This is a genomic window from Methylobacterium gnaphalii (assembly GCF_007992215.1).
GTDB classification, from domain to species: Bacteria; Pseudomonadota; Alphaproteobacteria; order Rhizobiales; family Beijerinckiaceae; genus Methylobacterium; species Methylobacterium gnaphalii.
Genome location: NZ_BJZV01000013.1, coordinates 1 through 55,732, shown reverse-complemented (window position 1 = coordinate 55,732; position 55,732 = coordinate 1). Strand labels below are relative to the sequence as shown.

General features: G+C 66.7%; 55 protein-coding genes, 1 tRNA gene and 1 riboswitch (1 of these 57 cut by a window edge). Of the genes, 33 read left to right on the top strand and 23 right to left on the bottom strand.

Going from position 1 to position 55,732, the window contains the following annotated elements; genetic code table 11:
- On the bottom strand, positions 1-36 hold the start of the coding sequence (locus MGN01_RS12585) for a cupin domain-containing protein (RefSeq protein WP_147046965.1). The gene continues 900 nt to the left of window position 1, outside the view; the window shows 36 of its 936 coding nt (coding positions 1-36); the start codon lies at positions 34-36; its stop codon lies beyond the left edge, outside the window.
- A gap of 265 nt (positions 37-301) precedes the next feature.
- On the opposite strand from MGN01_RS12585, the gene MGN01_RS12580 reads away from it, so the two are divergent.
- The gene (locus MGN01_RS12580) at positions 302-1,399 is read left to right on the top strand and encodes a glycosyltransferase family protein (RefSeq protein ID WP_147046964.1); all 1,098 of its coding nucleotides are present in this window, start codon (positions 302-304) and stop codon (positions 1,397-1,399) included.
- 7 nt (positions 1,400-1,406) lie between these two features.
- Here MGN01_RS12580 and MGN01_RS12575 read toward each other — a convergent pair whose 3' ends face one another.
- On the bottom strand, positions 1,407-2,777 hold the full coding sequence (locus MGN01_RS12575) for an O-antigen ligase family protein (protein WP_147046963.1): 1,371 nt from the start codon (positions 2,775-2,777) through the stop codon (positions 1,407-1,409).
- Positions 2,774-3,724, bottom strand: a complete 951-nt coding sequence (locus MGN01_RS12570; protein WP_147046962.1) for a glycosyltransferase family 2 protein — start codon at positions 3,722-3,724, stop codon at positions 2,774-2,776. Before MGN01_RS12570 ends, MGN01_RS12575 begins: the two co-directional genes overlap by 4 nt.
- A gap of 209 nt (positions 3,725-3,933) precedes the next feature.
- Between MGN01_RS12570 and MGN01_RS12565 the strand changes: the two genes are divergently transcribed.
- From MGN01_RS12565 to MGN01_RS12540, 6 genes are all read left to right on the top strand, one after another.
- On the top strand, positions 3,934-5,280 hold the full coding sequence (locus tag MGN01_RS12565) for a lipopolysaccharide biosynthesis protein (RefSeq protein WP_238257574.1): 1,347 nt from the start codon (positions 3,934-3,936) through the stop codon (positions 5,278-5,280).
- Positions 5,277-6,308 carry a DUF6492 family protein gene (locus MGN01_RS12560; protein WP_238257576.1) on the top strand — a complete coding sequence of 344 codons (1,032 nt, stop codon included), beginning with the start codon at positions 5,277-5,279 and terminating at the stop codon, positions 6,306-6,308. The genes MGN01_RS12565 and MGN01_RS12560 overlap by 4 nt, the downstream gene beginning before the upstream one ends.
- A gap of 213 nt (positions 6,309-6,521) precedes the next feature.
- Positions 6,522-7,328: a class I SAM-dependent methyltransferase gene (locus tag MGN01_RS12555; RefSeq protein ID WP_147046961.1), complete on the top strand. Its 807-nt coding sequence runs from the start codon at positions 6,522-6,524 to the stop codon at positions 7,326-7,328.
- Positions 7,329-7,341: 13 nt separating this feature from the next.
- On the top strand, positions 7,342-8,121 hold the full coding sequence (locus tag MGN01_RS12550) for a polysaccharide deacetylase family protein (RefSeq protein ID WP_238257587.1): 780 nt from the start codon (positions 7,342-7,344) through the stop codon (positions 8,119-8,121).
- Positions 8,122-8,320: 199 nt separating this feature from the next.
- Positions 8,321-9,889: a GumC family protein gene (locus MGN01_RS12545; RefSeq protein WP_147046960.1), complete on the top strand. Its 1,569-nt coding sequence runs from the start codon at positions 8,321-8,323 to the stop codon at positions 9,887-9,889.
- Between the two features lie 14 nt (positions 9,890-9,903).
- On the top strand, positions 9,904-10,821 hold the full coding sequence (locus MGN01_RS12540; RefSeq protein ID WP_147047066.1) for a WecB/TagA/CpsF family glycosyltransferase: 918 nt from the start codon (positions 9,904-9,906) through the stop codon (positions 10,819-10,821).
- A gap of 212 nt (positions 10,822-11,033) precedes the next feature.
- On the opposite strand, the gene MGN01_RS12535 is transcribed toward MGN01_RS12540, so the two are convergent.
- Together MGN01_RS12535 and MGN01_RS12530 are read right to left on the bottom strand one after the other, a co-directional pair.
- Positions 11,034-12,866 (bottom strand): aminopeptidase P family protein, encoded by a 1,833-nt coding sequence (locus MGN01_RS12535; protein ID WP_147046959.1) that lies wholly within the window; start codon positions 12,864-12,866, stop codon positions 11,034-11,036.
- Between the two features lie 11 nt (positions 12,867-12,877).
- Positions 12,878-13,816, bottom strand: a complete 939-nt coding sequence (locus MGN01_RS12530) for a 50S ribosomal protein L11 methyltransferase (protein WP_147046958.1) — start codon at positions 13,814-13,816, stop codon at positions 12,878-12,880.
- 565 nt (positions 13,817-14,381) lie between these two features.
- On the opposite strand from MGN01_RS12530, the gene modA reads away from it, so the two are divergent.
- The 3 genes from modA (at position 14,382) to modB (ending at position 17,576) form a co-directional block, all read left to right on the top strand.
- A complete protein-coding gene (gene modA / locus MGN01_RS12520) occupies positions 14,382-15,197 on the top strand; it encodes a molybdate ABC transporter substrate-binding protein (RefSeq protein WP_373319137.1) in 816 nt (271 codons plus the stop codon).
- 250 nt (positions 15,198-15,447) lie between these two features.
- The gene (locus MGN01_RS12515; protein ID WP_306437164.1) at positions 15,448-16,824 is read left to right on the top strand and encodes a TAXI family TRAP transporter solute-binding subunit; all 1,377 of its coding nucleotides are present in this window, start codon (positions 15,448-15,450) and stop codon (positions 16,822-16,824) included.
- 56 nt (positions 16,825-16,880) lie between these two features.
- On the top strand, positions 16,881-17,576 hold the full coding sequence (gene modB / locus MGN01_RS12510; protein WP_147046954.1) for a molybdate ABC transporter permease subunit: 696 nt from the start codon (positions 16,881-16,883) through the stop codon (positions 17,574-17,576).
- An 8-nt stretch (positions 17,577-17,584) separates the two neighbouring features.
- Here modB and MGN01_RS12505 read toward each other — a convergent pair whose 3' ends face one another.
- On the bottom strand, positions 17,585-18,241 hold the full coding sequence (locus MGN01_RS12505) for a glutathione S-transferase family protein (protein ID WP_147046953.1): 657 nt from the start codon (positions 18,239-18,241) through the stop codon (positions 17,585-17,587).
- 53 nt (positions 18,242-18,294) lie between these two features.
- Here MGN01_RS12505 and modC point away from each other — a divergent pair, with 53 nt between their 5' ends.
- Positions 18,295-19,407 (top strand): molybdenum ABC transporter ATP-binding protein, encoded by a 1,113-nt coding sequence (gene modC / locus MGN01_RS12500; protein ID WP_147046952.1) that lies wholly within the window; start codon positions 18,295-18,297, stop codon positions 19,405-19,407.
- Positions 19,408-19,450: 43 nt separating this feature from the next.
- Here the strand turns inward: modC and nudC are convergent, their stop codons facing one another.
- Positions 19,451-20,365: an NAD(+) diphosphatase gene (gene nudC / locus MGN01_RS12495; RefSeq protein ID WP_147046951.1), complete on the bottom strand. Its 915-nt coding sequence runs from the start codon at positions 20,363-20,365 to the stop codon at positions 19,451-19,453.
- A gap of 2 nt (positions 20,366-20,367) precedes the next feature.
- Complete coding sequence (locus MGN01_RS12490) at positions 20,368-20,784, bottom strand: HIT domain-containing protein (protein WP_147046950.1); 417 nt, start codon at positions 20,782-20,784, stop codon at positions 20,368-20,370.
- A 408-nt stretch (positions 20,785-21,192) separates the two neighbouring features.
- Here MGN01_RS12490 and MGN01_RS12485 point away from each other — a divergent pair, with 408 nt between their 5' ends.
- Positions 21,193-21,495: a GCG_CRPN prefix-to-repeats domain-containing protein gene (locus MGN01_RS12485; RefSeq protein WP_147046949.1), complete on the top strand. Its 303-nt coding sequence runs from the start codon at positions 21,193-21,195 to the stop codon at positions 21,493-21,495.
- 94 nt (positions 21,496-21,589) lie between these two features.
- On the opposite strand, the gene MGN01_RS12480 is transcribed toward MGN01_RS12485, so the two are convergent.
- The 4 genes from MGN01_RS12480 to MGN01_RS12465 form a co-directional block, all read right to left on the bottom strand.
- Entirely contained in the window at positions 21,590-24,784 is a 3,195-nt protein-coding gene (locus tag MGN01_RS12480) for an efflux RND transporter permease subunit (RefSeq protein ID WP_147046948.1), read from the bottom strand.
- Positions 24,785-24,828: 44 nt separating this feature from the next.
- A complete protein-coding gene (locus MGN01_RS12475; RefSeq protein ID WP_147046947.1) occupies positions 24,829-25,968 on the bottom strand; it encodes an efflux RND transporter periplasmic adaptor subunit in 1,140 nt (379 codons plus the stop codon).
- A 135-nt stretch (positions 25,969-26,103) separates the two neighbouring features.
- Entirely contained in the window at positions 26,104-26,427 is a 324-nt protein-coding gene (locus tag MGN01_RS12470; protein ID WP_147046946.1) for a rhodanese-like domain-containing protein, read from the bottom strand.
- 121 nt (positions 26,428-26,548) lie between these two features.
- Positions 26,549-27,829, bottom strand: a complete 1,281-nt coding sequence (locus MGN01_RS12465; protein WP_147046945.1) for a glycosyltransferase family 4 protein — start codon at positions 27,827-27,829, stop codon at positions 26,549-26,551.
- Between the two features lie 163 nt (positions 27,830-27,992).
- Here MGN01_RS12465 and MGN01_RS12460 point away from each other — a divergent pair.
- From MGN01_RS12460 to MGN01_RS12430, 7 genes are all read left to right on the top strand, one after another.
- Positions 27,993-28,069, top strand: a tRNA-Pro gene (locus tag MGN01_RS12460).
- A gap of 603 nt (positions 28,070-28,672) precedes the next feature.
- Complete coding sequence (locus tag MGN01_RS12455) at positions 28,673-29,155, top strand: Tat pathway signal protein (RefSeq protein ID WP_373319197.1); 483 nt, start codon at positions 28,673-28,675, stop codon at positions 29,153-29,155.
- 84 nt (positions 29,156-29,239) lie between these two features.
- Positions 29,240-29,929 carry a MotA/TolQ/ExbB proton channel family protein gene (locus MGN01_RS12450; RefSeq protein ID WP_147046943.1) on the top strand — a complete coding sequence of 230 codons (690 nt, stop codon included), beginning with the start codon at positions 29,240-29,242 and terminating at the stop codon, positions 29,927-29,929.
- Between the two features lie 147 nt (positions 29,930-30,076).
- The gene (gene tolR / locus MGN01_RS12445; RefSeq protein WP_147046942.1) at positions 30,077-30,562 is read left to right on the top strand and encodes a protein TolR; all 486 of its coding nucleotides are present in this window, start codon (positions 30,077-30,079) and stop codon (positions 30,560-30,562) included.
- A gap of 4 nt (positions 30,563-30,566) precedes the next feature.
- Positions 30,567-31,649 carry an energy transducer TonB family protein gene (locus MGN01_RS12440; protein ID WP_147046941.1) on the top strand — a complete coding sequence of 361 codons (1,083 nt, stop codon included), beginning with the start codon at positions 30,567-30,569 and terminating at the stop codon, positions 31,647-31,649.
- Between the two features lie 58 nt (positions 31,650-31,707).
- Positions 31,708-32,247, top strand: coding sequence for a metallophosphoesterase family protein (locus MGN01_RS12435; protein ID WP_147047065.1), 540 nt, complete (start codon positions 31,708-31,710; stop codon positions 32,245-32,247).
- Positions 32,248-32,350: 103 nt separating this feature from the next.
- Positions 32,351-32,665, top strand: coding sequence for a hypothetical protein (locus MGN01_RS12430; protein WP_373319196.1), 315 nt, complete (start codon positions 32,351-32,353; stop codon positions 32,663-32,665).
- Between the two features lie 252 nt (positions 32,666-32,917).
- Here the strand turns inward: MGN01_RS12430 and MGN01_RS12425 are convergent, their stop codons facing one another.
- Positions 32,918-33,169: a hypothetical protein gene (locus MGN01_RS12425; protein WP_147046939.1), complete on the bottom strand. Its 252-nt coding sequence runs from the start codon at positions 33,167-33,169 to the stop codon at positions 32,918-32,920.
- A 170-nt stretch (positions 33,170-33,339) separates the two neighbouring features.
- On the opposite strand from MGN01_RS12425, the gene flaF reads away from it, so the two are divergent.
- Complete coding sequence (gene flaF / locus MGN01_RS12420; protein WP_147046938.1) at positions 33,340-33,720, top strand: flagellar biosynthesis regulator FlaF; 381 nt, start codon at positions 33,340-33,342, stop codon at positions 33,718-33,720.
- A gap of 30 nt (positions 33,721-33,750) precedes the next feature.
- Here the strand turns inward: flaF and MGN01_RS12415 are convergent, their stop codons facing one another.
- From MGN01_RS12415 to MGN01_RS12405, 3 genes are all read right to left on the bottom strand, one after another.
- Positions 33,751-34,092 (bottom strand): hypothetical protein, encoded by a 342-nt coding sequence (locus tag MGN01_RS12415; RefSeq protein WP_147046937.1) that lies wholly within the window; start codon positions 34,090-34,092, stop codon positions 33,751-33,753.
- Positions 34,093-34,281: 189 nt separating this feature from the next.
- The gene (thiC, locus tag MGN01_RS12410) at positions 34,282-36,174 is read right to left on the bottom strand and encodes a phosphomethylpyrimidine synthase ThiC (protein WP_147046936.1); all 1,893 of its coding nucleotides are present in this window, start codon (positions 36,172-36,174) and stop codon (positions 34,282-34,284) included.
- 76 nt (positions 36,175-36,250) lie between these two features.
- A riboswitch (TPP riboswitch) is annotated at positions 36,251-36,358 on the bottom strand.
- Positions 36,359-36,488: 130 nt separating this feature from the next.
- A complete protein-coding gene (locus MGN01_RS12405) occupies positions 36,489-37,256 on the bottom strand; it encodes a site-2 protease family protein (protein WP_238258198.1) in 768 nt (255 codons plus the stop codon).
- Positions 37,257-37,389: 133 nt separating this feature from the next.
- On the opposite strand from MGN01_RS12405, the gene MGN01_RS12400 reads away from it, so the two are divergent.
- From MGN01_RS12400 to MGN01_RS12390, 3 genes are all read left to right on the top strand, one after another.
- The gene (locus MGN01_RS12400; RefSeq protein WP_147046935.1) at positions 37,390-38,226 is read left to right on the top strand and encodes an alpha/beta hydrolase; all 837 of its coding nucleotides are present in this window, start codon (positions 37,390-37,392) and stop codon (positions 38,224-38,226) included.
- Between the two features lie 70 nt (positions 38,227-38,296).
- Positions 38,297-38,662 (top strand): restriction endonuclease, encoded by a 366-nt coding sequence (locus tag MGN01_RS12395; protein ID WP_147046934.1) that lies wholly within the window; start codon positions 38,297-38,299, stop codon positions 38,660-38,662.
- 840 nt (positions 38,663-39,502) lie between these two features.
- Complete coding sequence (locus tag MGN01_RS12390; protein ID WP_147046933.1) at positions 39,503-40,606, top strand: acyltransferase family protein; 1,104 nt, start codon at positions 39,503-39,505, stop codon at positions 40,604-40,606.
- Here MGN01_RS12390 and MGN01_RS12385 read toward each other — a convergent pair whose 3' ends face one another.
- Positions 40,607-41,299: a ceramidase domain-containing protein gene (locus MGN01_RS12385; RefSeq protein WP_147046932.1), complete on the bottom strand. Its 693-nt coding sequence runs from the start codon at positions 41,297-41,299 to the stop codon at positions 40,607-40,609.
- A 93-nt stretch (positions 41,300-41,392) separates the two neighbouring features.
- On the opposite strand from MGN01_RS12385, the gene xth reads away from it, so the two are divergent.
- From xth to MGN01_RS12360, 5 genes are all read left to right on the top strand, one after another.
- On the top strand, positions 41,393-42,190 hold the full coding sequence (gene xth, locus MGN01_RS12380; protein WP_147047063.1) for an exodeoxyribonuclease III: 798 nt from the start codon (positions 41,393-41,395) through the stop codon (positions 42,188-42,190).
- A 62-nt stretch (positions 42,191-42,252) separates the two neighbouring features.
- Entirely contained in the window at positions 42,253-42,720 is a 468-nt protein-coding gene (locus MGN01_RS12375) for a hypothetical protein (protein WP_147046931.1), read from the top strand.
- A 104-nt stretch (positions 42,721-42,824) separates the two neighbouring features.
- Positions 42,825-43,742 (top strand): thioredoxin family protein, encoded by a 918-nt coding sequence (locus tag MGN01_RS12370; protein WP_147047062.1) that lies wholly within the window; start codon positions 42,825-42,827, stop codon positions 43,740-43,742.
- Between the two features lie 31 nt (positions 43,743-43,773).
- Positions 43,774-44,442, top strand: coding sequence for an LON peptidase substrate-binding domain-containing protein (locus MGN01_RS12365; protein ID WP_147046930.1), 669 nt, complete (start codon positions 43,774-43,776; stop codon positions 44,440-44,442).
- Positions 44,443-44,513: 71 nt separating this feature from the next.
- Positions 44,514-44,720 (top strand): Trm112 family protein, encoded by a 207-nt coding sequence (locus MGN01_RS12360; RefSeq protein WP_147046929.1) that lies wholly within the window; start codon positions 44,514-44,516, stop codon positions 44,718-44,720.
- Positions 44,721-44,736: 16 nt separating this feature from the next.
- On the opposite strand, the gene MGN01_RS12355 is transcribed toward MGN01_RS12360, so the two are convergent.
- From MGN01_RS12355 to MGN01_RS12335, 5 genes are all read right to left on the bottom strand, one after another.
- On the bottom strand, positions 44,737-45,567 hold the full coding sequence (locus tag MGN01_RS12355) for a GNAT family N-acetyltransferase (protein ID WP_147046928.1): 831 nt from the start codon (positions 45,565-45,567) through the stop codon (positions 44,737-44,739).
- Positions 45,568-45,752: 185 nt separating this feature from the next.
- Positions 45,753-46,463, bottom strand: coding sequence for an iron-containing redox enzyme family protein (locus MGN01_RS12350; protein WP_147046927.1), 711 nt, complete (start codon positions 46,461-46,463; stop codon positions 45,753-45,755).
- 276 nt (positions 46,464-46,739) lie between these two features.
- Complete coding sequence (locus MGN01_RS12345) at positions 46,740-47,693, bottom strand: Tim44 domain-containing protein (RefSeq protein ID WP_147046926.1); 954 nt, start codon at positions 47,691-47,693, stop codon at positions 46,740-46,742.
- A gap of 128 nt (positions 47,694-47,821) precedes the next feature.
- The gene (locus tag MGN01_RS12340) at positions 47,822-48,919 is read right to left on the bottom strand and encodes an ATP-binding protein (protein WP_147046925.1); all 1,098 of its coding nucleotides are present in this window, start codon (positions 48,917-48,919) and stop codon (positions 47,822-47,824) included.
- 111 nt (positions 48,920-49,030) lie between these two features.
- Positions 49,031-49,663: a S24 family peptidase gene (locus tag MGN01_RS12335; RefSeq protein WP_147046924.1), complete on the bottom strand. Its 633-nt coding sequence runs from the start codon at positions 49,661-49,663 to the stop codon at positions 49,031-49,033.
- Between the two features lie 214 nt (positions 49,664-49,877).
- On the opposite strand from MGN01_RS12335, the gene MGN01_RS12330 reads away from it, so the two are divergent.
- From MGN01_RS12330 to MGN01_RS12310, 5 genes are all read left to right on the top strand, one after another.
- On the top strand, positions 49,878-50,234 hold the full coding sequence (locus tag MGN01_RS12330) for a DUF952 domain-containing protein (RefSeq protein ID WP_147046923.1): 357 nt from the start codon (positions 49,878-49,880) through the stop codon (positions 50,232-50,234).
- Positions 50,231-51,310, top strand: a complete 1,080-nt coding sequence (locus tag MGN01_RS12325; RefSeq protein WP_147046922.1) for a quinone-dependent dihydroorotate dehydrogenase — start codon at positions 50,231-50,233, stop codon at positions 51,308-51,310. The genes MGN01_RS12330 and MGN01_RS12325 overlap by 4 nt, the downstream gene beginning before the upstream one ends.
- Before the next feature lie 352 nt (positions 51,311-51,662).
- Positions 51,663-53,972, top strand: a complete 2,310-nt coding sequence (locus tag MGN01_RS12320; protein WP_147046921.1) for an FdhF/YdeP family oxidoreductase — start codon at positions 51,663-51,665, stop codon at positions 53,970-53,972.
- Positions 53,969-54,301, top strand: coding sequence for a hypothetical protein (locus tag MGN01_RS12315; protein ID WP_147046920.1), 333 nt, complete (start codon positions 53,969-53,971; stop codon positions 54,299-54,301). Before MGN01_RS12320 ends, MGN01_RS12315 begins: the two co-directional genes overlap by 4 nt.
- 154 nt (positions 54,302-54,455) lie before the next feature.
- Entirely contained in the window at positions 54,456-54,959 is a 504-nt protein-coding gene (locus MGN01_RS12310) for a YciE/YciF ferroxidase family protein (RefSeq protein WP_147046919.1), read from the top strand.
- A gap of 460 nt (positions 54,960-55,419) precedes the next feature.
- Here MGN01_RS12310 and MGN01_RS12305 read toward each other — a convergent pair.
- A partial coding sequence (locus tag MGN01_RS12305; RefSeq protein ID WP_280178542.1) for a DNA translocase FtsK occupies positions 55,420-55,732 on the bottom strand: 313 nt, incomplete at its 5' end.

The following is a 55,732-nucleotide window of genomic DNA, read 5'->3' as shown; positions in this document are numbered from 1 at the left end:
ATCGTTCCAATCCGTGAAGATGGCCTGGCTGCTCATGCTGTCCTCGTTCGTCGCGACGTGGCCGGCGTTCGGTCTCATTCCGGCACACGCCTGACCCGCTCTCGGACGATCGGCCCGTGAAAGGCGGCGTGTGCCGGGAAGGTCGCAACGGCGATGCCGGATCGTGCTGGCTCGGGCTGGGCGGCCGGGGCGTGCCGTCCGCGGTCCCTGGCCTCGTCGAAGTATTTCGTAAGGCAAATCGGTCAGGCTCCGACGCCGTGCGGGTTCGCGCCCGGTGCGAGATCCATCCGTGAATTCGTCCATGTCCTCAGCCGACCGCTCGCCGGGGAGCCTTCACCTTCTCGGCAGCGGCAACCCGCCCTGCGGCATCGGCGATTTCAGCCGGCTCCTCCTCGAGAGCCTGCAGGACGGCGAGCCGGACCGGCACGGCGTGCTCACGGTCGAGCCGCGCCGGTTTCGTCTCGCCGAGACCTGGCGCGCGCTCGGGCGGGCGGATGCGGTGGTCGCGAACTTTCCGGTCGTGGCCTGGAAGCGGGCGCTGTTCGGCCCGCTCGCGATCTACGCGCTGGCCAAGCTTCGCCGGCGCAAGTGCATCACCATCCTGCACGAATGGGCCGGGCTGCACCGGCTGCGCCGCCTCGTCCTGAGACCGGTCCTGCTCCTGTCAAACACGATCTTCCTGGTCTCGCCGCAGGTGCGGGAGGAGCTCGCCGCCGATCCGCTCGTCGGCTTCCTCGCGCGCCGGGCCGCCCTGATGCCGGTGCCGCCGAACCTAGCGAGGCCCGACGGCGTGGCCGACAGCCCGCTACGCGAGCGCCTGCGCGAGGCCCGGCAGCAGGGCCGGCTCGTCCTCGGCCATTTCGGCTCGATCTATCCCGGCAAGCAGCCGGAGGCGGTGCTCGACATCGCGGCCGCCCTGAAGGCGCGCGGCGCCGCCCCCCTCCTCGTCTTCATCGGCTCCTTCATCAAGGCGAGCGACGGGATCGAGGACATCTTTCGCGAGAAGGTTGCGGCTCTGGGGCTTGCCGACGACGTGATCGTCTCCGGCTACGTTGCCTCGGCCGAGGAACTGTTCGGGCTGTTCGAGACGGTCGACGCCTTCGCCTATGTCCTGCCGGAGGGGCTGACGGCCCGGCGGGCCAGCGTGCTCGCCTCCGTCCAGGCCGGCCGGCCGGTGGTCGTCACCGCTCCGGCGCTGGCGGACGAGTTCGATCATCATCCGCGCTACCGGGCGCTCCTCGACAGCGGCGCGATCGTCCTCGTGCCGCGGGAAGCCCGTTCGGATGACTACGCGGAACATGTTCTGGCTGCACGCGCTCGCCCGACGATCGTTCCGGATCTCGACCGGCGAACATGGTTCCAGGACGCGGCGGAGGTGCTGCGCGGCCGGCTGAGCTGACGTCGTTTCAGCGTATTCGGAACCGCGCGAGGTAGTGGAGCCCGAAGACCGCGAACAGAAACATGATCCAGATGGCGTCGCTGCGCTCGAAGAAGAAGCTCTCCATCGACGACAACAGGATGCCAAACAGCCAGATCTGCAGGAACATCGTCGCGAAGGGGCCGGTATTGCCAGTCTTGCACTGCAGTTTCTGGTAATTGCGAAGCGGCCCGATCACGAACACAATCAAGAGCAGGACGAGCCCCACCGCGCCGAGCGTCAGCGTGATGTCGATATACCCGTTATGACTATGGCTCGCATAACCAGCCCAAGTCGCACCCTCATCCGAAACATCACGAATAGTCTGCGTGCCCCAGAAAGCGGCGAAGCCGTAGCCGGTGATCGGACGTGCGGCGATGGTCTCGATCGCGAAGCGCCAGATGTCGGTGCGGCCGGTGAAGGTCGAGTCGACCGGCAGCGCCGCGACGACTGAGGCGAGGCCGTCGCTCATCACCGTTCCGACAGTGAAAACGTTCAGCAGCAGGACGGGTCCGATCGCGATCAGCACACGCCCGCCGAAGCTGCGCACGACGGCGAAGGCGCCGGTCAGCGCGAACACCACGATGCTCAGCGCGAAGGCGCTCTTGCCCTCGGAGCCGACCAGGAACACGCAGGCCAGCCCGAGGATCGCGAGACCCGAGACCCGTCCACCCGCGCGGACGACGGCCACGCCGATGAAGAGCAGCATCGCCATCACGGCGGCGGCGGCATTCTTGTGCCCGAAGGAGCCGCGCCAGTTGCCGGCGAGTCCCGGCTCCTGCAGGTCACGCGCCTGATGGATGGCGAGGTCCGGGACCACGATCATCCCAACGTAGCACAGCGCCAGCAGGGCCAGCGCGGTGATCGCGAGCAAGTTGCGCAGTTCGGTGCGGGTCTGCGCCAGCAGCGGCAGGCAGGCGGTCATCATCATGACGGCTGCCGTCAGCGCCAGGCGTTTGGCGGACGTGCCGTGGTCCTGGGACAGGATCACGCTGAGGGCGAGCCAGCCCGCGAGCGCGAGATGCGTCGGCGTGACGAGCGAGGCAAGCGCCTGGGCATGCTCGCGCATCGCCAGCAGGAGAGCCGCAAGCGCGAAGGCACCGAAGATCGCGTAGGTCATCGTCTCCTGGCCGGTGACGAGGTCACCGATGTCGAGCCGCGAGAGGTCGACGAAGGGCCTCAAGGTGATCAAGGCGAGCAGGAGGATGGCCAGGAACAGTGCCTGCCGCGCGAGCCGCAGCACCGGCAGCCGGGCCGCAAGTCCGCCGATTTGGGCGAGCGTGACGGTGGCTGGGGTCCCGTCGCCGAATGGCGTGGCCGCCGCCGTCCGGGTCCCGAAGCCGGATTGCCGCGGGGTCATTTGGGCGCCGCCGCGCGATATTGCTGCGGCTCGATGCCCGCCGCCGCGAGGCAGCGCCCGAAGGCGACGAGCAGCGGGTGCAGCGCGATCTTCGGCTGGCGGGTCTCGACTAGCAGCCGCAGCCCCCGCACCACCGACACGGCCAGCACGCCGAGGGACTTCGCGGCGATGGCGATGCGCTCGGTGCCGCCATCGGCGTGTTTCAGCTCGATCCGGTGATTGATCGCGCCGATGCGCAGGCCCCGCGTCGCGAGCCAGCGCATCGTGGTGCGCGCAAGCGGCACCGTCTCGCGGATCACGGCCTCCTGGACCCACTGGAAAGGGATGCCGGCCCGCTGGGCACGGACGAAGAAGTCGGTGTCGCCGCCGCCGAGGAAGTTATAGGCGACGTCGAAGGCCGGCAGCCCGAGCCGCTCGAAGGTCGTGCGCGCGATCAGGCAGTTGCCGCTCCCGTAGATCCGCGGCACGGGGCCGCTGATGTCGAAGGCCGGCCGAAAGGCCGGGTGCTGAGCAAGCGCCGGAGAGCCGCCGCGGGCGATCTGCGGCATGACCGGGCCGCCGACGATGCCTGCGCCCGTCCGCTCGGCGGTCGAGACCATGGCCTCGAGCCAGCCCGGCTCGGCCCATTCGTCGTCGTCGATCATCAGGACGTAGCGCGCGGCCGGGAATGCCGTGAGCGCCGCACCGAAAGCGGCATTGATGGCGTGGCAATTGCCCTGACGCCTCTCGACAACGGTGAGGCCGCGCAGATGGCCCGCCGCGAAGTACTCGCCCGCGACGTCCGCCCCCTGCTGCTCGACCGCATCGTTCTCGGCGACGACGACGGCGAAGGGCCGGCGGCAGCTCTGCGCTATCAAGGAGTCGAGCGTTCGGGCCAGCCAGTCCGGCCGACGGAAGGTCGGGACGCAGACGACGATCTCGATATCGATATCGCGGGGGGAGGTCATGACGCGCTCCGGGCGGTGCGATCCGGGCCCGCAGCCAGCATCTGCCATCGCGTGGGACAGGGCTGTGTCATTGCGAAACCTCGGCGGCTCTCATGCCACCCGGATTGCAAGTTCGGGTCCGTCAGGGGTGCGGAGCCTGTCTTCGGATGGCGGCCGCCGAGCCGGGTCGCGATCCACGATCTGGCACGCGGCCTGCGGACATCCCAGCCATGAGCGCCACTCTGTCCCGAAATCCGGCCCTGATCGGACCAAAGACCCTCACCGAGCGCCCCATTTCGGGACGCCGCTTCAATCCGGCACGGCTCGTCCCGGAGCGGTGGGTCGCGCATCGGAAGGCCGTCCTCGGCTACTTCCAGCTCCTCGCGGGGTCCGGCGGCCGTCTTGGACTGCAGGTGATCTACTTCTTCCTGCTCGCCAACACCCTGAGCCTTGCGGATATGGGTGTGTTCGCGACGGTCTCGGCCGCGGGCGTGCTGATTGGCTGCTTCGCGGGCTTCGGCTTCCAGGCCTTCGTGATGCGCTCGGCGGCGGGACGGCGCTCGTCCCTCGGCGGCTATCTCGCGGCCTATTACGTCTGCTTCGCCGCCGCCCTGCCGATCATGATCGCACTGGCGGGCCTGCTCTACGTCGTCTTGTTCCGCAACGTGATCGCGCTGCCGGGCTATGCCGCGATCATCATCGTCGAAATCGCGCTCTGGCGGCAGATCGAGCTCTTAGTCCAGATCAATAACGGGCTTGGCCGGTTCGGCGCGGCCTCAACGCTGGTCTCGCTGCCGGTCGGATTTCGCGCGGCGGCGGCGGTCGCCTTCTGGGCGATGGGCGGTGGCAGCGCCGAGACCTGGAGCCTCTACTACCTCGTCGGCAACCTCGTTGCCGTCGCCGTGCTGGTAGCTGTCTTCCACCCCCGCATCCGCATGCGCTTTCGGCCCAAGCTCTTGAAGGGGAAGGTGAAGGACGGCCTGTTCTACGCGCTGTCCTACTGCATGTTCCTGGCCCAGGGCGAGATCGACAAGCTCGTCATCCTCTCCCTCGCGGGGGAGCGCGCGGCTGGCATCTACGCCATCTCGATCCGGCTCATCGACCTCACCGGCGTGCCCCTGCGGCCGATGTTCATGATGTACTCGCGCAAGCTGATCCAGGCGGGCCGGGCAACCGGGGCGCTGGTGCGCGAGAGCCTGAAGATCGAGGCGCTGGTCGCGGGCGTCTCCACCGGCGGGCTCCTCGTGCTCGTCGCGCTGCTGACGGTCTGGCCGACGCTGCTCGGCGCCAACGTCGCCTCCGCCTACGGCATGCTGACCGTGATCATCCTCGTGCCCGCCGTGCGCAACCTGCTCGAATTCCACGGCGAACTGTTCTTCGCCTTCGGCAACATGAGCCTGCGCGCAGCCGTCACCGCCGCCCTGGTGGTGATCAAAGCCGCTGCCGTTGCGCTGCTGATCACCGCGCTTCCGTCCACCGCCGATTGGGCGCCGTGGCTGAACGGGGTTTTCGCCGTGATCTACGCCCTTTCCTTCGTGGCCGTGTACGGCCTGTTGACCAGGAACGCTGCATCATGAGCGCGGGTCCGATCGTCCCCTTCTCGGCCGGTGGGAGACCGGCCCTTCGCAACGGCCCCGGACTGATGGAGGCGCGCATGCCGAGCCAAACCGGAACCCTGGAGCAGGGGCGCCCCGAGACCGTCGGCCTGGTCACGCTCAGCCACCGTGGCGACCTCGAGCGCTGCACGTTGCTGTTCGACAGCATCGACCGACACGTGCCGCGCCGCGGACAGCACTATGTCATCGTCGACGACGAGGACGTGCCGCTGTTCGCGCCCTATGCGCGCGCCGATCGCCAGATCCTCCCGCTTTCCCGCTTCGTTCCGCGCTGGCTGCGACCGGTCCCGGCTCTGCGCTGGCGCGGACGTCGCTACTGGTGGTCCATCTACGGCAAGCCGATCAGCGGCTGGCACATCCAGCAGATCGTCAAGATCGAGGCCGTGCGCTCGCTGCCGGAAGAGCGCTTCTGCCTGATCGATTCCGACATCTACTTCTTCAGGGATTTCGACGCCGCCGAGATCGCCGATCCGAACCCGACTCCGTTCCACGTGCATGCCGGCGGCGTCACCGAGGCACGCCCCCGGCACAAGCTCTGGGTCGCCACCGCAGCCCGGCTGCTCGCAACGCCGCAGCCGCCCCTCCCAGCGGATGATTACATCGATCAGATCATCATCTGGGACCAGGCCACCGTCCGGGCGATGGTCGCGCGGATGGAGAGCGTGTCGGGACGTAACTGGGTCGCGGCCATGTGCCGGGACCGCGACTTCTCCGAGTACATGATCTACGGCGCCTTCGTCGTGACCTCGCCGGCGGCCCTGGCCCGGCATGCGCCCACGAGCGAGAGCTTCACCCGCACGCACTGGGATGCCGACGAGTTGAGCGTCGCAGACATCCTCGCAATGCTGCGCGCAGCGACTCCGCGCGAACGGGCCTTCTGCATCCAGTCGTTCGGCTCGACGCCGCTCGCGACCATCCGCGCGGCTCTCGACACTTTCTATTCCGAGAATCCGAAAACAAATCAGAAAAATCAGACGGAAGCTGCTTAGCGGCAACAGTAATGCGCAGCAACAGCTTTGAAAGCCCTATTATTGGCCAATGATCGGTCAATAGTGCCGAATAAGTCCGATCTGTAGATGGAAAAGTAACCGGTACTCTGCCAAAAGCGATGCTCGGTCTTTCAATCGGGACCTCTCTCGCTGCGGCAGATGCAGACGTGTCCTCATCGAGGACAGGCATCACTCGACGATGGAGGATTGATCATGCACCAGACGATCGCGGCGGATGGCCTGATGCCGATCGCCGAAAGCGACCTGCACCACGACACCGAGATGCCTGCAGGTGAGGCCGGCTACAGCCTCGCCAAGGTCCACGCAGTCCTGCAGCGGCTGCTGCCTGCCGGCCGTGTCGCGATCTATGAGGCCGGGGGCGGGGCTGCCTCCTATCTGCCGGCAGCCTTGCTGAAGCGATCCAGCGTCACCGTCGTCGACATCGACCCGACGCAGATCTTCAACAACGCCTATGCCGAGACTCGGATCTGCGGCGACGTGCAGACGCATCGCCTGCCGGCCGAGAGCATCGACCTCGTCACCAGCTACAACGTGATCGAGCATCTGCCCGACGTCGATGCCGCACTCGAGTGCTTCGCGGAAGCCGTGAAGCCCGGCGGCCTGATCCTGATTGGCGCGCCCCATCCGCGCTCCCTCTCGGGGCTCGTGACCAAGCACTCGCCGCACTGGTTCCACGTCTGGTTCTATCGCCATATCCGTGGGAACGAGCGCGCCGGCGAGCCGGGCGAGGCACCTTTCCCGGTGCATTATCATCCGCTCGTTCTTCCGTCGCGGCTCAAGGCCTTCATGGCTGGGCATGGATTCGAGGTGGTCTACGAGCGCGTCTACGAGAGCCCGCGCTTCGCAGAGATGCGTGTGCGCCATCGTGCCCTCTCGATGATCGTCGATGGGGTGACGGGCCTCATCAACAGCCTGCTGCTCAACCGGATCAACCTCCGGCACGGCGATTATCACCTCGTCCTGCGCAAGCGGACGAGCACGCGCGCCGCAGCGGAGTAGTCACTTGCTCGCGGTGCCGCTGGATGGGGACGTCGCGCGTGCCGTCAACTGGCGAGCACGCCTGACGCATCGTCTTGCCCGGCATCTGCGCACCTCGCCGGTGACGCTCGCTCCTGCGACGCCGCTGGTCAGCTTTACCTTCGACGACGTTCCGGTCTGCGCTGCCACGGAAGGCGCCCGGATGCTCGTCGACTACGGTGGCAGGGGCACCTTCTACATTTCCGGCAGCCTGATCGGCACACAGGCGCGGCATTGGCGGGTCGCGAGCGAGGAACACATCCTCGCCCTGCACGAGGCCGGCCACGAGATCGGCAGCCACACCTATTCGCACGTCTTCCTGCCGAACCTGGACTCCAAGGGCATCGTCGCCGAGTCCCAGCGCAACGGCTCATGCCTGCGTGCGATCGTGCCCGGCCTGACCCTGGAAAGCTTCGCCTTTCCCTATGGGTTCGGCTCGCTCCCGGCCAAGCGGACGCTCGCCGCGATCTATCGGACGAGCCGCGGCATCGTTCCCGGGCTGAATGTCGGCCGCGCCGATCTTCAGCTTCTCCAGGCCAATCCGCTGATGGACGGGCGGGTGGATGCGGCGGGCATCGCGCGGATGATGGACGAGGCGCTCGCCAAGAACGGCTGGCTCGTCTTCTACGGCCACGACGTCGTCGAGAACCCGAGTCCCTATGGCTGTTCGCCCGCCTTGCTCGAGGCGGCTCTGCGGGCCGCAAGCGATCGCGGCATTCCGTGCGTGTCCGTGGCCGAGGGCCTGCGCCGGTCGCTCCGACGGCCCGCTGCATAAGCGGCACTTAACCACATCGAAGCGCGACGATCCGGCCGAGCAGAGATTTGGCTCCGATGGTTCGCCGGTTGCGACGTCGAGACTGTCGCGGCGTTCGAGCGCGGTTCCTGTCCCGTCCTGAGACAGGTCCGTTCAAAGGCGGCGACGACGATCCGGTTCCGGGACATGTCCCGCTGCCGGCCTCGACCGGAGCCATTCGATGCTGGTTTACGACGACGTCGATCCGCACAACAGCGCCGCCCTACAGCGGCGCCGAGGGCAGGGGGAAGCAACAGCACCCCGCGGCCCCTCAGTTCGCTACGTCCTGACCCTCCTGCGGCGGCGCGCCTTGCTGATCGTGGGTTTCGCGCTGGTCGGCGCTGTGCTCGCCTTCGCGGTCGGCAAGGTGGTGACGCCCCGCTACACGGCCGGGGCGCAGCTCTACATCGATCCACGCGACCTCAGGCTTCTCGATAAAGAGCTGACCGCGGCCGGCCAGGATTCCGGCGGGTTCCTGACCATCGTCGAGAGCCAGGCGCAGGTGATCACGTCGAGCAACGTGCTCGGTCGCGTCGTCGACGCACTCGACCTGACGCACGATCCGGAATTTGGTGGGGCGGGGGCCTCGCCAGGCTTGTTCGGGCTCCTGCCACGTGCCTTTGCTCCGGCTCAGCCTGCCGCCGCCGATCCGGCAGCGCAGTTCTCCGCTGCCCTCGACGCCCTCTCGAAGCGGATCGCGGTGCGCCGCACGGGCCGCACGTTCATCGTCGATGTCGAGGCCACGTCGCGCGACGCCGACAAGGCTGCGCGGCTCGCCAACGCGGTGGTCGATTCCTACCTCGCCGAGGAAGCTGGCAACCGGGCCGAGGCGGCCAACCGGGCCAGCGCCAGCCTCTCGGCCCGGCTCGTCGAGCTGCGCGAGGACGTCAACCGTGCGGAGAGCCGCGTCCAGACCTACAAGGCCGAGAACGGCTTGGTCGGCACCCGCGACACCCTCGTCACCGACCAGCAGCTGACGCAGCTGAACGCCCAGCTCGCCGGAGCCCGCGTTCGTGCGGCGGATGCGCAGGCCCGGGTCGATCAGGTCCAGCGCATGCAGGCTGCCGGCATCGATGCCGGCGCCACCGAGGACGCGCTCGCGTCGCAGGCGATCACCGCCCTGCGCAATCAATATGCCGAGCTGTCCCGCAAGCAGGCGGAGCTCGCCCACGATCTCGGACCGCGCCATCCGCAGGTCACCTCGATCGCTTCGCAGGTCCAGCTCTCGCGCCGTCTCATCGACCAGGAGATCGCCCGCTACGGCCAGGCGGCCAAGACCGATCTCGCCCGCGCGCTGGCCACGGTGGCGTCGCTGGAGAGGAGCTTCGATGCGGCCAAGGGCAAGACGGTGGGTCTGGCGCAGGCCTCGATCCGCCTGCGTGAGCTTGAGCGCGAGGCCGAAGCCAGCCGCGCAGTCTACGAGGCCTTCCTCGTCCGCGCCCGCGAGACGGGGCAGCAAGCCCGGCTCGACGTCGGCAATGCCCGCATCATCACGCAGGCGGTGAAGCCGCTCACCCGCAGCTACCCGCCGCCGGCCCGGACGCTCGCCCTGCTCGGGCTTGCCGCCGGCCTCCTGCTCGGCATCGCGCTCGCTCTCGCGGAAGACTGGCTGAAGGCCGAGATGCGCGCCTCGCGGGATGCCGGCGAGGGCACGCTCGACGCAATCTCTGCCGCGCGCCGCCGCCGCACGAATGCGGTCGCCATCGTCGGCAGCGAGCGCATGCCCGCGACCGTGGGAGGCTACCTGTGAGCGCCGGCCTCGCGATGGCGCCCCCCGCCCCTCAGTCCCGCGATCTCGTACGCGACGTGACGACGACGAAGCTCGGCGGCATGCCGATCGCGGTCCTCGGCATGCAGGAGATGGCCGACCTCATGATCTCGGCCGCCGAGAGCCATCCGCGGCCGAACCTCCCGCTGTTCCTGACCTCGGCCAACGGCGAGGTGCTCTCGCGCCATGCCCGCGACCGCGACTTCGCGCGGATGCTGGCGCAGGCCGACCTCATCAACGCCGACGGGCAGCCGATGGTTGTCGCCTCCCGCATCTTCGGGGAGCATGCGCTGCCGGAGCGCGTGGCGACGACGGACCTCTTCCATAGCGTCGCGCGCGGTGCGGTAGCGCGGAACATGTCATTCTACATGTTCGGCGCGAGCGAGGAGGAAAACCGGCGGGCCGTCGAGAACGCCCAGCGTCTGCATCCCGGTATCAGGATCGTCGGGCACTCGCACGGCTACCTCAAGGGTGAGGCGCTGCGCGAAAAAGTCCGGGAGATCGACGCGCTGGCGCCCGACATCCTCTGGCTGGCGCTCGGCGTCCCGCGCGAGCAGGTCTTCGTCTACGAATTCGGCCCGCTGCTCACCAATGTCGGGCTGATCAAGACCTCGGGTGGGTTGTTCAACTTCCTGTCCGGCAGCCGCTCGCGTGCCCCAGGTTGGATGCAGCTCTGCGGTCTCGAATGGCTCTGGCGCATCAAGGAGGAGCCGACCCGGCTGTTCTGGCGCTACCTCACCACAAACCCGCACGCCATGCTGCTGCTCGTCTCGCGAAGCGGCACGGTCGCGCAGATCCGCGCCAGCCTCCGGCGCCGGCTCGCCCGGCGAATGCCAGCCTGGGCGCAGCGCGCAACCGGCATCGTGCCGAATCCGATCGCCACCAATCTGCCGACCGATGCCAGCGGCGTGTGAGCAATACCGGCCTGGCTACACCCAATTGCAAAGGAGAATGCCTTCGTGACGAGCCCTGCTCAGACCTCGGCTGAACCAGGCCAAAGCAAACCTCGCGAGAGACTTCCGAATGGATTGTTCAAGACCGGCCTGATCGGTGCCGGAGCGCTCACCGTAACGTGGTGGGTGCTCATCGCGTGTGGCGTGTGGCGTGCGATGGAGTGGGCCGGCATCTAAGCCGCCCCTCCGATCGGTCGGGTCGCGTATTCGAGCCAGTCGCGCGTCTCCGGATCGAGGTCTGGTTCGAGCGCCTTGCGCACCCGAGCGTGGTAGGCATTCAGCCACTCCGTCTCCGCCGGGGAGAGGAGCGAGGGCTCGATAAGCGCCCGATCGATCGGCGCAAGGGTTAGCGTCTCGAAGCCAAGCATCGGCCGCTCGCCGCCCGTAACGGCGCGCTCCTCCACCAGGATCAGGTTCTCGATTCGGATGCCGTAGGCCCCGGCGCGGTAATAGCCCGGCTCGTTCGAGAGGATCATGCCGGCCTCTAGCGCCACCGCGCCGGTCTTCGCGATGCGCTGCGGCCCCTCGTGCACCGACAGGAACGACCCGACGCCGTGGCCGGTACCATGATCGAAGTCGAGGCCGGCCTCCCACAGTGCCCGGCGCGCGAAGGCATCGATCTGCGCGCCGGTCGTTCCCTTTGGAAACACCGCGCGGGCAATGGCGATGTGGCCCTGGAGTACCCGGGTGAAGCGGTCGCGCATCTCGGCAGTCGGCGTGCCGATCGCAACGGTGCGGGTGATGTCCGTGGTGCCGTCGGCGTATTGCGCCCCTGAATCCACCAGAAACAGTTCGCCCGGCCTTACCCGGCGGTTCGTGGCGGAGGTGACGCGGTAATGGACGATCGCGCCGTTCGGTCCTGAGCCTGAGATGGTCGGGAACGACACCTCTCGCAGCTGACCGCCCTCTGCGCGAAAATCCTCCAAGGCCTCCACAGCCTCGATCTCACTGATGCCAGTGGGGCCTTCCCGCTCGAGCCACGCGAGAAAGCGCGTAACGGCGACGCCGTCGCGCCGATGGGCGGCGCGCGAGCCGGCGATCTCTGCGGCGTTCTTGATCGCCTTCATGCCGGTAATGGGGTCGGGGCCGACATCGGCCTTACCGCCTGCCGAGATGATCGTCTCCTTTAGCGCAGCTGCCGCTGTCGCCACGTCGACGCGGATGTTGGCGGGGCGGCCAGCCAACGCACCGAGCACCTGTGCGAAGGAGGCACGCGGCGCGAGTTCGGCGAGCCTGTCGAGTGCAGTCCGTGCCTCCGGCGACAGGTCGGTCGAACTCAGGAACAGGTTCGGCCGGCCCTCGCGCGGCACGATGGCGTAACCGAGCGCGAGGGGGGTGTGGTCCACGTCCGCGCCACGGATGTTGAATGCCCAGGCCAGGTTGTGCGGATCGGAAATGACGAGTGCGTCGACCCCGGCCGCCTCGAGCTTTTCCCGGATGCGGGCGAGCTTCGCCTCGGCGCTCTCACCGGCGTGTTCGAGGGGATGCAGGACGACGTGCCCCGCGGGCTGCGGCGGCCTCCCGGCCCAGACGGCGTCGACGAGGTTCGAGACAGCCTTTAACGAACCGCCGGCCTTCGCAACGGCCCGCTCCAGCCGCGCGACGCCGTCGGAGGTGTGAAGCCAGGGATCGTAGCCGAGCACCGTATCGGCCGCGATGTTCTCAGCGATCCAGGCATCCGGCGATTTTTCGGCAAGTGGTACGACCGTGAATACGTCTGTGTCGACCTGCTCGGGGGCCTGCAGCGTGTAGCGGCCGTCGACGATGATGGCCGCCTTATCGGCCAATACCACAGCCGTACCGGCCGAGCCCGTGAAGCCCGTCAGCCAGGCGAGCCGCTCGGCATTGGCCGGAACGTATTCGGATTGATGCTCGTCGGCACGTGGTACCACGAACCCGCCGATGCCGGCCTCGCGCATGGCAGCGCGCAGGGCCGCGACGCGCTCGGGGCCCTTGCGATGGCTCGAATCTTCAAACGTCTGAAAGCGGCGGCGAGGGCTCGTCATACCCGCAAGCGTTACGCGGCGTATCGGCGCCGGGCAACAACACGTGGTGCCGCTCCGCCCCGCCGCAGCACCAGCGTTGCCCAGCCCTCGATCACGCCCATCCTGGCGAGATGGAAACCGCGGTGCCGATAGGTCGAGAGTACGCCCGGAACGTCGCGCTCGATAAGCCCGGACAGGATCAGGATGCCGTCATCCGCGACGACAGACGCAAGCGTCGGCGCGAGTTTCTTCAGCGGATTCGCCAGGATGTTGGCGAAGACCACATCGAAGCGGCGCGACCGGTTGGCGAGTGCATGGCGCACGCCGGGGCCTTCGTAGAGCCGGAGGTGGCTCCCGATGCCGTTGAGGCGCGCGTTACCCTTCGCCGTCCAGACGGCTTCCGGATCGAGATCGCCCGCGATCACGGTAGAACGCAGAGCCTTGGCCGCGGCAAAGGCCAGGATGCCGGTCCCGGTTCCCACGTCGAGCACGCGTCTCGGACGGCCACGCTTCAGCCGGTCAGCGAGAGCTCGCAGGCAGCCAAGCGTGGTGCCGTGATGTCCTGTGCCGAAGGCGAGCGCCGCCTCGATCTCGATGGCGAGGTCGTTCGGTCGAACCTGATCCCGGTCGTGCGAGCCGTGGATCAGGAAGCGCCCGGCCCGCACCGGCTTCAAGCCTTCGAGGGATGCCTTCACCCAATCCTGCCGCTCGATCGTGTCGAAGACCGCCTCGTCTGCCCGGTCGCCGATGATCGGGCGGATCAATTCGCGGATGAAGTCTTCGTCCGGCTCATCTGCAAAATAGGCCTCAAGCCTCCAGGTGGTTGTGCCTTCCACCTCGAAGGCCGCGACTGCCGTCTCGGTGGGGTCGAACATCTCGCCGAGGACGTCGGTCATGGCCCGCGCCGAAGATTCGTCCGTTGAAAGGCGGAGCACGTGGGTCGGGCGGTGAGGGGGCAATCCTTCAAGCATGCCGTGGGCAGTACCACCGACGCGCCGCACCCTCCACGAATTTTGCGACACGCCGGGGGAACGCACAAAGAGCGAGCAGATTGTTCATTGCCTGGGCGATCGGGGAGGGCGGCCTGGGTTGGCATCCCTGCCTTCCGACCCCAGATCCGGCAGGCGCCGAACACACAGTATGCGTCATGAAAGCAAGAAAAGCCCTACGCCGTAGCCCCGTCGTCATGCGGGGCGTCCTCGGCCGTCGCCGCCGCGCTGCCTCTTCGCAGGAAGAGATGCTGGGCGTGGAGGCGCTAGAAGCGCCGATGCCCGGCTCGCTCCTGGTCTTGCTGAGCCGTCTCGCGCGCTCGGACCGCACGAAGCGGCCCGACGACGAAACCGCAGGTTAATCCGACATTCGATCCATGCAGCCTCGGCAATGGTCGGGTTGGCGAGACGGCGCCTTGCAACTTGGGTCACGTCATCCCGGTCGGATATAGCGCTGGTCCAGGATGGGGCGCGCCGTGGTGAGCGCCTCGTATCATCCCTGATGCGCGCTCAGCTGGCATGGCGACGGCGCTCCGATCGAGGTGCGATCATCGTGATTCACGCAGCATCGACCCGCCGCTCCTGGCTCGCTGGTCTCCTGGGATTCTCCCTCTCACTCGCGTCCTTCGCCACGACCATACCGGGCCGGGCCGCCGATCTTCCCATCGTGATCTTCGCCGCGGCGAGCCTGAAGAACGCGCTCGACGAGGCGACCGCAGCCTGGGGCAAGGAGACTGGCAAGACCGTCAAGGTCTCCTATGCCGGCTCAAACGCCCTGGCGAAGCAGCTCGAATCCGGCGCGCCGGCCGACATTTTCTGGTCCGCCGATCAGGCCTGGATGGACTACGCGCAGAAGAGCAGCACGATCCGCCCCGACACCCGAACGGACCTGCTGCGTAACGCCATCGTCCTCGTCGCTGCGAAGGATTCGACCACTGCGATCGACCTCAAGCCCGGCGTCGATGTCGCCAAGGCGCTCGGGGGTGGCCGCCTCGCGATGGGCAACGTCGATGCGGTACCTGCCGGCAAGTACGGCAAGGCTGCGCTGACTCATCTCGGCGCTTGGGAGGGCGTGAAGGACAAAGTCGCGCAGGCCGAAAACGTCCGCGCAGCACTGCTCCTCGTCTCTCGTGGGGAGGCCCCGCTCGGCATTGTCTACGCATCCGACGCTGTTTCCGAGCCGGGCGTGAAAGTGGTCGCGACCTTCCCGGCCGACAGCCACCCGCCGATTGTGTACCCGATCGCCCGCACCAAGGATTCCGCGAACGAGGACAGCGTCGCGCTCCTGAAGTGGCTGCAGAGCCCGGCAGCGCGCCCCTTCTTCGAGAAGCAGGGTTTCACCGTCATGAGCGCCACGAAATAGGTCTGAGGACCCTAAATCTACCAGCTCGGATGGGAGGGGCTCGACACGTCGTGCTGTCAGGGCCGTGTGAGGACTCGGTGCTCGAGGCTGTATGCACCGCAAACGTAATCCGTCGTCCTGCCTAATCGCTCCGCGCTGAGGTCGTGGATAGGGGCGACGGCGCGGCCGTCATCACCACACCCAGAGGCCTCACGCTTGCGACCGTCCGGCCCTATGTCTCAGTCTCGAGGAAGCTGCGACGAGGTTGGTGGTGAGGCTGAAGATCAGGCGTGAGGCGCTCTTTCTCGTCCTCGCCGCGGCCGTGGCCGTCGCAAGTATCGCAACCTTCTACTTTACGCGGGCGACCACCCTGAAAGTCGCTGTGGCGCCGAAGGGTGGCACCGAGCCAGCCCTGCTCCAGGCCTATGCCGAGGTCCTGAAGGCCCGCAACAAGGACATCCGCCTCGAGATCCTGCCCTTCGACGGCGTGCGCGAGAGCGCCGAGGCCTTGCGTGCCAAGAAGGTCGACCTCGCCGTCGTCAGGCCGGACATCGCCCTGCCATCCAACGGGCTGACGCTGGCCGTCCTGCGCGAGCAGGCGGTGATCATCCTGACACCCGAGGCCTCCGGCATCGCCGCGATGCCCGACCTCGCCGGAAAGCGTCTCGGCTTCATCGCGCAGCGCACGGCCGACAAGGCTCTGATCTCCGAACTCCTGGAGCATGACGGCATCACCGTCTCGGACAGGCTCGAAGGACAGGCCGTTCCCCAGCATGGGGTCGCACTGGTTGGCCTGGAAGAGGGCGACATCGCGACGGCCCTTAGTGAGAAGCGCATCGACGCCGTGGTCACGGTGACCACGCCGACAACCCCGGCGGCGCGGCGCATCGTCGGCATCGTCCGGCAGGCGAGCCCGGACAATGGCGTGAGGGTGATCGGCGAGCAGGATACGACCGCACTTGTGGAGCGTATGCCGAAACTCGCCGCAGTCACGATCCCGGCGGGTCTGTTTGGCGGCAATCCGCGGATTCCGGCCGAGGATGTCACCACGATCGGCGCTACGTACCGGCTGATGGCGCGGGACTCGCTCTCGCGCAGCGTGGCGGCCTCGGTGACGCAGCACCTGTTCGAGATGCGCAGCGACCTCGCCGAGCTCCATCCGGCAGCCAATGCCATCCATGCTCCGGCCTACGAGACCACGGCCGAGGCGACGAGTACGAAGCTCCCGATCCATCCGGGCGCGATCGACTATTTCGAGCGCGAGCAGGAGAGCTTCATCGAGCGCTACGAGACCTGGATCTACCTCATCGCGTTCTTCGGCGGCGGCATCGGCTCGATCCTGGCCTGGCTCAGGCAGCGGCTCTCACGAGTGCGCCGCGAGCGCATCGAGGTTGCCACGGAGAGGCTGCTCGAGATCCGTAAGCAGGCTGGGGCGACATCGGCGCCCGTGCACCTTACGGCGCTTGCTGATGAGATCGACGAGCTTGCCGCCGAGATTGCCCGCTTCGCGCTGCATCGCCACGTCGAGGCGCGCACGATGGGCGCTGCGACCATCGCCATCGAGACCGCCCGCGCGACCGTCATGCGTAAGACCGGTTTCCCCCATGGGCAGCAAACATCGATGCTGGGTGCTCAAAGCGTTGACTGACGGGCTGTGTACGGGCTGATACAGCGCACACCCACGCTGGGAGCCAAGACCGCGCCTTGGACCGCCTCGGACTGACACCCGACGAATGGGCCGCGGTCATCCTCAGCCTGCGGGTCGCGGCGGTGGCGACCCTCGCGAGCCTCGTTCCAGGTCTCGTGATGGCGTGGCTGCTCGCTCGCAAGCGTTTTCCCGGTCACGCCCTGCTCGACGGACTGGTCCATCTGCCGCTGATCATGCCGCCGGTGGTGACGGGCTATCTGCTCCTCATCATCTTCGGGCGTAAGGGTTATCTCGGCGCCTGGCTCTACGAGATCGGAATCGTTTTTTCGTTCCGCTGGACTGGCGCGGCGCTCGCCTGCGCAGTGATGGGCTTCCCGCTGATGGTGCGGGCGATGCGGCTCTCGATCGAGGCGGTGGATGGCAAGCTGGAACAGGCAGCCTCGACGCTCGGCGCGTCGCCGCTCATGGTCTTCCTGCTTGTGACGCTGCCACTGAGCCTGCCCGGCATCCTCGCCGGTTCGGTGCTCGCTTTCGCCAAGGCGATGGGCGAGTTCGGCGCGACCATCACCTTCGTCTCGAACATCCCCGGCGAGACGCAGACGCTTCCTTCCGCGATTTACACCCTGACCCAGGTGCCCGGTGGCGAGGCCGCCGCGATGCGCCTGACCTTGATCTCGATCGGACTGTCGATGATCGCGCTGCTCCTGTCGGAATTGCTGGCTCGGCGGCTCGGCCGCAGGCTTGCGGAGTGAGCGCGGCCTCACGAATAGGCGTAGGGGCCGCCGCGCTCCAAGGCTCGCTGATAGGCGGGACGCGCGTGAATGCGCGCAAGCCAGTCCATGACCTTCGGTCCCGCACCGGTGCCGCGCGAGGCAAAGGCTTCGAGCGGAAAGCTCATCTGGATGTCTGCCGCCGTGAAGCTGTCGTCGGCAAACCAGGGGCGCTGGGCGAGTTCGCTCTCCCAGAATGCCGCGTGGCGGCGCAGGTCCGGATCGACGAAGCCGGCCATGACCTTGGCCGCAATGGCCCGGACCAGAGGGCGCACCAGTGCCGGGCTGCCCGGCGCGAGCTGCGAGAACACGAGCTTCAGGAGCAGCGGCGGCATCGCCGAGCCCTCCGCGTAATGCAGGAAATAGGTATAGCGCCGGTGCTCGGGCGTACCGATAGCGGGTGCCAGGGCGCCTCCCTCGCGCGACGTAAGGTATTCGACGATGGCGCCCGATTCCGCGACGATCGTTCCGTTGTCGTCGAGCACCGGCGACTTGCCGAGCGGGTGGACGGCGCGCAACTCCGGAGGCGCCAACATGGTCTTCGGGTCGCGGGCGTACCTCTTCACGTCATAGGCGAGACCGAGTTCCTCCAGAAGCCACAGCACGCGCTGCGAGCGGCTGTTTTCCAGATGGTGGACGACGATCATCGAGGGCTCCTGGCTGCGGCTCGGGACAACGCGCGTCGCGGGGGGCTCGGTTCATGACAATCGATGTCGAGCTCTCGCTGCGCCGTGGGGCCTTCGCCCTGGACGTCGCTTTTGCTGCCGGCGCCGGGCTGACCGCTCTCTTCGGCCGTTCGGGTTCCGGCAAGACCACGGTGATCCATCTGATCGCCGGGCTGGCCCAGCCCGATAGAGGGCGGATCACCGTAGATGGCACGGTGCTCCTCGATACCGCGCGCCATATCCGCGCTCCGGTGCATCTCCGGCGGATCGGCTGCGTGTTCCAAGAAGCGCGGCTGCTGCCGCATCTGAGCGTGCGGCACAATCTCGGCTTCGGCCGCTGGTTCGCCCGCCGGCAGGGCGTCGAGACGTCGGCCCCCGAAGTGGATAACGTCGTCGAAATGCTCGGTATCGGGCCACTGCTGGAGCGCCACCCGGCCGGCCTGTCCGGCGGCGAACGCCAGCGTGTAGCGATCGGCCGGGCGCTCCTGTCGAAGCCACGCTTGCTCCTGATGGACGAGCCTCTCTCGGCTCTCGACGCGTCCCGCAAGAACGAGATCCTGCCGTATATCGAGCGGATGCGGGACGAGGCCGGGATACCGATCGTCTATGTCAGTCATTCCGTGGAAGAGGTGTCGCGGCTCGCTTCGACTGTGGTCGTGCTGGAGGCCGGACGCGTTTCGGCGAGCGGACCGGCCGATGACGTCCTGCGCCGGCCCGACCTCATCCCCCATGCGACCGAGGCCGGCGCGATCCTGTCGATGACCGTGGCCGCGCATGACGAGGTGACTGGTCTAACACGGCTGAGTGGTCCAGCCGGTCAGCTCACCGTGCCCCGGCTCGGTGCCGCTCCCGGAAGCGCGGTGCGCCTGCGCGTGCCGGCCCGCGACGTGCTGATCGCGACCGCGTGGCCTCATGGCCTCAGCGCCCGCAACGTTTTCCCGGGCCGGATCACCACCATGCGGGAGGCTGGCGCATCTGTGATGGTTGAGATTGATTGCAACGGCGCGATCCTCGCCGCGCGGGTGACGCGGGCATCGGCTCGAGATCTCGACCTGACACCGGGGCACGCGGTTTTCGCGATTGTGAAAAGCGTGGCCTTCGATCCACAGGGCGTCGGCATAGGGCAGGGCGAACCTGTCGAGGTATGATCGCAGGATCACAGGATCCTATGGTCCTGTGATCCTGCGACGCTCAGACTCGGCCCTCCAAGAAATCGCGCAGCAGTAGGTGGGCGATGGCCAGCGGCTTCGGTGTGGTCATTTCTTCGGGGTGGCTTCCGTCGAACATCGTGCGCAGCTCGTCTCGCGTCACCCAGCGGGCGTCGGCAAGTTCGAGCGGGTCGATCGTGATCGCATCGCTCTTCGCTTCTGCGATGCAGCCGATCATCAGCGAGGATGGAAACGGCCAGGGCTGCGAGGCGCGGTAGCGGACCTCACCAACTATGACGCCTGCCTCTTCCAAGGTCTCGCGGCGGACCGCGTCCTCGATCGTCTCGCCCGGCTCCACGAAGCCAGCGAGGCAGGAATACATCGTGCCGGGAAAATGCGGGCCGCGTCCCACGAGGCAGGTATCGCCGCGATGCACGAGCATGATCACGACCGGGTCGGTGCGTGGAAAGTGATGCATCGCGCAGGACAGGCATTCGCGCCGGAAGCCGCCGGCCTTCACTTCGGTTGCCGTGCCGCAATTGGCGCAGAAGCCGTTGCGGCCGTGCCAGGCAAGTACGGATTTGGCTGTCGCAAGCAGGCCAAGCTGTTCGGCCGCCACCGCTCCCTCGGCCGCGATTCCGCGCAGATCCGAGACACGGAACGCCGGTTCTGCAAATTCCTCGGTCGCATGCTCCGGTAGCGCGGCGGCAAAGACCGGGCGGCCTTCGACCCGACCGAGAAACACGGTGAGCCCAGCCGGGGCCACTCGCGCAAGGTCGTTGGGAGTGAGCAAAGCCGTCGGCGCGTCGCTGCCGCGCAGGATCACGCGGTCGCCGGCGAACAGGAGGATGCCGGTCCCCGGCGCATCGATCGGCGGGACGGCGACATGCTCGCGCTCGGCGCTGTGACGCACGAGCCCACTCTTCACGAAGCCGAGATGGTCGAAGGCATCCGGCATGGTCAGGCCGCCGCGAACAGCGCGCCGGCGCGCTCGAGAAGCTGTGCACGGGCATGGGCAGGGTAGGGCGCGCGCGTGCCGACGCCCCAGATCGGGTTCGGCCAAGCAGGATCGGAACGGAAGCGCCCAATGACGTGGATATGGAGCTGAGCCACTTGGTTGCCGAGCGCCGCCACGTTCAGCTTGTCAGGCTTCGAGAGCGCCTGCATCACACCGCACGCAATGCGGATCTCCTCCATCAGCGTCGCCGCGTCCTCCCTCGAAAGATCGGTCAGCTCACTCAATCCTGGCCGACGTGGCACCAGGATCATCCAGGGAAAGCGTGCATCGTCCATCAGTAGGACGGCGCAGAGGGCGAGATCGCCGATCGCGGCCGTATCGGCCTGCAGGCGGAGGTCCAGGGCGAAATACGGTTCCATCGGCACCGATGTAGGACGCGGGCAGGCCTAAGGGAATTGTAGCGCTTCCTCTCTTCGAAGGGCGAAGCGTCTCGGAACACTCAGTTATCGGCCTGGGCGCGTGCGCCCGAGCACTCCCAAGCTTTCCTCGATCTGCGAAACCAGAAGGGCGCAATCGAGTTACATCGAACCCAACGTCGATCGCAGACCTAGCATCGCGTTTGTGTCGAATGCCCAGGGAGGATCACATGATCAGCTGCGTTCAATACACCCGGCTCCTCAGCGTGGCTTTCCTGGCTGGTCTCGTGCTGGCGCCGATGGTCAACATGATGTTGCCGTGATCGGCTCAGCGGGCGTTCAGGGAAAACCGTGTTTGATTCAGTCTCCGGCAGCGGTCGCCGCGTGCCGGATGGTTGAGGAGGTCCCAGTATGACGCACCTGAAAATTCTCGCGACCGCGGCGACGCTCGCGGCCGGTCTTGGTCTTGCGACGTCGGCGAGTGCCGCTCCGCTCAGCCCCGGGCTCATCGGCGCGACGGACGGCGCCCAGGTCGAGCGCGTGGCCGGTGGCTGCGGCCCCGGCTTTCACCCGAACCCGTGGGGGGTGTGCCGCCCGAACTTCTACGGCCCGCGCCCCTTCTATGGCCGACCGATCTATCGGCCCTACGGCTACTACCGCCCGCGTCCGTACTACCGTCCCTACGGCTTCTACGGCCCACGCCCGTTCTTCTAGGAAAAGCGATCGCGAGGCATTCGCGCCTCGCATGATCGGATAGAAAAAAGGCCGGCGAGCTTCATGCTCGCCGGCCTTTTTGCATTATCCGGGCTCACCCGTGGGCCGGGCGAGCTCCGTGCGTGTCGTCCTCGGTCTTTCCGCGGACCCTCGCGAGCCAGAGTACGAAGCGGCGGATCACCACGTAGAAAACCGGCGTGAGGAACAGGCCGAAGAAAGTCGCGCCGATCATGCCGAAGAACACCGCCGTTCCGAGCGCCTGACGCATCTCGGCGCCGGGGCCCGTGGCGATGACGAGCGGCAGGGTGCCGAGGATGAAGGCGAACGCCGTCATCAGGATCGGGCGCAGGCGCAGGCGGCAGGCTTGGACCGCCGCCGCAACAGGCCCCTTGTGTTCGGCCTCCTCGATGTCGTGCGCGAATTCCACGATCAGGATCGCGTTCTTCGCGGCCAGGCCGATCAGCACGATGAGACCGATCTGGGTCAGGATGTTGTTGTCCTGACCTCTCAGCTGCACACCGAAGAGCGCAGCCAGCACGCCCGTCGGCACCACCAGCAGGATGGCCAACGGAAGCGCCCAGGATTCGTACTGAGCGGCGAGCACGAGGAAGACGAGCAGCACGCCCAGTGCGAAAACGTAGCCGGCGGTGCCGGACGCGGCCTTCTGCTGGAAGGCGATCTCGGTCCAGTCGTAGGCGTAGCCGTCCGGCAGCACACGCTTGGCGACCTGTTCCATGGCGTCGAGCGCCTGGCCCGTCGAGATGCCGGGGCGGGCCACGCCCTGGACCGGCACCGAGTAGTACAGGTTGAACCTCTGGACGATCTGCGGGCCGGTGATCTCCCGGATCCTGGCGAGTGTGCCCATCGGGACGAGCGCGCCGGTGGAGGATCGGACCTTGAGCTGCTCGATATCGCGGCGCGACTGCCTATAGATCGCGTCGCCCTGCAGACGCACCTGGTAGATGCGGCCCAGCGTGTTGAAGTCGTTGACGTAGGTGCCGCCGAGCGAAGCCTGCAACGTGTTGAAGACGTTGGCGAGCGGCACGTTCAGCATGCGTGCGACCGTGCGGTCGATGTCGAGATAGAGCTGAGGCGTGTCGTTCGTGAAGGTCGTGAACACGCGCGTCAAATTCGGGTCGGCATTCGCTTGGCCGAGGACCTCGTTGGTGGAGGCGAGCAGGGGACCGATCGCCGAGGATTGCCGGCTCTCGATCTGCATCTTGAAGCCGCCGCCCTGACCGAGACCGCGCACGGGCGGCGGCGGGATCACGATGATGCGTGCATCCTGGATGCCGGCGGTGGCCTTGAGCACGTCACCGGTGATGACCGCCGCGCTGCGGCCCGTCTCGGCGCGCTCCTTGGCTCCCTTGAGCGTGAGGAACATCACGCCCGAGTTGGTGGTGTTGGTGAAGGTCGCGCCGTCGAAGCCGGCGATGATCACCGAGTGGGTCACGCCGTCGACCTTCCGCGCGATGGCGGCGGCGTTGTTGATGACGGCGGTGGTCCTGTCGAGCGAGGCGCCCGAGGGTAGCTGGACGACGCCGATCAGGTAGCCCTGGTCCTGATCCGGGATGAAGCCTGTCGGGGTCGTCTGTGCGAGGTGCAGCGTAGCGGCGATGACGCCCGCATAGACGAGGAGCATCGCGCCGAGTCCGATCACGGAGCTCGTCAGCACGCGGATGGTGCTGGCATAGCCGTTCGAGATCGCGTCGAAGCCGCGATTGAACATGCTGGCAAGCCAGTTGACGAAGCGCGTGAGGAAGAATTTCGGCTTCTGCCTCTTGTGATGCGGGACGAGGAGCAGCTTGCAGAGCGCTGGCGACAGCGTCAGCGAGTTGAAGGCTGAGATGATCGTCGAGGCCGCGATGGTAAGCGCGAACTGCTTGTAGAACTGGCCCGAGATACCGGGGATGAAGGCGGTCGGGATGAACACCGCCGCGAGCACCAGCGCGATGGCGATGACGGCCGAACCGACCTCGTCCATCGTCTTGTGCGCTGCTTCGCCCGGAGAGAGTCCCTCCTCCATGTTGCGTTCGACGTTCTCGACCACGACGATCGCGTCGTCGACGACGATGCCGATAGCCAGCACCAATCCGAACAGCGTCAGGTTGTTGAGCGAGAAGCCGAACGCCGCCATGGCGGCGAAGGTGCCGATCAGCGACACGGGGATCGCGATCACCGGGATCAGCGCCGTGCGCCAGCTCTGCAGGAACACGAGCACGACGATGACGACGAGGCCCACCGCCTCGAACAGCGTCTTGTAGACCTCGTGGATCGATTCCTCGATGAACTCGGTCGGGTTGTAGGCGATCGCGTACTCGACGTCGGGCGGGAAATTCTTCTTCACCTCCTCCATCACGCCCTTCACCGACGCGGCGGCGTCGAGGGCGTTGGTGCCGGGACGCTGGAAGGCGCCGATGCCAACGGCCGGTGTGTCGTCGAGGAATGAGTTCGTCGTATAGTCTTTCTGGCCCATCTCGACGCGGGCCACGTCTTTTACGCGCACGAGGCGGCCGTCCTGGGCCTTGACGATGACGTCGGCGAACTCCTCCGGCGTCTTGAAGCGTCCCTGCGACTGGACGACGAACTGGAATGCCGCGCCCGTGGCCGCGGGAGGACCGTTGAGCTGACCGGCTGCGACCTGGACGTTCTGCTCCTGGAGAGCGCTGACGACGTCGGTGGTGGTCAGGCCATAGGCCGCGAGCTTGTTCGGATCCATCCAGATCCGCTCGGCGTATTCGTTGCCGCCAAAGATCGTGATGTCGCCGACGCCGTCGAGGCGCAGCAGCTCGTCGCGGATGTTCAGATAGATGTAGTTGGCGAGGTAGTTCTGGTCGTAGGTGCGGTTGGGCGAGCGCAGGTGCACCACCAGCATAAGGTCCGGCGAGGCCTTGCGCACGGTGACGCCGAGGTTGCGCACGTCCGGCGGCAGGCGCGGCTGCGCCACTGAGAGCCGGTTCTGGACGAGAACGTTCGCAATATCGAGGTTGGTGCCGACCTTGAAGGTCACGGTCAGCAGCATGTTGCCGTCGTTGGTCGACAACGACGTCATGTAGAGCATGTTGTCGACGCCGTTGATCTCCTGCTCAAGAGGCGTCGCGATGGTGGCGGCAACCGTCTCGGCGTTAGCGCCGGGGAAGGAGGCACGCACGGTCACGGTCGGCGGCACGATCTCGGGATATTGCGAGACCGGCAGCGACACGTAGGCGACGAAGCCCAGGATCAGGAAAACGATCGACGTGACCGAGGCGAAGATCGGCCGGTCGACGAAAAAATGTGCAAAACGCATCGGCTAACCTCTCGCCGCCGGGCCGCAGGACACGGGTGGGCGCCTTATTCCTTCGTCGGCGGGAGTTGCTTGGTCTCGGGTTTGACCTGCATGCCGGGGCGGATCTTGGCGATGCCATTGATCACCACGGTCTCGTCGCCCGTCAGACCTTCGGCGATCACCCGGTAGCCGTCGACCATCGGGCCGATGGTGACGGGCTTGGCCGAGACCTTGTCACCCTCGCCGAGGATGTACACGATCCGCTTGTCCTGGTTGGCCGCGATGGCATCGTCGGGCATCAGCACGCCCGTGAAGGGCTTGGTCGCCGGCATCGACACGATCCCGAACAGGCCCGGCTTGATGAAGCTGTCCGCGTTCGGGACGGTGGCACGCAGCAGCACCGTGCCGGTCTGGTTGTCGACGCGGTTGTCGACGAAGTCGAGCGTGCCCTTGTGAGTCGGCTTCTTCTCGCCACTCAGCGCGATCATCACCGGGGCACCCTTGCCACGCTGCGTCTGACCCATGCCGATGCCGAGGCTGGTCTGGTATTTCAGGAACGACTGCTCGTCGACCGTGAAGCCGAAATAGATCGGATCGAGGGAGACGATCGTCGTCAGCATTGTCTGGTCGGCGCTGACGATGTTGCCCTCGGTCACGAGGCGCCGGCTGATGCGGCCGTTGATCGGGGACTTCACCTCGGTGAAGTCGTAGTTGAGCTGAGCATTGCGAAGGGCCGCCTCGGCGCTGTCGACGTCGGCCTGCGCGGTCTGCGAGGCCTGGCGGCGCTGGTCGGTGACCTGCTCGGAGATGTTGCCACCCTTCGAGAGCACCTGGGCGCGCTCGAGGTCGGTCTGGGTGAAGGCGAGGCGGGCCTTGGCCGAGGTCAGGGCCGCCTGCGCCTGCTCCAGGGCGGCCTTGTAGGGCCGGCGGTCAATGATGAAGAGCGTCTCGCCCTTCTTCACGTCTGCGCCGTCCTGGAACATGATCTTGTCCAGGTAGCCGGTAACGCGGGCGCGCACCTCGACGAACTCGATCGGGTCGAAGCGGCCGGTATATTGGTCCTGCTCGACGATCTCCTTCACCACGGGCTTCGACACCGTGACGCCGGGCGGCGGCATACCGGGAGCCTGCGCGCGCGCCGGCGCCGAGGCGAGCGCTGCGGCGAAGCCGATCGTGAGAAAGCTGAAGACCCGAAGGTGAGACATATTTTTAGGTTCCCTTCACCCCGCGCTAGAGGCTCGGGATGGGTCGCGTTGTGCGCTCGCGCACACAGCCGCCTCGTTCATCTGACCGACCCGGAACCGTTCGCGGCCTAGGCGCGGCCGCGCGGTCGCGTCGCTTTAGCGTTCGATCGGCTCGCCGGAGCCGTACCAATCCTTGAAGGAGCCCCGGTAGTGCTCGTTCAGATCGAGCCCGGCCTGACGTGCGGCGGAGATCGCATGGACCGTGCGCACGCCCGAAGCGCAGGAGAAGACCGGGCGGCGACCATCCGCTTCGATCAGCGCCCTTAACGTAGCCGGATCGAAGGTGGAGAGCGGGTAGGAGACCGAGCCAGGAATGTGCCCGCTGGCGAATTCTTGCTCCTCACGCACGTCGATCAGCAGGATCGACCCGTCGGCCAGGCCGCGTTTCACGGCCTCCCGGTCGACATCGACGACCGTCATCGTGCGCGCCTCGTTACCGTCGTTTCAGGAGAGCGATACCGCACGGCGATGTGCCGGCGGCAGCTGTTGCTGACGTTTTTCCATATTCGTCAGCTCGGCGTGAGGCAAGCCGACGGTGCGTTCAGCCGCCATCGACCGCCTCCAGAGCCGCGTCGAGCTGCGCGAGATGCGCGGGCCAGCCCGGTGCCTCGTAGCCGTCGAGCCGGGCTGCGAGATCGGCCCGGAGCGGCGAGGCCGGCGCGCTCAGATCCTCGATCGCCTGCCGCCAGCCCGGCCCGTCGAGCGGGTCGATGAGTTGCGCGAAACGCGCGCCGATCTCGCGGTGGACCGGAATGTCGGAGGCGACCACCGGCAGACCGCTCGCGGCGGCTTCGACCACCGGCAGGCCGTAGCCCTCGATGAAGGACGGCATGAGCAGGGCTGTCGCCCCGCGCATCAACCGGGCGAGGTCCGGCGTGGACAGACCCGACACCTCGGTGACGTGGGGAGCGATCGATTGGCAGCGGTCGAGCAGGTCGATGACGTTCTCGACCTCCCAGCCGCGTCGGCCCACGATGACGAGGCGCGGCGTCAGCGCCCCGTGCCGCGCTGCGAGATCTCGCCAGACCTGCAGGAGCAGTAGGTGGTTCTTGCGCGACTCGATCGTGCCGCAGACCAGGAAGGTCGGCCGCTCGAAGACCGGAGCTGTGCCGTCCCGTCCAGAGAAGATCGGTTCGACGCCGAGCGGTGCCACGGTGATCGGGCGGGCCGCAAAACCATGGGCGGCGAGATGCCTCGTGAAACGGGAGCCGACATCGGCGGAGTTCACGATGACTGCCGCCGCGTGCCGGGCGATCGTCCTCATCCGCTCCGCGTGCCGGGCGGCCTCGCCAGGGCGTCCGTATTCGGGATGGGAGATTGGGATCAGGTCGTGCACGAAGAAGACCGGGCGGATGTCGCGGCGCGCGTAGAGCCAGTCGAATCGCTCCGGCCGGTCGAGCCGCAGATGCGAGCTGTGCAGGTAGACCGTGCCCGCCGGTAGCGCCTCAATGCCCCGTCCCCGCAGCATGCGCAGCGTCGTGCTCGCCTGGATCTGTCTGCGCCGGAACGCGCTGCGGCGGGCGCTGCTCACCCCCGGGCCCCGCCCGCCGGTCGCCCCGACGAGGCCGAGATAGACGGGATCGTCCTCGGGCCGCACGTCCTCGACCCAGCCCGACGCCACTGCTTCCACGATAGCGCTTGCCTGCCCCCGATCGATCACCCGTGGGCCGAGCGCGCTCGTCACCAGCCCGAAGCGTGGCCCGTCACCGGTGAGCACGTGGCGTGCATAGGCGAGGTCGACCCGGTCGATGCCGGTCGGGCTGGCGTGGCGCAGGCGCGTGATCAGCCGGGTGAGGTCGAAGGCGATGGGACGGGGCGACATGGATCTCCGCTCGGGCAGCGTATGGGCGGCCGGGGACGAGGTCTGCTCCATAGACCGATCTGGTTCCGGCGACGACCGTGTCCGGCCGGCTTTCGGGGTTGCGCCGGAACCGGCGCGAAGCTAAGAGCGCCGAACCCCTTCGGGGGCGTCGGGACGGATCTGACGGAGTATAGCGCAGCCCGGTAGCGCACCTGTCTGGGGGACAGGGGGTCGCAGGTTCAAGTCCTGCTACTCCGACCAACGATGACAGCGGTCGGTGTTTCGCCGATCTCTCTGTTTCGACGAAAGGCCGGGTGCGAAAGCCCCGGCCTTTTTCGTTCCAGGCTACCGCGGTGGGCATGATCGATCGATCAGGATCGAATCATCATACCCCTACCTAGCCCGTTGCACGGGCAGCCGAGAGGCTCCGCCATCACGGCCTAAAGCGAGGGAGCGTCTGGCAAATAAATCCGGGATGATCTGGCATTGCCGCTCTGTCCCAATCCGGCCAAGCCTGAATAACAGTTTGGAATTACTCTGACTTTCGCGGCAGCTCTTGATCGGCTCCGCGCTTCTCGGGTAGTGCAAACCCCAGCCATCCGACGCCGCTTTCGACGGTGCCGGATGGCTTTGCTTATTCGATCCCGCGCTCCGACGCCGGCTGTCTTGGCCATCGCGACCCGTGGCGGTCGCGTCCGTCCAGCCGACGCGTCCCGGCAGCAGCGGATCCAGACAGTGATACTGGCCGATCGTGCGCGAGAGCGCCGATCAGACGCGCCGCCCACCATCCAAGGGCGCTGGGGACGGGTTCGATAGGGCAGGCTCGTCTCAAGGGCCGCCGCTGACAGGAGGACGGTCATCGTGGTGCAGGAGTTCGAAGGGACCGTGAACGGACAGTTCCGTCGCCGTGCCGGACAGGTTGCCGCCGCAGGGTGTCTGCTCGCCTCGGTGCTGGCAGGGCCCGCCGTCGCTCAGGATGCCAAGCCTGCCGCCGCCGGCCCAACCATGAGGCTCGAACTGAACCGCCTCGAACCCGCGGGCGAGAACTGTCGCACCTACCTCCTCGTCGACAACGGCAAGGGCTCGGCCCTCAAGTCGCTGAAAGTCGATCTCTTCGCCTTCGACACCGAGGGCGTGGCCCAGAAGCGCCTCGCAGTCGAACTCGGCCCGGTCCAGGAGCGTAAGACCGTGGTGCGCCTGTTCGACTTCCCCGGCATCGCCTGCCCGAAAATCGGCCGTGTCCTGCTCAACGATGTGCTCGCCTGTGAGGGCGGCGAGGCCAGCCGCGAGAGCTGCCTTGAACGCATCGACACGTCGAGCAAGACCGGCACCGAGTTTGCCCGCTAGCCCGATCCCTGCAGCCTCGGCTGCATCCATGATGCGGGCTTCTCCGGGCTCGCATCGGCCCGTTCACTCCTGAGGAGTTCGACCATGGATTCAACTGCAGCGCCGCTCGCGGCCGCCACGCCCGACTTCTCGTTCCTCGGCCTGTTCCTGCAGGCCGATCCGATCGTGAAGGGCGTGATGATCGTGCTGGTCATCGCATCGATCGCGTGCTGGACGGTGGTGTTCGAGAAGATCGTGCGGCTCGCCAGGGCGCGCAGCCAAGCGAAAGCGTTCAACAACCAGGTGCAGACCGGCGGCTCGTTGGATGCCAACGAGAAGGGCATCTCGGGCCATATCGTCCAGGCCGGTCTCGAAGCCTGGCGCGATCAGGATCCGACCGAGAGCCGTGCCGAGCGCCGTGACCGCATCGAGCGGGCCATGCGCGCCGCCCTCAACCTCGAGGTGAAGCGCCTGCAGACCGGACTTCCGCTTCTCGCCACCTCGGGCTCCACGGCCCCCTTCATCGGCCTGTTCGGCACGGTCTGGGGCATCATGAACTCGTTCTCGTCGATCGCGAAGAGCCAGGATACCAGTCTGGCCGTGGTGGCTCCCGGCATCGCCGAGGCGCTGTTCGCCACGGCCATCGGCCTCGTCGTCGCGATCCCGGCGGTGATGGCCTACAACAAGCTCAGCGGTGACGTGAGCCGCGTGCAATCCTCCTTCGTCTCCGCCATTGGCATCCTCGGCAACCGCCTCGCCCGTGAGCGCAATGCGAGCCGTGCCGCGGCTGAGTAACCGCCGCAGGCCGCGCCCATAAACGCGCGCGGCACGAGCTTCTGGAAGCACCGGCGACCACTTCGATCCACCGAGCCGGGGATCGCGGCCGCCTCGTACATCTTCGCGGCTGCCTCGACGGCGCCGACGCCCAGGAGGGCAGACACCATGGCGATGGGTTCGATCCGCGCAGGCGGCGGAGACGACGAGGATGGCCTCGACGCGACCCCGATGTCCGACATCAACGTCACGCCGATGGTCGACGTGATGCTGGTGCTGCTGATCATCTTCATGGTCGCTGCGCCACTGATGACGACCGGCGTGCCTGTGCAGCTTCCCAAGACCTCCGCGGCAAAGGTCGCCCAGTCGCAGAAGCCGCTCGAGGTCTCGATCGACAAGGAGGGCCACCCCTTCATCGCCAAGGACGGCTTCACCAACGAGACGCTGATGCCGCGACTGCGCGAACTGAAGGCGCAGAACCCGGAGCAGGTCGTTCTGGTGCGCGGTGATCGCGACGTGCCCTACGGCAAGATCATGGAGGTGATGGGCCTCGTCGGGCAGGCCGGCTTCACCAAGGTTTCCCTCATCGCGCAATCGCCCGGCGGAGCCGCGGCTCCGGCGACGCCCGCTCCGGCGAGTGAAACGGCACGCTGACACGATGGCCACGTTCGTTTCGACAACCGGCTCGGATCGCGCTGAAGGCGGGTTGTTCGCGGCCCTGTTCGGCGCGCTGCTGCTTCACGCGGTCGGGATTGCCGGGCTGATGTTCCTGAACCTCGCGCAGCCGGCGCCCCCCGGCGAGCAGCAGATCACCATTGATCTCACGCCCGAGATGACGGCCGCAGAGGCCCAGGCGCCGGCCGAGCAGGCAGCCCAGGAGGAGGTTCCCGAGGAGGCCAAACCCGTCGGCGATCCGCCCGAGGCGACAGCACTCGATGTGGCCGAGACGCCCACCGAGGCAAAAGTGGAGCCTCCAGAGACGACCGAGGTGCCGCCGCCGGAAACCGCGCAGGTGGAGCCGGAGACGGCACCCCCGCCCCCGGTCGAGTCGATCATCACCTCGCAGGCGCCGGAGGCCGAGGAGACCGCGCCTCCGCCGCCACCCGTGATCGCCGAGGCGCCCGAACCACCGAAGCCGGTCGAGCCCGATCCGGCCGTGATCGCTGCTCAGCAGGAAGCCAAGCGCAAGGCCGTTCTCGAAGCCAAGCGCAAGGCCGCAGCCGAGGCCAAGCGGCAGGAGGCGATCGAGGAGCGTCGCGAGGCTGCCGAATTGGCGAAGCGCAATGCGGCGCGGGAGCGGGCTGCCGAAATCCGTCGCGCTGCGGCGGCGGCCGCTAAGTCGAGGGAGGATGCCGCCCGGCGGACGCAGGCGGCGAACGATGCGCGGGGCCGGCAGAACGCGGCGTCGGCGGCCTCGCAGGCCAGCGGCGGCCGGTCGGGTTTTAGCGGAAGTGATCCGAACGCGCTGGCGGCATGGAAGGCCTCGATCTCAGCAGCGATCCGGGGCCGTATGAATCGGAACGCCGCCGTCGGCACGGCTGGCGGCGTCGCCACTGTCCACTTCACGGTGAGCCGATCGGGCGCCGTCAGCGGGGCCGGGCTCTCCGCAAGCAGCGGCGTCGGCGCCATCGACAGTGCCGCTTTAGCCGCCGTTCGCGGGTCGGTGCCGCCGGCTCCGCCCGGCTTCAGCGGAGCGAGCCTGGCGGTCACGGTCCCGCTGCGCTTCAGCCCGGGGCACTGATCGCGGAGCAAGGGGCGGACTCGCAGCGTTCTCTCGGCTTCCTCGGGAGAGCGTGGCCTTGGCCGTCTACTTCACCAGCGACACTCATTTCGGCGACCCGCGTATCCTGCGTATCGACCGCCGGCCGTTCAACACGCTCGACGCGCATGACGCGGCTCTGGTCGAGGCCTGGAACGCCGTGGTCGGACCCGACGACGAGGTGTGGCATCTCGGTGATTTCGCGCTCGGCCCGGGGCGGGATCGAATCCGCGAACTGCTCGGTGTGCTCGCCGGGACCAAACACCTGATCATCGGCAACAACGATGGGCCGGAAACGCTGGCCGCGCCCGGTTGGGCCTCGGTCGGCCATTATGCAGAGACCGAGGTGGAGGGGCGCCGGCTGGTGCTGTGCCACTACGCTTTCCGGACCTGGAACCGGATGGGACGCGGCGTGATCAACCTGCACGGACACTCGCATGGGAAGCTCTCGCCGATACCGCGACAATACGATGTCGGCATCGATGCGCAGGGCATCGCCCCGGTGAGGCTAGACGCGATTCTCGCCTCCAGACGACGCCGATCCAAGCCCGAGTCTCGACCGGAAAAAAGCGGAACCTAACGGCAGCTTGACCGTTCATCGGTTCGGAACCGCAAACGTTGGCCTTGCCGTTACTGGCGGCCACTGGCCGATCCCGCAGTCACCGCATTGAGTGGACTTCCCCATGCGTCGCACGATCATTTCCGCCGGCCTCGCCGTGAGCCTCCTCGCGCCGTTCGCCGCCCCCGCCTACGCCATTCCGGCCTGCATCGAGGGCAGGCGCAAGGTCGAGGAGGCGAGCGCCCTGCGCTACCAGGCCCGCCAAGAGGCCCGGCTCGGGCGCCACGATCGCGTCTGCGACACACTCGACGAGATCGGTGACCGCTACCACGACGCTCAGGGCGCCTTCGAGGATTGCGGCGCTGACATCGCCTCGATCGATCTCCGCAGCGAGCTGCGAAACCTTCGCATCGCCAAGCACGTAAACCGCTGCGACTGAGCTGAGTTTTTGTCGAACAGGATGAAGCCTGGGTGTGCCTCCGCACGCCCGGCCGCCGCGAAACGCGGCACCGTCAAGCTACACACACCGTCGATTCGCCGAACGCACCGATTTCAAGAGCACGGCCATGAGCACCGCCAACGACACGATCCCGACCGGTCCGTCCTTCGCCGCAGCCCTGTGCGGCTTCCTCAGCACCACGGCCGCGACCACGATGCTGATGCTGCTCGTCCGCAGCTTCTGACTGGGAGCTCAGGGCGCCACGTACCAGAAGCGACGGCGCGAGAAGAGCGCATCGGCCTGTGCCGCCGTCGCCTGCGCCGGATGTGATACCGCCGGTGGCGTGCAGGCGATCTCATGACGGACCGGTGGCTCGATCAGCGCAGCCTGGGCAGGCGGGATGAGCCCGAGACGGGCCTGAAACTCGGGATGGCGCGCAGCGGAGATGGTCGCGATGCAGGCGATCAGACCGCCCGCCACCAGACCGAGAAGAAAGTTGATCATCCAGGCCGGATCCCGGCTCAGTCGCGCCGTATGCTTCGAGATCCTACCTCTCGCCGGTCATCCGGGCGCCATTGCGGCAGACTTCGCGACGACTCCAATTTTTAAGACTCGGCGTGTCAGATCTTGCATGCCGGACGGGATAACCGTCCGAGCGAGGAGACGCCGGGGCGATGATGCAAGGGGCCAACGCATACGCAAGGGTTGCGCGCAGCGCCCTGACGCCTCGGGAAGCCGAAGCAGCCGTTCTCCTGAAAGCCGCCGGACGCCTCCAGGCCTTCGCCACGGGTGAGGTCACGGGTTCGGCTGCGCTGAACGAGGCGCTGATGTTCAATCAGAGGGTCTGGACGATCCTGGCCGGCGCAGTTGCCGATCCGGCCAATCCGCTGCCCGATGACATCCGCCAGAACGTCACGAACATCGCGGTGTTCGTGTTCCGCACCATCATCGACACGATGATCGAGCCCGCTGCCCACAAGCTTGAGGCGCTGGTCTCGCTCAACAACCATCTCGCGGCCGGCCTCCAGGGCAACCCGGCGCCATCCGCAGCCTGAACCCCTCAGATACGACGAGGCGCGCGCCCGTCAGGCGCGCTTCTCGATCCGTTCACCGACCGGAGGGTTCTGCTCGCGCCCATAGACGCGCGCCTTGATCATGATCTCGTTTGGAATCTGAACGATGACGTCTCCGCTGACCGTATCGGTGATGCGGAAGACGACGGAATCGGAGTCGTTGTCGCGGACGTAGCCGCGGCTCTCGTCGTCGGCACGGGCGCGAGTGGCCGCCTCCGGGCTGAGGTCGAGCGACACGGCCGGGTCGAGCGCGCGGTCGCGGTCGTCGCCGCGATCGCTGGCGCCGCTCATGCGGGTGGTCGGCTCGATGGCGGGGACCGGCGGTGAAAACTGGACTGAACGGATCGGCTCCATGGCATGCTCCCGTGGTGCGAGTGAGCAACGTCCATGGATTCCTCGCGCGCAGTCGCCGGAGTCTTAACGCGACGTCGTCTGTCCCCTGCCGACCTCACGTAGTATTGACATGGCGTTAAGGCCGTCCCGACATTTGCATGCAAATACGGCCGGCATGCCCTCCCGAGTATGCCGGCACGCGCGTCTGCTTTACTCCGCCGCCTCGACGTAGAGCTTGCCGCCTTCCTCCAGGAATTCCTGGGACTTGGCAGCCATGCCGGCCTTGCGCTCCTCTTCCGTCATCGGCTTGGCCTCACCGATGACGATGCCGGCCTCCTCCATGGCGAGCACGTCGGCGCGCAGATCCTGCGTGATCTTCATCGAGCAGAATTTGGGGCCGCACATCGAGCAGAAATGGGCGACCTTGTGGGCGTCCTTCGGCAGAGTCTCGTCGTGGTAGGAGCGGGCCGTGTCCGGATCCAGCGAGAGGTTGAACTGGTCCTCCCAACGGAAGTCGAACCGGGCCTTCGAGAGGGCGTCGTCGCGCAGCTGAGCGGCGGGGTGACCCTTGGCAAGGTCGGCGGCGTGGGCGGCGATCTTGTAGGTGATCACCCCGGTCTTCACGTCGTCGCGGTTCGGCAGGCCGAGATGCTCCTTCGGCGTGACGTAGCAGAGCATCGCCGTGCCGAACCAGCCGATCATCGCCGCGCCGATGCCGGAGGTGATGTGGTCGTAGCCCGGCGCGATGTCGGTGGTCAGCGGGCCGAGGGTGTAGAAGGGCGCCTCGCCGCATTCGCGGAGCTGCTTCTCCATGTTCACCTTGATCTTGTGCATCGGCACGTGGCCGGGGCCCTCGATCATCACCTGGCAGCCCTTGTCCCAGGCGACCTTCGTGAGCTCGCCGAGCGTCTCCAGCTCGCCGAACTGCGCGGCATCGTTGGCGTCGGCGATCGAGCCGGGGCGCAGGCCGTCACCGAGCGAGAACGAGACGTCGTAGGCCCGCATGATGTCGCAGATCTCGTCGAAGCGCTCGTAGAGGAACGATTCGCGGTGCCCGGCGAGGCACCAGCGCGCCATGATCGAGCCGCCGCGCGAGACGATGCCGGTGGTGCGGCGCGCGGTGAGCGGCACGTAGGCGAGGCGCACGCCGGCGTGGATCGTGAAGTAGTCGATGCCCTGCTCGGCCTGCTCGATGAGGGTGTCCTTGAAGACCTCCCAGTCGAGCTTGAGCGGATCGCCGCCGACCTTCTCCAGCGCCTGGTAGATCGGCACGGTACCGATCGGAACCGGTGAGTTGCGTACGATCCACGAGCGGATGTTGTGGATGTTGCGGCCAGTCGACAGGTCCATCACGGTGTCGCCGCCCCAGCGGATCGACCAGACCAGCTTCTCCACCTCGTCGGCGGCCGACGAGGTGACGGCCGAGTTGCCGATATTGGCGTTGATCTTCACCAGGAAGTTCCGGCCGATCGCCATCGGCTCGAGTTCGGTGTGGTTGATGTTGGCCGGGATGATCGCGCGGCCGCGGGCGACTTCCTCACGCACGAATTCCGGCGTGATGAACGGCGGCACCGAGGCCCCGAAGCTCTCGCCGTCGGCGAGGGCTTCATGGGCGCGCTCGAGCATCTGCTCGCGGCAGGCATTCTCGCGATGGGCGACGTAGATCATCTCCTCGGTGATGATCCCGGCGCGGGCGAATTCGTATTGCGTGACCATCTGGCCGGCATCGGCGCGGCGGATCGTGCGCTCGGCGGGGCAGGGGGCAACGAGCTTGTCGGCGGATGCGAAGCCGTTGTCCTCGGGCTTCACTTCACGCGGCTTGACGGTGGCGTAGGCGCGCCGGGCGATCCAAGGCTCGCGCACCAGCGGCAGACCCTTCTCGAGGTCGATGTGGGCATCGGTCTCTGTATAGGGGCCCGACGGGTCGTAGACGCGGACCGGGGGCTCGTTCGGGTCGGTCAGTACGATCTCGCGGAACGGCACCTTGATGTCGTCGCGTCCGGTGACGGCGGAATAGACCTTGCGCGAACCCTGAATGGGGCCGGTGGTGACGCTGGCGGGTGTGCCGTTCGGCAGGTCCTTGGGACGGACGGGTGCGTTCATTCTTGTCGCTCCTGGCGTTGGAGGCGACCCGCTTTACGGCGGCGATCCGGCAAGAGGGGCCACGCGCTCGCCGCGTCCACCCATCAGTTCCCGTCCCTACGCCGGTACGAGCCGGATCAGGTTCAAGGGTCAGGGCGACGCGCCCAATCTCAGCCCCCGTTGTGGGGCCCCCCTCGGAACCGTTCCAGAGTCGGAGTCTGGGAGGAGTTTGTCAATTGGGCGCGTGCGGGAGCGAAAAGTTCTCAGCCTCTACCGACATTCCGGGTTCTGCTGCCCGGCCCCAAGTCGCGGGGTGAAAGGCCGAGGACGCGCCGCTACCAGAGCCGCATCAGCCGGTAGCCCATCACCACGTCTTGCGGCGAGAAGCCCAGATGCGCGGTGATCCAGAGGCCCGCCCGGAACACCGAGCGGGCAAAGGCGCCGGAGAGCAGGAACATGCCGGTGATGATCAGGCCGGAATACCGGGCGATGTGGTCGCCGGATTCGCGCATGCCTTCGGAGATCCACGGGCGGATGACGCCGTAGCCGTCGAGACCGGGAATCGGAAGCAGGTTCAGGAGGAGTGCCGTCGCCTGGTACAGTGCCGAGACCGCGATGACGGCGCGGATTGCGTCGGCGTTCTCGCCCGCGAGCTGGTAGAGCACGAGAAGGAACAACAGGAATAGCAGGTTCGTCGCCGGCCCCGCAGCCGAAACCGCGCTCTGCCAGATCGCCGAGGGCAGCAGGTGCCGATTCACCAGGACGGCGCCGCCGGGAAAGCCGATGCCGCCGAGCAGGGTGAACAGGATCGGCATGGCGATCGAGTTGATCGGATCGGCGTAGTGGCGCGGATCGAGGGTGAGGTAGCCGCTCTGGCCGATCTCGTGGTTGCCGCCCTTCCAGGCGATGTAGGCATGGCCGAACTCGTGCAGGCAGAGCGAGAGCACCCAGCCCGCCAGCACGAAGACAAAGGCAAGGCCTTTCTCGCTGCCGATGCCGAACTGGATCGCCAGCCCCGCCAGCGCGAAGGTCAGCAGAATCATCAGGAAGTTGAAACTCGGGGCGATGGCTCCGCTCAGCCTGCTGGTTCCCGGTACCTGCACTATGGTCACCTGAGTCGACGCCCGAGCTTTGGCTGGGGTTTGCCCGATCCGGGGTCGCCTTGGAAAGAGGCCGACGTTTCCGCAAGATCATGAGCGCGTGTAAGCACCTCGGCTTCTCGAGCCCGGCGGGATCATGCGCATCATCGGATACGGCGTCCTCGGCGTCCTGAGCCTCTACGCCGCCGCTGTCGGCGTCCTCGCCGTCTACCAGCGCCGCATGATCTATCCGGGCGCCTTTCAGCCGGCTCCGCAGGCCATGGCCGCGCCCGCCGGCACAGAGGTAGTCACGGTGACGACCTCCGACGGCGAGCGCCTGCACGGGTTATGGGTGCCGCCGAAGCCGGGCTGCGGCGTGGTGCTGACCTTTCACGGCAACGGCTCGGTGCCGGAAGCGCATGCCGCGCGCTTCGCCGACGCACCCTGGACGGAGGCGGGCTGGGGCATGCTCGCCATCGCCTATCGCGGCTATACCGGCTCGACGGGATCGCCGAGCGAGACCGGCCTGATCGAGGACGGGTTGGCGGCCTATCGCTTCGTGAGCGAGAAGGCGCCGGGTGCCCCGATCCTGCTGCACGGCCACTCGCTGGGCGCAGCCATCGCCGTCGCCGTCGGTGAGCGCCAACCGCATCTCGGGCTCTATCTCGAGGCGCCCTTCGACTCGATGACGCATGCTGCTGCACTGCACGTGCCCTACGCGCCGGTCGGCCTGATCCTGCTCGATACCTACCGCTCCGACCGCCGGATCGCGCATGGGCGTGACCCCGTGCTCATCGTTCACGGCACTGCGGATACCATCGTCCCGGCCGAACTCGGGCGGGATCTCGCTGCAGCCGCGGGAGCGCGCGCCAAGATCGAGATGGTCCCGGGTAACCACGTCTCCATCCTCGGCCTGCGCGACCGGGAGGCGGAAGCGTTGTTCCGCGCGAAGCTACCACCCCCCTGTGGGGCGGCTCAGGCCGGGGCGCGCTGATCCGTACTCTCGACGGCCGCGCCAACCAGCACCATCTCGCATCTGGTGTGCAGCGCGAGGGGAGCAGCACTTGGTTGGACGGCGCGCGCTGCGATGGAGCGAGAAGGAGGCAGGGCATGAGGTTGCCGCGCCGGTCGTCTGCCCGCTTTGCGAGCGACCAATTCCGCGACGGGCGCGCCAGAGCCTTCATCACCTCCTGCACAAACTGAAGGGCGGCGCGCGCGGCGAGACCGTGCGGCTGCACCAGATCTGTCATTCGGCAATCCACGCCCGTTACAGCGAGGCCGAGATTGCCCGCCGACTCGCTGACGTAGCGGCCTTGCGCCAAGACCCGGAAATCGCGCGGTTCCTGGCCTGGGTCCGTACCAAGCCCGACGACTTTCATGCCCCGACCCGCATGACGCGCGGACGGCGCGCGGCAGGACGTGAGCATTGATCCGGGCGCATCAGCGCTGCTTTGCGCTCGCCTGGGCGGGTGCCCGCAAGACTCGCATCTTGACATATTTCCTATTCTATGATTGTGTGCCTGTACCGGTCTCCCGGACCATCGGGGGAGCGCCGCAGGGTTGAGGGCGGTGCTTGTGGGAGATCGGGCGATGCCCGCGTCGGTGATCTCACCCATCGCCGCCCCGGGCGGAGCTTCGACGCAAGCTCGTCCTGGCAGGGCGGGGTTCGGCGAGGAAATGCGCCGGGCTTTGGCCGACCCTGGCTCGGCGACACCGAGATGCTGTCGGCGGCGTCCACTAGGAGGCGTCGCGCACGGAAGGAGGTGCCACGCAACTTCCTCGGGATGGGGGCGTCCTGCGAGATGGGCGCCCGGCACCGGGGCGTGTTGAGCGACAGGTCGAAGGCTCCGGAGAGCATCGTGACGCAAAACCGGCCCGCGCCGCTCACAACGGCGCGGAACCGCGGGACGCCGGGGAAGCGGATGTGTTTGTGATCACTGCGCGCCGTGAGGTTCCACGGCGTCCCGCGTCACCCCATCATCGGGGTGTGTTCTTGGGCCATGCCCCCGGCGGAGCACCGCGCGGGGACGATGACGCGCATCTCGACACACCGCGCGCTCACATTCCTCACTGGCCTCGATCCGGCGAACCAGTGCGATGACGGCAGAGCGATTCGATCGCGCGTAAAAGCCTGTTCCCAAACGACGAATTGGTTTGAGCCTGGATCGCTCTTAACCCGGTGTTTTCCCCATTCGCGATGAGCGCTGCCGACCGGCTGTCTCCTTAACGAAGCTGCCGCACGATGGGCCTGTCCAACCGACCCGATCGATATGAGCGCATCGCTGAACGCCACCCGCACCGTCGCGCCCTCCGACGCAGTCCGCTGCGCCTGGGTCGACGTCGCCAAGGGTCTCTGCATCATCCTCGTGGTGATGATGCATTCCACCCTCGGCACCGGCGAGGCGATGGGGGGCGACGGCTTCATGCACTACGTCGTCGCCTTCGCGAAGCCGTTCCGGATTCCGGATTTCTTCCTGCTCTCAGGGCTGTTCCTCGGCCGGGTGATCGGCCGAGACTGGCGTCTCTTCGCCGACCGCCGCATCGTGCATTTCGCCTATTTCTACGTGCTCTGGGTACTGATTCAGTCGGTGGTGAAAGCGGGCCCGATCGTCGAGGGGAGCAACGGCCCGGCCGAAGCGTTCTCGGCCTTTGGCCTCCATCTCGCCTGGGCGTTGGTCGAGCCGTACTCGACACTCTGGTTCATCTACCTGCTGGCAGTGTTCTCGGTGGTGACCAAGCTGCTGCATGGGCGCGTGCGGCCGTTGGTGCTCGTCGCCGGAGCTGCCGTACTGCAGAGCCTGCCGCTTCACGGCGTGCCGTACCTGCTGGAAGAGTTCTGCGGTCGCTACGTCTATTTCCTGATCGGCTTCGTCTTTGCCGAGCGCATCTTCGATATTGCGCAATGGGCGCGAGCGCATGTCGGACCGGCACTGGCCGGGCTCGCGGCCTGGGCGGGGCTGAATGCCGCGCTGGCCTTCACCGCGACGGGGATCGAGCACCATCCGACCCTGGCGAGCCTGCCCGTCGTCAGCCTCGCGATCGGCAGCCTCGGCGCCATGGCGATCGTCACGGTGGCGGCGCTGCTGACCGAGGCGGGCGGTCCCGTCACGCGGGCCCTGCGCGCCTGCGGCGAGCGCTCGATCGTGATCTACCTCGCCTTCTTCCTGCCGATGGCCGTCACCCGCGCCGTGATGGTGCGGGCCGATCTCGATATCGGCCTCGCCAGCCTGATCGTGACGGCGGTGGCCGTGGTGACGCCGCTGGTTTTCGAGCGACTGATCCGCGGGACACGGCTGTCGTTCCTGTTTCGCCGCCCGGCGGCCTTCCACATCGCCGACGCGCCGAAGAAAAAGTTGCAGTTGCAGACGGCCTGATCAGGCTGTGGCTTGGCGAAAGCGAAGCGCCGTAATGATCAGCAGGTAGAGCACCGTCGCGTTGAGCAGATGCCAGAGGAAATGCGTGCCGCTGGCAAGCTCACGGCATACGCTGCGGTCGATCGTCCTGAAGATCAGCGAGAGCAGGAATATGAGGGCGATGCCGAGGAGCGACAGTCCCGCTCTGCGCCTCGCCGGGATACTGGAAATCGCCAGTGTCCCGCCGACGATCACGAGCACCAGCACCGCTGGCACGTAGTCGATCGAGCCGTTGGTCAGCGCGGCGCTCGACTGGCCGAGCGCCATGTCCGCCAGGGTACCGAAGCCGAGGTTGAAGGCCGCAAACGCCATCGTCATCGTGATTGCCGCGAGGCCAGGCAGGTCGAGGAAACGGCGCAGGGCGAGCAGCAGGTAGGCGTAGATGAACAGCCCGATCGGGATGACATCCGCCAGCATCGACCAGCGGTTGGCCAATGTGTGGAACAGGAATGAGCCGATCCCGACGGCAGTCACCAGCCCGGCCAGCACCAACGCGGCCGGATCGCGCTGTTTGCCCCGCTGCTCGCGCAGCACCGCGACGCCCGCCGCGGCCAGGAAGGCACCGTTCGAGACCGCGTTGAGCGGCTCGGCCCAGAAGCCACCGTCGAGGCGCTCACAATAGGCCATCACCGGCGCGAACCAGGATGCATCCATCGTCCAAAGCCCTCCGCTCGGCGCGCCTTGCCAGAGCGGCGCTAAGGCCCGATGACGGTCGCCCGATCACTGACGGCGAGTACGCGGCACCCGATGCGGATCACCACCTGGAACGTCAACTCGATCAAGCAACGGATCGGCCATCTCATCGCCTTCCTCGACGAGGCCAAGCCCGACGTCGTCTGCCTGCAGGAGCTGAAGTGCCAGGACCCGGCCTTCCCGCGCGAGGAGGTCGAGGCCGCGGGCTACGCCGTCGAGACGCTGGGGCAGAAGGCCTATAACGGCGTGGCGCTGCTGGTGCGCCGGCCCCTGGAGATGACTCAGGTGCTGCGTGGGCTGCCCGGCGATCCGGAAGACGAGCAGGCGCGCTACCTCGAAGCCCTGGTGGTTGGGGAGGACGCGCTGCCGGTGCGCGTCGCCACGATCTACTTGCCGAACGGCAACCCGGCGCCGGGTCCGAAATACGAGTACAAGCTCGCCTTCATGGAGCGGCTGCGGCTCCATGCGCGCAGGCTGATGGAGACGGAGGAAGCGCTGGTGCTCGCCGGCGATTACAACGTGATCCCGATGCCGGAGGACGCGGCCAACCCGGAAGCCTGGCTCCAGGACGCACTCTTCCTCCCATCGACCCGCCGCGCCTTCCGCGCGCTGCTCGCCGAGGGCTTCACGGAAGCCGTGCGCGCCTGCGACCCACGGGACAAGCTCTACACCTTCTGGGACTACCAGGCCGGCTGCTGGCAGCGGGATGCCGGCATCCGTATCGACCACCTGCTGCTCTCGCCGCAGGCCGCCGACCGGCTGGTCTCGGCCTCCATTCAGAAGCACCTGCGCGGGCTCGAAAAGCCCTCCGACCACGTGCCGGTAACGGTCGAGCTCGCGGCCGCCGCTTGAAAGGCGGCCCGGTTGCCCCAAGACTCACACCACCTCGCTTCGAACGAACGGATTCTTACGGCATGACGACGTTGCGCGCGCTCTTCACGATGGCAGCCCTCGCGGCTTGCGCCGGAACGGCCCAGGCGCAAACCGTCGTGACCATGGAAGGGCATTGCGAGAAGCTGGTCATCGGCGGCCAGGACATCACGCCGAACTGCAAGGAGAAGCTGACGAATACGGTCATCGGCAACCGAACCAGCTTCGACTTCTCGGCTAATGACGGACAGACGCTGAGCTTCGCCGGCAGCGGCGCTCAGCAGGAGGCGACCGAGATCACCGAGGCGCTTCAGCCGATCAACCTCGTCACGCCCGGTCAGTCGAACAAGGACGGCATCGTCCGTTCTCCCGCTCCAGGCGTCGGCTCTTGCAAGTTCTCATCGCCGGAGCCGGGCAAGACGCAGATCGCCTGCGAGGCCAACTCGCAGGGCAAGAGCTACGCCGGCACCTTCATCACCGACACTAAGCCGAAGGATGCTCCCAAGCGCTGAGCCCGGCTCTCACGGATGCGCGCGGCCGCTCTGGTCAGACGTGCGTCAAACCCCATCTAAACACACGAAAACCTGACATCATGCGTACCGACCACGAGGGCTCCATGCTCACCGATCCCCCCGCGCTCGGCGCCAATCCCGGAGCACCCGGCGGGCTGGTCAAGGACACGACGACGGCCGGCTTCCGTGAGGACGTGATCAACGCGTCGATGAACCAGCCGGTTCTCGTCGATTTCTGGTCGCCTCGCGCTCCCTCCAGCAAGACTCTCTCGGCTGTCCTGGAAAAGGTCGTCACCGGCGCCGGCGGCAAGCTGAAGCTGGTCCGCTTGAATGTGGACGAGCACCCGGCCGTGTTCAGCCAGATCGGCCAGCAGCTAGGCCTGCAGGGCGTCCCGGCGGTGATCGCAATCGATCGCGGCCGGCCCGTGGACATGTTCAGCGGCGCGCTGCCCGAGGCCGACGTCAAGGCGTTCGTGATGCGCCTCATCGGCCCTTCGGAAATCGACCAACTCCTCGAAGAGGCCGACCGCCTCGCGGGGGAGGGCGACCACGCCCAGGCCTCCGAGCTTTACACACACATCATCCGCGAGGAGCCGGACAACGTCCGGGCCTTTGCCGGGCTCGCCAAGGGGCAGCTCGATCTGGGTCAGGTCGAGAATGCCCGCCGGGTGCTGGACATGGTCCCGCCGGACAAGGCAGCCGATCCGGCTCTCGCCGGCGTGCGCGCCGCGCTCGATCTCGCGGAGCAGGCTGAGAGCCTCGGCGACCTCGCCGGGCTGCAGAGCAAGGTCGACGCGAATGCCGACGACCATCAGGCCCGCTTCGACCTCGCCCTGGCGCTCAATGCCCACGGGAAGCGCGACGAGGCGGTGGATCAGCTCGTCGCCATCGCGCGGCGCGACCGCAGCTGGAACGATGAGGCGGCGCGCAAGCAGCTGTTGCAGTTCTTCGAGGCCTGGGGCCTGATGGATCCGGCCGCGATCCGCGGGCGCCGGCAACTCTCGACGCTGATCTTCTCATGATCCAGTCGCGGCGCCTCGGGGGGGCCGGCCGATGAGCCTGCATTCGGGCTACAAGGGGCCGGGTGATTGCCCCGCCATCATCCCGGTTTTTCCGCTGCCCGGAGCGCTGCTCCTGCCGCGGGGGCAGATGCCGCTCAACATCTTCGAGCCGCGCTACCTCGCCATGGTCGAGGACGCGCTGCGCACCGAGCGGATCATCGGCATGATCCAGCCGGATGCTGAGGGCGGTGGGCCACCCATGGCGCCGCGGCTCTACAAGGTCGGCTGTGCCGGCCGCATCACGCAATATGCCGAGACCGGCGACGGGCGGCTGCTGATCTCGCTGACCGGCATCGCGCGTTTCCGTATCGAGAGCGAGCTGGCGGGCGCCACAGCCTACCGCCGCTGTCAGGTCTCCTACGACGACTTCAGCACCGACTTCGAGCCGCGCGCCGGCGAGGAGGCCGTTGACCGCGAGGGCGTGCTGAAGGCGCTGCGCGACTTCGTCGAGGTCAATGACCTCAAGGTCGATTGGGGCGGCATCGAGGAGGCGCCCAATGAGGCGCTGGTCAACGCACTCTGCATGATGAGCCCCTTCGGGGTGCGCGAGAAGCAGGCAATGCTGGAAGCCGTCGACCTCAAGACGCGTGCCGAAGTGCTGATCGCCGTGACCGAAATGGAGCTGGTGCGCGGCAACGGCTCGGAGCCGACACTTCAGTGATTTTCGGGATGCCGCCGTGACCTCGTGACGGTATACGCGCCGCGCTTCCCTCTCAGGATGAGACCCATTCGATGGCCGACGACACCACCCAGCCGGTTGAGGCGACCCGCGTCGATCCCAAGCTCCTGGAGCTCCTGGTCTGCCCGCTGACCAAGGACTCGCTCGACTACGACGCCACGCGCCAGGAGCTGATCAGCCGCTCCGCCAAGCTCGCCTACCCGATCCGCGACGGCATCCCGATCATGCTGCCGGAAGAAGCCCGCACGCTGACGGATTGACGAGGGCGCGAAGCACTCAGGCTGCCGCCGTTCGATCCTGCTCGGCGAGCGCCGCCCGCCCGATGACCCGCCGCCCGAAGATGGAGCGGGCGAAGTCGTCGAGCGGCAGCATGATCGGCAGGACGTATTCCTTGAAGGTCGGCTCGAAAAGCGGCGGGCCGACGAAGCTCAGCCCGATGCCGAGCAGGAAGCGGACGATCGCCGGAAGCGGCAACTCGCCGAATTCGCCGTCTGCAGCGAGGCGGCGCTGCTCCTCCGTGTAGAACGGGCGGGACGGCTCGTGCGCGGGCTCGGGCTGCGTTGCCCGTAGGCAAGGGCGCGCGGCGGTGCGGCCCTTTGCAGCGAGGATATCAAGGACGATCTGCGTATCGCGAAGATGGTCGGTCTCAGTTAGGCTGAAGCCGAGCCAGTGGCTGATGCCGTCGCGGCGCGAGGCGTCGTAGGCGGCCTTGTAGAGCCGGCCGATCGCTGGTGAGCCGCGATGCTCCTTGAGGATCGCCGCACGACCGAGTTCCGCCATTCGCGCCAGGGGCGGCATATCGTCGACCCGGCAATAGAGTTCGAGCGGCAAGCCGAGAGGCAGCTTCTGGACCCGGGCCACGGCCGCGTTCGGCCGCAGCAGCCGGATCGTGCCGACAGCCTCCTCGCCCTTGTAGCAGACGAAGTTGTCGGTTGTGTCGAGCACGTCGAAGCCGTTGATCTCGCGCAGGGCCGGTAGCAGGTCCGGCGCCAGATGCATCGCCCCGGAGAACACCTCCCACCGGACGCGCGCGGCGGTGTCGAGTTCGGCCACCGTCCGCGCTTTGACGACGTGATAGCCGGCCGTGCTGTGATCGCTCGTCGCCATCACGAAGTGCCTCGATGCTCAAGCCCGGATGGTTGAAGCGCCCACTGGCGCCATTCCTGGGCCGCGAAGCGGGATCAGGAATTCATGGCTGCGCGGGATGTTTTCAGCGTCGCATCCCGCCTGGATTCGGGTTCTCGTCTGCGACGAACCCCGGAATGACGGTGGTGAGCGATGCTCGTCGCTGATCAGTGCGCCTTCGCTTGGCGTCGTCCGACTTCGTCGAGCATACCGAGATAGGCGCCCCGTGTTGCCGCTGCCGTCATGACGATGGCATCGTGCTCGGCGGCGTCGTCCAGTTCGGCGAGGATGCGCTCCAGGTCGTCGACGTGGCCGATATCCGCCTCGGCATGCAGGTCGAGGAAGGTGACGGCGTCAGCGATTTTTGGGATGCTGCTCGAGGCGACGAGCGCCCTGGCCACCTTGCCGGCGCGCTCCACGGCGAGTCCTTCGAGGATATAGGCGCTGCCGAGGAAGGCGGCCGGGTGGCGACCGTTCGTCGCCGCTGTGATCCAGCTGTTGTAGGCGGTGATCCACTCGCCCGGGGGGTTCTCCGCTAGGGTTTTTTCCGGGTCGAGGCCGAGGCTGCACAGGTCATCGTCGACCAGGATATCATGGCCGCTTTCCTCCTCGGCCTTCTGAAAGAACAGGTCAGCGAGTTCTGGATGCTCGCCCAACTCCTTCAGCCGGCGGCCCGCTGCTTCGAGGCGGGGGGCGGTCAACGCAACGTAGTGCCGGGTCTGAACCAGAAAAGCGACGTAGAGGTTCTTGTCCGCTGAACCGTTTTTGAAAGCCGTGATTGTTGGCTCTTGGTCGATACCTGAGACGAGCAGGCTCAAATGGTTGCGCAGATCTTCAACAACGCCGCCTTTTCTGTTTGCGACAGCAGCTTCAGCCATTCCTAATCTCCTGGTTCTGTCTCGATCCGAGGCGTTGGGAAGGGCATCCTGTTACTCCCGGCGCTTCGGATCGATCGAAGGCTAAGGCTCAGAACGAGACGGCGTCCAGAAAAAGCTACCTGTAGTCGGAACATTCTATGGCAGGTTGTCTTATGTTTTACCTAAAGTTATAATTTTCCCTTGATAGTTGTATATGAAAAGTGGGGCAACAAAGAAAAAGGACGTCAGGTTACCCTGACGTCCTTCCACTGATTCGTTGCGTAGATCTAAGGTTGCTTAGCGGCCCTGCTGGATCGCGGAGAGCAGCCAAGTGCCACCGCGCTCGCGCACGAAGGTCCAAAACTCCTTGGCCTCGGTCGGGCCGTTCTCAACGGCACGCTGCGTGCTGCGGTCGAAAGTCTCGTCCTTAAGCGTGAAGCGCATTGCCACGGTGGCGTATTCCGTCGGCCCTTCGCGCCAGGCTTCGGACAGGTCGCCCTGCAACAGCTTGACGTCGGAGATGCGGTTGACGACGCCGCGCTGGGCGTTGGCCCGCAACTCCTCCTCAAAGTAGCCAACCATCTCCGGCGTCGCGACGCGGCGCAGGGTGCCGAGATCCTCGCGGCCATAGGCCGTCTGCACCTCATAGAGGGTACGCTCAAAGGCCTCGTAGTCGGCCGGCTGGATCGCGACAGGTTGGCCCTGCGGAGCAGCGCTACCGCCGCCAAGGCCCATCCCGCCCATCGCACCACCGCCCGCGCCGTTGAGGTTCGTGCGTGCGGATGGCGCGTTCGCGGCCATAGCCGGGGTGCCAGACTGGCGACGACGGAAGAAGTTTACCGCTAGCATGGCGAGGCCGACGAGCAGGCCGATCTGCAGGAGCAGGCCGAGGAACGAGGCGATGCCGCCGAGGCCGCCGAAGAAGCCGCCGCCGACCAGCGCACCGAGCAGGCCCGCGCCGAGCAGACCCGCGAAGAAGCCCCCGCCGAAGCGGCGTCCGGAGTTCGCCTGCATGCCGGGGTTACTCATGCCCGGGCTCGGCGCCGTCTGCGAGCGCTGGATGGGGGCGGTGGCACCCGGAGAGGTCGCTGTGCCAGCAGGCGGGCTGTAGGTGCGCGAGCCGCGAGAGCCAAAGCTGCCGCCTCCGCCACCGGGGCGCGCCTCGACGACCGGCGCAGCAGTCACTGCCAGCGCTGCGGCGAGGGCGAGCATGGTCGCCAAACGCCTGCGACCGGTCTTGGGGGTTGCCATGAACATCCTCGGGTAAGAACCGAACGAGCGAAATTGCCCGCTACGATATGGGAACGTCCCGGATTGAGTTTTAGTCCCGGCTCGCGGCGGCGACCTCGTGGCCTATGCCGCGCTTCCCGTCCAACGAACTACGGTGCGGCCGGAAAGACGAGGCGTACCGTGGTCCCCTCGCCGGACCGGCTCTCCAGCGAGATCGTACCGTTCTGGCGCTTCATCAGCCCGTGCACGATGGCGAGCCCGACGCCGCGTCCTGCCTCACGGCTAGTGGCGAAGGGGGCGAGCGCGCGGGTCAGCATCTCCGGCGACATGCCGTACCCGTGATCGGAGATGGCGATGCCGACGGCGCCGTCGGAGGGACGATGCAGTGTGGCGTCGCCGGGTGGAACCGCGAAGGTCGTAATGGTGACTGAGCCCGCTTCCGGCATGGCTTCGGCGGCATTCGCCAGGATATGCCGCAGGGCGAGTTCCACCTGGGTCGGGTTGCAAAGGGCCGGCGGCAGGCCGTCGGTTTCGGTGATCGACAGGCTCAGCCGGGGCGGCAGCGCGGCGGCCAGCGAATCGGCGATCGAGGCCAGGAAGGCATCGAGATTGACGGCTCGCACGTCCGGCGCGATGCGGCGCGAGTGGGTGAGGAGATGGCGCGTCAGCACGGCTGCGCGCTCAGCTGCCTCGGTCGAGCGCGTCACTGCCCGCTGGATGAAGGGCTCCGGCCGGTCGGCAAGCCGGCGCTTGAGCCCATCCACATAGCCGATCAGGATTTGCAGGAAATTGTTGAACTCGTGCGCGACGCTGTTGGTGAGCAGGCCCAGCGCCTCGCGCTGCTGCGACAGCACGAGTGCACCCTCAGCATCGACCCGTCTGGTAATGTCAACGATCTGGCCTATCAGGGCTCCTGAGCTGCCGATCGGTGCCAGCGAGATCGCCGCCCAGAACGAGGAGCCGTCGACGCGCGCACAGAGCAGGTCAACGGAGTCCGCGCGGCCTTCCGTAATTGATTCCCGGAGGACGGCCCAGGCAGCATCGCTCTGTCGAGCTTGAAGCAATGCGATACCGCCGCCGACGAGTTCGGCCGCAGAACGGCCGGTCAGAGCGGCGAGCGCCGGGTTAACCGCGCGCAGCACTCCTGCTTCAGCGACGAAGGCGGGCACGGGCAATGCATCGAGCAGGGCGAGCGCGTCCGGCAACTGAGCCGCTTCGGATGGACCATCCTCGTCGGGCGATGGCATGGCCGCTTTCCCTGGCTGCGCCCCGTCACGCTTGCTCGGCTAGGCCGGACTTGCGTCGCCGCGATCGATACCCGCATTCTCGCGAACGCCCAAGCCTGCACGCGGCGGGCGTTACTGGCGCACCCACATCACCCGCACCATCCAGGCAATCTCGGAGACGGGCACGGCCCGATCCTCGTGGTCTGGGTTCAGGGAGGCCAGCTCGACCGTGCGGGCGGTGCGACGGCGCAGTTCTTTGGCGAGCACCTCGCCAGAGTTGAGCCGTGCCACGACGCGGTCGCCCTTGCGCACGCTCGCCGTGGGCGAGACGATCAGAACGTCGCCGTCGCGGTAAAGCGGCATCATCGAATCGCCCTGAACCTCGAGCGCAAAGGCGCGGTCCCCGCCAAGATCCGGAAACTCGATCTCCTCCCAGCCCGGGCCGCCTGTGGGCATACCCTCGTCGGTGAAGAGCCGGCCGGCGCCGGCCTGCGTCATCCCGATCAACGGCACCATCGTGCGCAGAGGCCCGTCGCGCCCAACGATGAGGCGGAGGAAATCGTCAAGGCTCGCCCCTGTGGCAGCCAGGATCTTCGACACGGATTCGGTCGACGGCCAGCGTTTGCGACCGTCTGGCCCGATTCGCTTCGAACGGTTGAAACTGGTGGCGTCGAGTCCGGCGCGGCGGGCGAGCCCGGAGGCTGAGTAGCCGTGGCGCTCGGCCAATCGGTCGATCGCCATCCAGATCTGGTCGTGCGACAGCATGGCGGGCTCATGGATCGGGCCGGTTGAGACACCCAGCCTAGCACTAGGAAAGTAGAACTACGGAACGGCGAACGCAACGTGGAACGGCCGCGATTCTGGCATGGGCTGGCGGATCGAAAAAGGTGTGCCTTCGGCTGGGCTGTCTTCTCGGCTTGCAGCCTCCCAGCGCCCGTCCTAAGCGCATCGCGCCGCACGCCGGAGAGGCCCGACCCGCATGCTTGTCTATAAGATCTGTCCTCGCGCGCTCTGGCGTCAGGCGGAGGCGGAAGGCCGCTTCACCGGAGCTCCAGTCGACCACGCCGACGGCTTCATCCATTTCTCCACTGCCGCGCAGGCCGTCGAGACGGCCGCACGCCATTTCGCCGGTATCGAGGATCTGCTGCTCGTGGCCGTCGACAGCGAAGCGCTGGGCGAGGCGCTTCGCTTCGAGCCTTCGCGGGGCGGTGACCTGTTTCCGCATCTCTACGGCGACCTGCCGCTCAGCGCCGTACGGGCAGTCGAGAACTTGCCCCTCGGCGCGGATGGCCGTCACGTCTTCCCGAGCGCTATCGTCGGAGGCGAGGAGGCATGATCGGCGCGTTGTTTCCTCTCGCTCGGCCTATCCTGCACGGTCTCGATGCCGAGACGGCGCACGACCTAACTCTGCGCGCACTCGCGCTCCTGCCGCCGCGCACGCCACCGGCGAGCAACGCATGCCTGGCGGTTGAGGTGTTCGGAAAACGCTTCCCCAATCCGGTCGGTCTTGCGGCGGGTTTCGACAAGGGCGCGCGGGTCCCCGATGCGTTGCTCGGGCTCGGCTTCGGCTTCGTTGAGGTCGGCGGGGTCGTGCCGAGGCCCCAACCGGGCAACCCGAAGCCACGCGTGTTCCGCCTCGCAGGCGATCGCGCCGTCATCAACCGGTTCGGCCTGAACAGTGAGGGACTCGATGCTGTCGCCGACCGTTTGCGCGCGCGGCGGGGTAGAAGAGGCGTGGTCGGCGTCAATATCGGCGCCAACAAGGAGGCCACCGATCGGCTCGCCGACTACGTCGCCTGCACGCAGGCGCTCGCCCCACTCGTCGACTTCATTACCGTCAACGTTTCATCCCCGAACACGCCGGGCCTGCGCGACCTCCAGGGTGAAGCCTTCCTCGACGATCTCCTTGCTCGCACCGTCGCCGCCCGTGACGAGACCGCACCCGGCACTGCGATCCTTCTGAAGATTGCCCCGGACATCAGCCTGGAGACCCTCGACGCGATCACGGCGACGGCTCTCCGGCGCGGCGTGCAGGCGCTCGTCGTCTCGAACACGACCATCGCGCGTCCCGACACGCTCGCTGAGAAAGCGCTTGCGAAGGAGACCGGCGGGCTCTCGGGCCGACCACTTTTCGCACCCTCCACCCGCCTCCTCGCGGAGACCTTCTTGCGGGTCGGTCGGCAGATCCCGCTGATCGGTGTTGGCGGGATCGATTCCGCTGAAGCCGCCTGGACCAAGATTCGGGCCGGTGCGAGCCTCATCCAGCTCTATTCGGCTCTGGTCTACGAAGGACCCGGCCTCGTTGAGACGATCAAGGCTGGACTTGCCGCGCGCTTGAAAGCGGCTGGTGCGCCGGATCTGAAGGCCGTGGCCGGGCGCGATGCTGCAGATTTAGCGGAGCTCGGAGGTTAGAAGGCCACGGGACCCATCGTTGTGAGGCCAAGCCGAAGCAATTCGAGGTGACATTCGCAAAAGGCGGTGCGTTTGCCGTCGATTGCCGCGCTCTGCTTGCAGAGAGTCGAGGAGCCTCTCACCGGAAATTTTACCGCGCTGCACATTGAATTATTCCAAAATTAGGCACCTCAAGCATGATAATGCCTGACCCATGCAATTAGAGCATGGGTATCCTCGCATCTAGCCGAAATCATTTCGCGGCTGCGAATTGCTACATCTTGAGAGCGCTCAGAACCCTACGCCGCCTGTTCGAGAGACGGCGACGAGCCACTGGGCAACTGGCTTTCTCCGACATTCGCGATCGGACCTCATGAGCAGCACAGAACCGGCCCTCAAGCGCTCTTCCGCCGCTGGCGGCTGGGGCGCTTTGAAGAGTTGTGGCAAGCATCTCCTGAAGAGTCGCGCGCCGTTGTCCGGTGCACGCGTGCTGCTCGCCGCGAACCAGCCCGATGGGTTCGATTGCCCCGGTTGCGCCTGGGGCGACCCGGCCCACGGCTCGTCGTTCGAATTCTGCGAGAACGGCGTGAAGGCAGTCTCTTGGGAGGCGACCGACAAGCGCACCCCGCCGAAATTTTTCGCCAAGCACACGCTCACCGAGCTGCGTGGCTGGACCGACTACGCCCTCGAACTCGAAGGCCGTTTGACTCATCCGATGCGCTACGACGCGGTCTCCGACCGCTACGTCGCGGTGAGCTGGGACGAGGCCTTCGCCGAGATCGGCGCAACGCTGCGCGGGCTCGACCACCCCGATCAGGCGGAATTCTACACCTCCGGCCGCGCCTCGAACGAAGCGGCCTATCTCTACCAGCTCTTCGCGCGTCACTACGGCACCAACAACTTCCCTGACTGCTCGAACATGTGCCACGAGGCCAGCGGCATCGGGCTGACCCAGGCCATTGGCATCGGTAAGGGCACGGTGCTGCTGGAAGATTTCGAGAAGGCGGACGCGATCTTCGTTGTCGGCCAGAACCCCGGCACCAACCATCCGCGCATGCTCGCCGATCTGCGCCGCGCCGCCGAGCGCGGTGCCCGGGTTGTCGCCTTCAATCCCGTGCGCGAGCGCGGACTGGAGCGCTTCGCCGATCCGCAGAACAGCGTCGAGATGCTGCGTGGCGCGAGCCAGGCCATCGCAAGCCACTACTTTCAGCCGCGTCTGGGCGGAGACATGGCGGCCTTCCGCGGTATCGCCAAGGTTGTGTTTGAGCGCGATGAGGCGGCACTGGCCGCCGGCAAGCCCTCGCTGCTTGATCGCGCCTTCCTGCGCAGCCAGACCTCCGATTACGAGGCGTATCGCGCGGCCGTCGATGCGACCTCCTGGGAGGCGATCCTCGATCAGTCAGGCCTGACCCGTGAGGAAATCGAGACGGCGGCCGAGGTCTATCTCGGCGCCGACAAGGTCATCGCCACTTGGGCGATGGGCGTGACCCAGCACAAGCACTCTGTCGCGACCGTGCGCGAGATCGCCAACGTCATGTTCCTGCGCGGCCATGTCGGCCGTCCAGGCACGGGCCTCTGCCCAGTGCGTGGCCACTCGAACGTGCAGGGCGACCGCACGGTGGGTATCAACGAGAGGCCGCCGGCCGCCTTGCTCGACGCCCTCGACCGTCAGTTCGGCTTCAAGTCGCCGCGTGGCCACGGCCACAACGTGCTCGCCGCGATCGGCGCGATGCTTGACGGCTCCTCGAAAGCTTTCATCGGGCTTGGCGGCAACTTCGCTCGCGCGACGCCGGACTCGACGCTGGTCGCCAAGGCGCTCGCCTCCTGCGAACTCACCGTCCATATCGGGACGAAGCTCAACCACTCACACTTGCTGCCAGGTCGCGTCGCCTATCTGCTGCCCTGCCTCGGCCGGACCGAGATCGACCGGAACTCGAAGGGCAAGATCCAGATCGTGACCGTCGAGGATTCGATGAGCATGGTCCACGGCTCGGGCGGCATCAACAAGCCGGCCTCACCGGAGCTGCGTTCAGAAATCGGCATCATCGCCGGCATGGCCGCCGCGACCGTGGGCTCGGCCCATGTCGACTGGGCCGCGCTCGCCGACGATTACGACCTGATCCGCGACCTCATCGAGAAGACCATCCCTGGCTTCACCGGCTTCAACCTGCGGGTCCGCCGGCCGCGTGGCTTCATGCTGCGCAACCTCGCCGCTGAGCGCGTCTTCGAGACGGCGAGCGGCAAGGCCAGCTTCTCCTTCGGCCCGATCCCGCAGGCCACGGAGCACCAGAAGGCGCTGACTGTCGACGGCACCTTCGTGCTGCAGACCTTCCGCAGCCACGACCAGTACAACACGACGATCTATGGGCTCGATGACCGCTACCGCGGCGTCTACGGCGAGCGTCGTGTGGTCTTCGCGCATCCGGACGATTGCGCCGCGTTGCGCGCTCTCTACGGCGACCGCGTCGACATCGTGCGTGCCGGTGACGATGAGAGCGGCGAGGTCGCGGAGGATTTCCGCCTCGTACCGTTCGAGATGCCGCGCGGATCGCTCGCTGGCTATTACCCCGAGCTGAATGTGATGGTGCCGTTGTCGAGCTTCGGCGAGCTCTCGGACACCCCGACCTCGAAATCGGTACTGGTGAAGATCCGCGCCCGCACCGCCCGCGCCAAGGCGGCATGAGCAAGCCAGCTGCCGACGCGGAGACCTTTCTCGCCGCGACGGATACCATCGCGGACCTGCGCTTCGACCTCTCGCGCCTTGAGGCCGGCCTGCTCGCCGGCGTGTCGCTGGGGCTTGCCTCGGATACCCGCAGTTTCGCGCGGGTCTTCGGGATCGAGCACGCGTTGGTGCTCCGCGCGCTCGAGATTCTTGTCGAACTCGGATTGCTGGTGGTGACTTCCCGCAATGCCCGCACGCAGCGCGCGCATTACGAAGTGACGGAGGAGGGCGGGCTGCTGCTCGGCGCACTAAGGACGGAGACCAAACGCGAGCGTAGCCGGAATTCCTGAGGTAAGGCGACCCGTTTTTGTGGATCTGCGACGCCGTTGGAATCCGGGGAAAAGCCGAATTTTTGGAAGGCTGGCGCGGACCCAACGGCCGTCGATGAGGTTCTCAAGCTAGGCGGCATTGAGCCCCTCTTACGCGAACGAAAGGAGTCCTCCCGTGGCTACGAAGACGAAGACTCTGCACGATGCGTTCTACGAGACGCTGAAAGACGTCTACTACGCTGAGAAGCAATCCGTCCGCGCTTTGAAGAAATCGGCGAAGGCGGCCGAGCATCAGGAGCTTCGACAGGCTTTCGAGACGCACGCCGAGGAAAGCGCCACCCAAGTCGAACGGCTGGGACAGGTTTTCGAGATCATCGGCAAGTCGGCTCGGGCGAAGACTTGCGAGGCGATGCAAGGCCTCACGGCCGAGATGGAAGAAGATCTCGAGGATTTCGGCGACAGCCCCGCAGCGGACGCTGTACTTGCAGCCTGCGCGCAGGCCGTCGAGCACTACGAAATCGCGCGGTACGGCACATTGAAGACCTGGGCCTCACAGCTCGGCTACACGGATGCGGCCAAGCTCCTCGACGAGACGCTGCAGGAAGAGAAGAAGACCGACCAGTTGCTCTCCAAGATCGCTGAGAAGATCAATGCGGAGGGCGGTCGAGCCTCCCCCTAACCGGCATCGAGACGGGGGCATCGGCGCCGATGCCCCCGATCGCCGTGCTAGTCCGTCGTGAATCGTGACGCGAGCCCATCTGGCTCAGCATCGACGGCAGCGGGTCAAAGGGCTGGTAAATCAGCGGGAGCGTACGATGCGACAGCGAACTTCGTCACGCTGCGCATAGCCACAGTGCCGCGCATCAATGCCTCCCGAAACGCGGTGCATCGATTCTGGCACCATGCGTGAGCATCAGGCTGCTTCCCGACGTCGCAACAGCCCTGATTCACCGAAAGCGGTTGCCTGCCGATGCCGGTGAAGCTTACCGGTTCCGGCGCTTCGCCGCGCTTGCCTCAGAGTGCGAGACCATAGGCCGGCTGCGGCACCCCGGTCTTTCGAATATAGAGCACGGTTCCGCTGACCGGCACAGGGTTCAACTTCTCGCGATTTGCTGCAGGCCTGCGTCTCGGATCGCCGATCAGAAACCCTGCTCTTCGCTCTCCACCAGGATCTCGCGCTTGCCGGCATGATTAGCCGGGCCGACGAGGCCTTCCGTTTCCATCCGCTCCATGATCGAGGCAGCGCGGTTGTAGCCGATCTGCAGACGGCGCTGAATGTAGGAGGTCGAGGCCTTCTTGTCCCGGAGCACCACAGCCACAGCCTGATCGTAAAGGTCGCCGCCCTCGGCGCCGAACTGGCCAGCATCGAAGACCGGGCCGTCCTCGGAAGACGAAGCGCTCCCGGAGGAGGGGATCTCACCCTCGTCAGCCGTGACGGCTTCAAGATAGGCC

Excerpts from the sequence above, each read along its gene's own strand:
- MGN01_RS12485 (WP_147046949.1), top strand. The coding sequence starts at position 21,193 with ATGACGCACCTGAAAATTCTCGCGACCGCGGCGACGCTCGCGGCCGGT.
- MGN01_RS12555 (WP_147046961.1), top strand. The coding sequence starts at position 6,522 with ATGCACCAGACGATCGCGGCGGATGGCCTGATGCCGATCGCCGAAAGC.
- MGN01_RS12560 (WP_238257576.1), top strand. The coding sequence starts at position 5,277 with ATGAGCGCGGGTCCGATCGTCCCCTTCTCGGCCGGTGGGAGACCGGCC.
- nudC (WP_147046951.1), bottom strand. The coding sequence starts at position 20,365 with ATGCCGGATGCCTTCGACCATCTCGGCTTCGTGAAGAGTGGGCTCGTG.
- MGN01_RS12475 (WP_147046947.1), bottom strand. The coding sequence starts at position 25,968 with ATGTCTCACCTTCGGGTCTTCAGCTTTCTCACGATCGGCTTCGCCGCA.
- MGN01_RS12480 (WP_147046948.1), bottom strand. The coding sequence starts at position 24,784 with ATGCGTTTTGCACATTTTTTCGTCGACCGGCCGATCTTCGCCTCGGTC.
- MGN01_RS12565 (WP_238257574.1), top strand. The coding sequence starts at position 3,934 with ATGAGCGCCACTCTGTCCCGAAATCCGGCCCTGATCGGACCAAAGACC.
- MGN01_RS12415 (WP_147046937.1), bottom strand. The coding sequence starts at position 34,092 with ATGGAGCCGATCCGTTCAGTCCAGTTTTCACCGCCGGTCCCCGCCATC.
- MGN01_RS12325 (WP_147046922.1), top strand. The coding sequence starts at position 50,231 with ATGATCGGCGCGTTGTTTCCTCTCGCTCGGCCTATCCTGCACGGTCTC.
- MGN01_RS12465 (WP_147046945.1), bottom strand. The coding sequence starts at position 27,829 with ATGTCGCCCCGTCCCATCGCCTTCGACCTCACCCGGCTGATCACGCGC.
- tolR (WP_147046942.1), top strand. The coding sequence starts at position 30,077 with ATGGCGATGGGTTCGATCCGCGCAGGCGGCGGAGACGACGAGGATGGC.
- MGN01_RS12355 (WP_147046928.1), bottom strand. The coding sequence starts at position 45,567 with ATGGCGACGAGCGATCACAGCACGGCCGGCTATCACGTCGTCAAAGCG.
- MGN01_RS12365 (WP_147046930.1), top strand. The coding sequence starts at position 43,774 with ATGAGCCTGCATTCGGGCTACAAGGGGCCGGGTGATTGCCCCGCCATC.
- MGN01_RS12540 (WP_147047066.1), top strand. The coding sequence starts at position 9,904 with ATGGCGCCCCCCGCCCCTCAGTCCCGCGATCTCGTACGCGACGTGACG.
- MGN01_RS12320 (WP_147046921.1), top strand. The coding sequence starts at position 51,663 with ATGAGCAGCACAGAACCGGCCCTCAAGCGCTCTTCCGCCGCTGGCGGC.
- thiC (WP_147046936.1), bottom strand. The coding sequence starts at position 36,174 with ATGAACGCACCCGTCCGTCCCAAGGACCTGCCGAACGGCACACCCGCC.
- MGN01_RS12360 (WP_147046929.1), top strand. The coding sequence starts at position 44,514 with ATGGCCGACGACACCACCCAGCCGGTTGAGGCGACCCGCGTCGATCCC.
- MGN01_RS12335 (WP_147046924.1), bottom strand. The coding sequence starts at position 49,663 with ATGCTGTCGCACGACCAGATCTGGATGGCGATCGACCGATTGGCCGAG.
- MGN01_RS12450 (WP_147046943.1), top strand. The coding sequence starts at position 29,240 with ATGGATTCAACTGCAGCGCCGCTCGCGGCCGCCACGCCCGACTTCTCG.
- MGN01_RS12575 (WP_147046963.1), bottom strand. The coding sequence starts at position 2,777 with ATGACCCCGCGGCAATCCGGCTTCGGGACCCGGACGGCGGCGGCCACG.
- MGN01_RS12370 (WP_147047062.1), top strand. The coding sequence starts at position 42,825 with ATGCTCACCGATCCCCCCGCGCTCGGCGCCAATCCCGGAGCACCCGGC.
- MGN01_RS12330 (WP_147046923.1), top strand. The coding sequence starts at position 49,878 with ATGCTTGTCTATAAGATCTGTCCTCGCGCGCTCTGGCGTCAGGCGGAG.
- MGN01_RS12570 (WP_147046962.1), bottom strand. The coding sequence starts at position 3,724 with ATGACCTCCCCCCGCGATATCGATATCGAGATCGTCGTCTGCGTCCCG.
- MGN01_RS12340 (WP_147046925.1), bottom strand. The coding sequence starts at position 48,919 with ATGCCATCGCCCGACGAGGATGGTCCATCCGAAGCGGCTCAGTTGCCG.
- MGN01_RS12545 (WP_147046960.1), top strand. The coding sequence starts at position 8,321 with ATGCTGGTTTACGACGACGTCGATCCGCACAACAGCGCCGCCCTACAG.
- MGN01_RS12345 (WP_147046926.1), bottom strand. The coding sequence starts at position 47,693 with ATGGCAACCCCCAAGACCGGTCGCAGGCGTTTGGCGACCATGCTCGCC.
- MGN01_RS12425 (WP_147046939.1), bottom strand. The coding sequence starts at position 33,169 with ATGATCAACTTTCTTCTCGGTCTGGTGGCGGGCGGTCTGATCGCCTGC.
- MGN01_RS12400 (WP_147046935.1), top strand. The coding sequence starts at position 37,390 with ATGCGCATCATCGGATACGGCGTCCTCGGCGTCCTGAGCCTCTACGCC.
- xth (WP_147047063.1), top strand. The coding sequence starts at position 41,393 with ATGCGGATCACCACCTGGAACGTCAACTCGATCAAGCAACGGATCGGC.
- MGN01_RS12440 (WP_147046941.1), top strand. The coding sequence starts at position 30,567 with ATGGCCACGTTCGTTTCGACAACCGGCTCGGATCGCGCTGAAGGCGGG.
- MGN01_RS12385 (WP_147046932.1), bottom strand. The coding sequence starts at position 41,299 with ATGGATGCATCCTGGTTCGCGCCGGTGATGGCCTATTGTGAGCGCCTC.
- MGN01_RS12390 (WP_147046933.1), top strand. The coding sequence starts at position 39,503 with ATGAGCGCATCGCTGAACGCCACCCGCACCGTCGCGCCCTCCGACGCA.
- MGN01_RS12470 (WP_147046946.1), bottom strand. The coding sequence starts at position 26,427 with ATGACGGTCGTCGATGTCGACCGGGAGGCCGTGAAACGCGGCCTGGCC.
- modC (WP_147046952.1), top strand. The coding sequence starts at position 18,295 with ATGACAATCGATGTCGAGCTCTCGCTGCGCCGTGGGGCCTTCGCCCTG.
- MGN01_RS12580 (WP_147046964.1), top strand. The coding sequence starts at position 302 with ATGTCCTCAGCCGACCGCTCGCCGGGGAGCCTTCACCTTCTCGGCAGC.
- MGN01_RS12530 (WP_147046958.1), bottom strand. The coding sequence starts at position 13,816 with ATGCTTGAAGGATTGCCCCCTCACCGCCCGACCCACGTGCTCCGCCTT.
- MGN01_RS12535 (WP_147046959.1), bottom strand. The coding sequence starts at position 12,866 with ATGACGAGCCCTCGCCGCCGCTTTCAGACGTTTGAAGATTCGAGCCAT.
- MGN01_RS12490 (WP_147046950.1), bottom strand. The coding sequence starts at position 20,784 with ATGGAACCGTATTTCGCCCTGGACCTCCGCCTGCAGGCCGATACGGCC.
- MGN01_RS12430 (WP_373319196.1), top strand. The coding sequence starts at position 32,351 with ATGCGTCGCACGATCATTTCCGCCGGCCTCGCCGTGAGCCTCCTCGCG.
- MGN01_RS12315 (WP_147046920.1), top strand. The coding sequence starts at position 53,969 with ATGAGCAAGCCAGCTGCCGACGCGGAGACCTTTCTCGCCGCGACGGAT.
- flaF (WP_147046938.1), top strand. The coding sequence starts at position 33,340 with ATGATGCAAGGGGCCAACGCATACGCAAGGGTTGCGCGCAGCGCCCTG.
- MGN01_RS12375 (WP_147046931.1), top strand. The coding sequence starts at position 42,253 with ATGACGACGTTGCGCGCGCTCTTCACGATGGCAGCCCTCGCGGCTTGC.
- MGN01_RS12350 (WP_147046927.1), bottom strand. The coding sequence starts at position 46,463 with ATGGCTGAAGCTGCTGTCGCAAACAGAAAAGGCGGCGTTGTTGAAGAT.
- MGN01_RS12505 (WP_147046953.1), bottom strand. The coding sequence starts at position 18,241 with ATGATCGTCGTCCACCATCTGGAAAACAGCCGCTCGCAGCGCGTGCTG.